The following is a 57166-nucleotide window of genomic DNA, read 5'->3' as shown; positions in this document are numbered from 1 at the left end:
ATTGGGGCTTTTGGCAACGGCGCGGTCTTTGTACTGGCGCCGCGGCCCTGGGGAACCGAGTTCCCCAGGGCCGCTTCTTCAGTCAGTGCTGACCGGCGGTTCAGTGCTTACCAGCGGTTGCGACGCTCGCGGTCGCCGCGGAAGCCGCCGCCTTCACGGCTGCCCCGGTCGTCGCCGCGGAAACCGCTGCGGCTGCCGCGGTCGTCGCTGCGGAAGCCGCCGCCACCGCGGTTGTCGCGGTCGCCGTAGCTGCGGCGCTCGCCGCCACCGCTGTAACCGCCGCTGCGGCTGTCGCCGCCGCGGAAGCCACCGCCGCGGTTGTCGCGGTCGCCGTAGCTGCGACGCTCGCCGCCACCGCTGTAGCCCCCGCCTTCGCGGTTGCCGCGGTAGCCGCCGCCGTCGCGGTTGCCCTGGTAACCACCGCCGGAACCGCCCTCGCGGTTGCCGCGGTAGCCGCCGCCGTCGCGGTTGCCCTGGTAGCCGCCACCGGAACCGCCTTCACGGTTGCCGCGGTAGCCGCCGCCCGAGCCGCCCTCGCGGTTGCCGCGGTAGCCGCCACGGTCGCCGCCCTGGCCGCGGTAGCCGCCGCCACGGCGCTCGCCGCCGCTGCGGTCGTCACGCTCGCGGCGCGGGCCGCGGTCATCGCGGTCGCGGCGCTTCGGCGGGTCGAGGATCTCGCGCTCGGCCTGCTCACGCAGACGGGCCGCCTGGGCGCGCAGGCCCTCGGCGTCCTCCTTCAGGCGCTGGATCTGCTGCTCGAGGCGCGCGGCCTCGGCGTCGTTCTGCGAGGCCTGGTGGTCCGCCGCCACCGCCCGGAGGTCGGTGAAGTTGCGGGCGCCCATGAGCGCGGTCAGCTCGGGGTCGAAGTTGTCGTTCACGTAGTGGCGCTGGGCCTCCACGCCCGCACGCTCGATCAGGCTGAACATGCTGCGGTTCTGGTGCGGCAGCACCAGGGTCGCGACGTGTCCGGACTGGCCGGCGCGGGCGGTGCGCCCGGCGCGGTGCAGGTAGTCCTTGTGGGTCTTCGGCGGGTCGACGTGGAGGACCATGTCGACGCCGTCCACGTGGATGCCGCGGGCCGCGACGTCGGTGCAGACGAGGGCGTCGAGGCGCCCGTTCTTGAAGCGGTCGAGGACCTTGGAGCGGTCGACCTGCGACATGCCGCCGTGCAGGCCCTCGGCCTTGACGCCCTGCTCGCGCAGTTCCTCGGCGATCCGGTCGACGGCGAGCTGCGTGCGGACGAACACCATCGTCAGACCCGGGCGGGCGGCGACGGCGGCCGTCATCGTGGCCTTGTCGCGCGGGCCGATGAGCAGCAGGTGGTGGGTCATGGTGGTGACCGAGCCGGCCGACGGGTCGACCGAGTGGGTGACCGGGTCCTGCAGGTACTTGCGCACCAGGACGTCGATCTCCTTCTCCAGCGTGGCGGAGAAGAGCATGCGCTGGCCGCCGACGGGGAGCATGTCGAACAGCTCCTCGACCTCGGGCAGGAAGCCCATGTCGGCCATCTGGTCGGCCTCGTCGAGGATCGCCAGCTCGATGTCCTCGAGCGAGCACTCGCCGCGGCGGATCAGGTCGCGCAGGCGGCCCGGGGTGGCGACGAGCATGTCGACCCCGGCGCGGAGCGCGTCGATCTGGCGGTTGAACGCGGTGCCGCCGCAGACGACCTTCATGTCGATGCCGACGGCGTCGCCGAAGGTCTGCAGCGACTCGGCGACCTGGATCGCCAGCTCGCGGGTCGGGGTCAGGATGATCGCACGGGGGCGCTTGGCGCGGGTGCGGCCGCCGGCGGCGAGGCGCGCCAGGGTCGGCAGGCCGAAGGCCAGGGTCTTGCCCGAGCCGGTCTGGCCGCGGCCGAGGATGTCGCGCCCGGCGAGGGCGTCCGGAATCGTCGCGGCCTGGATCGGGAAGGGCGTCACGATGCCCTGCTCGGCCAGCGCGGCGGTGATCTTCTCGGGCAGGCCGAGTTCGTCGAAGGACGGGCCGGTGTAGACCGGGACCTCGTCGGTCTCGACGGTGAACTCCTCAGCGGGAGTCGCTTCCGCCGCAACGGTTTCGGTGGCCTCGGCCGGAGCGGCCTCGGCAGCGGTCTCAACCGTGGCGGGGGCCTCGGTCACGGCCGCTTCCGCGCCGGAGGTCTCCGGGGCGGTTTCGGGGGTTTCAAGAGTTTCGAGAGCTGTGTCGGATTCACTGATGGCAGCATTCGGCACAGTTTTGTCAAGGGTCATGGTTCGCCTTCCGCGAGAACGACTTCGTAGTGACGCACGTTCCGCGGAGATTTGGTTCACCATGAGCCGACGGTGATAGGGCGGGACGCGCCTGATCGGGCCACAAAGAGGGCCAGCTAATGACAATAGCCGACCGTGGCGGGGGCTCGCCACCTCCACGGTCGGCTTGTGCCTAGAGACACCATTTCGAGGCCGCGTCCTCGGGAGACGCGGCACCGCCGGGTCAGGCCTCGAACTTGCGCAGGAATTCGCCGTTGGCGTCGACGATCTCGTATCCGAGGGTGACGTTGATGTCGATCATCGGGGCGTTGACGTCGGCGTTGTCCGTCCAGATGGCACGGAGGTGCGGGAAGTTCTCGCGCAGGAGCCGCAGGTTCTCGAGCTTGAGGAGGAGGCCGAGGCGGTGGCCGCGGTGGTCCTTGTCGACGATCGTGATGCCCTGGTAGGCGTCCGGGAACTCGCCGTCGTCGTGAAGGAACACGCACGTGTTGGCGACGACCTCGCCGGAGCCGCGGTACCGGGCGACGGTCTGGACGACCTTGAGGCCCATGGCCTCGGTGCGGTCCTGCTTGGCGCGCTTGAGTTCCGCGTCGATGGTCTCGGGTTCGAGCTCGAGGTCGCCGAGGGGGACCTCCGCGAGGATCGTGGAGTCGATGCGGGCCATCGTCTCGACGAGTTCTTCGGGGGTGCGCCCGATCCAGGAGATGATCTCGTAGTCGTCGCCGGCGGCGGCGCGGGCCTTGTCGAGCAGGGCCTGCTCGGTGTCGGCGGCGAGGGCGTCCACGGCGCAACTGCGGTTGATCGTGGTGAGCGCGAGCTTGAAGCCGTGCTTCTCGAGGAACGACCGGCCGGCCTTGGCCCGTTCGACACCGTTCTCCCAGGCCATATGGGTGTCGAGGGTGAGTTCGGTGCGGCCGTGCTCGCGCGCGTACGCGATGAAGTGCTCCAGGAGCGCCGAGCCGATGCCCTTGCGGCGGTGCTCGGGGTGGACGCTGCCCCAGGCCCAGCCGAAGTGCAGGTTGGAGCGGTTGGGGAGGCCGATGCCCATGGTGGCGACGACTCGGCCGTCCTCGACGGCGACGAAATGCGCCTCGTCCTGGTCGGGCGGCGGGTAGCTCAGGCCGGCGACGAAGCTGCCGCGGTGCGGGGCGGGGTTCTCGGGATGGTCGGCCTTGTGGGAGGCGACCATGACGTCGTATGCGCCGGAGACGAGGTCGCCGTCAGCGGGATCGAGTTCGATGATTTCCATAACGCCAGTGTGGTGAGTGGGGACGACACCGGGCAATCGAATTTCGATTTCGGACATTGCCCGGCTGATCAGGCGTCGATGCGGCGCGAGTATGTCCGATTCGCCGGAACCGTTGGGGTGCTGGGGGATCCGGGCCGGGCTCGCGCCCGGCCCGGAATCGCTAGAGCGCGATGAGGCGCTTGTAGGAGACGCGGGCGTCGACGGGGCGGAAGCCGAGCCGGTCGTTGATGGCGACCATGTTGGCGTTCGTGTCGGCGTTGCCGGTCCAGATGGCGGTGACGTGGTCGTGGTGCTCGCGCACCTGCCGGAGGTTCGCGAGCTTGGCGAGCAGGCCGAGGCGGTGGCCGCGGTGGGCCGGGTCGACGATGGTGATGGCCTGGTCGGCGTGGCTCTGGCCCGCGTGGGCGTAGATGAGCGTGTTGGCGGCGACCTCGCCGGTGGCGCGGTGGACGGCGATGGTGCGGATGAGGAGGTGGTCCTGGGCTTCGGCTTGGGCCTCGCGGGCGCGCACGAAGTCGGCGTCGATCGTGCGGGGGCGCAGGTCGAGGTCCCCGAGGGGGATCTCGGCGAAGATCCGGGAGTCGATGCGGCCGAGCCCTTCGACGTACTGCTCGGGGCAGCGGCCGATCCACGAGACGAGTTCGTAGTCGGCGGCGAACCCGATGGACTCGTCCCAGAGGCGTTGTTCCGCTTCGGCGTCGAGGTCGTCGAGCCGGAGGCAGCGGGCGACCTCGGTGAGCGCGGGTGTGAAGCCGTGCCGCTCAAGGAATCTCGCTCCGGTGTCGGGCCGGTCGGGGCCGCCCGCGAACGTGGTGCGGGCCATGACGACGAGTTCGCTGCGCTTCTCCTCCTTCGCGAGTTGCAGGAGGTGGTCGAGGAGGGCGGTGCCCGCGCCGCGGCGGCGGTGGTCCGGGTGGACGGCCAGCTCGGCCTCGGCGTAATGCGTGTTCTCCTTGTGCGGCAGGTAGATCCAGGTCTGCCCGAGTACGGTGCCGTCCTCGACCGCGACGTGGCAGCGCTCCTCGGAGTTCGGCTTCGGGTGCTGGAGGGCCCCGGCGTAATGCGCTTCGGGGGTGGGCGCGATCTCCGGGGTCTCGGTGGCGCGCACCGCCTCGAAGAGGCCGTGGACCTGCCGCAGGGTCACTTCGTCGGCGGGGTCGACGCGGCGGATCTCGAAGGTCACGCGGCGACCTTGAGCTGGTATTCGACGCTGGCGTCGACCGTGGTGTAGTTGAGGAGTTCGTTGATGGCGATCATCGGGGCGTTGACGTCGGCGTTGTCCGTCCAGATGTACTCGACGTGCGGGAACCGGTCGCGGATCTGGCGGAGGTTCGCGAGCTTGAGGAGCAGGCCGAGGCGGTGGCCGCGGTGGGCCGGGTCGACGATGGTGATGCCCTGGTGGGCGTCGCGGTAGTCGCCTTCGTCCACACTGACCTCGGTCCAGGCGACGATCTCGCCGTTCGGGTCGAGGGCGACGGAGTTGACGATGACGCGGCCTTCGGCGGCGTAGACGGCCTCGCGGGCGCGCAGCTTCTCGGGGGTCATGTGCTCGACCTCCATCTCGATCTCCCCCAAGGGGATCTCGTTGATGATCATGGTCTCCATGCGGCACATGGTGTTCAGGAGGTCGTCGGGGACGGGCCCGACCCATTGGCGCACCTCGTAGGCGTCGCCGGCGGCGGCCAGCGCCTTCTCGTAGGCCTCGGTCTCGCGTTCGGCGCCGAGCGGGTCGACGGGGCTGCGGCGGTTGACCGTGGTGAGGGCCTTGGCGAAGCCGCGGGCCTCGAGGAAGCGCGCGAACGCCTCGTCGCGGGCCGGGCCGCCTTCCCAGTACGCGGAGGCGCCGGTGAGGACGGTGGTGCGGCCGTTCGCGGCGCTGGCGCGTTCGACCTGGTCGAGGAGGGCGGTGCCGACGCCGCGGCCGCGGTGGTCGGGGTGGACCGCGCCGAAGCGGAGCATCGCGAGCTCGCGGTTCTCGTCGGTGAAGAAGGTGAGGCGGGCGTGGCCGAGCAGCTCGCCGTTCTCGACGCAGCCGTACCAGTGGTTCTCGCGGCCGGGGAAGGCGTGGGTGAAGAGGGTCTTGAAGAAGCGCTCGGCGGGGACGGGGTTCTCGGGGGTGTCCGCGCGGTGGGCGGCGGTGAGGAGGGCGAAGGCCTGGTCGACGAGGGCGGGGTCGGCGGCGTCGAACTCGATGATTTCCATCGGGACAGTGTGCCGTGCCGCGAGGGGTGGTCACAAACGGGTTTCGGTGGTCGCGGGGCGCCGGGTAGACGGAAGCCGCTGTCCTCCACTTGGAAGGGCAGCGGCTTCGGCTAGTCGGCTTAGAGTGCGCGCAGGTTGGCGGCCTGCGGGCCCTTCTGTCCCTGCTCGATGTCGAACTCGACCCGCTGGTTCTCCTCGAGCGACCGGTAGCCGCTGCCGGTGATGGCGGAGAAGTGGACGAAGATGTCGGGACCCTCGCCATCAGGCTGGATGAAGCCGAAGCCCTTTTCGGAGTTGAACCACTTAACAGTGCCTTGCGCCATTACTACGTTTCCTTGCGATGTTGATTTCCAGGCCCGCCGTTCAGCCGTGCCGGGAACCCGGCGCGGCCTGCGGCGGCGAGGCCTGTCTGTGCTGCCATTGCTGGCCTTTCACCACTTCGGCGAAGAATACTCCGAACCGGCTTCTGCACCCTACAGTACTCCGGCTCCCTCGAATTGGGTCTTGTAAAGCTCGGCGTACAGGCCGCCGCGGTCGACGAGCTGATCGTGGGTTCCGGACTCGGCGACCTTGCCTTCCTCGATGACGACGATCCTGTCCGCCCGCCGCACGGTGGAGAGGCGGTGGGCGATGACGAGGGAGGTGCGGCCTTCGAGGGCGGAGTCGAGGGCGCGCTGGACGGCGGCCTCGGATTCGGAGTCGAGGTGGGCGGTGGCCTCGTCGAGGATGACGATCGGCGGGGCCTTGAGGAGGACGCGGGCGATCGCGAGGCGCTGCTTCTCGCCGCCGGAGAAGCGGTAGCCGCGTTCGCCGACGACGGTGCCGAGCCCGGACTCGAGGCGGCGGACGGTGTCGCCGATCTGGGCGCGGTCGAGCGCCTCCCAGATCTCGTCGTCGCTCGCGTTGGGGCGGGCGTATCGGAGGTTCTCCCGGACGGTGTCGTGGAAGAGGTGCGCGTCCTGGGTGACCATGCCGATGTGGGCGGCGAGCGAGGTGGCCTTGAGGTCGCGCACGTCGACGCCGCCGACCTCGACGGCGCCTTCGGTGACGTCGTAGAGGCGCGGCACGAGGGTCGCGGTGGTGGTCTTGCCGCCGCCGGAGTGGCCGACGAGGGCCACGAGTTCCCCTGGGGCGACCTCGAAGGAGACGCCGTCGAGGATCTGGCGGCCGTTGTCGGAGCGGTCGGGGCGGGCGAGGTCCTCGAGGCTCGCGAGGGAGACCTCGTCGGCGGTGGGGTAGCGGAAGCGCACGTCGCGGAAGGCGATCGAGGCGGCGCCCACGGGGAGGTCGCGGGCGTCGTCCTTCTCGCGGATGAGGGGCTGGAGGTCGAGCACCTCGAAGACGCGCTGGAAGCTCACGAGGGCGCTCATGACGTCGACGCGGACGTTCGACAGGGCCGTGAGCGGGCCGTACAGGCGGGTGAGCAGGAGCGCGAGGGTGACGACGGTGCCGGCGCTGAGCTGCCCGGCGAAGACGAGCGCGCCGCCGAGGCCGTACGCGAGGGCCTGCGAGAGGCCGGCGACGAGGGTGAGGGCGACGATGAACGTGCGGGCGTACATCGCGGTGGTGATGCCGATGCCGCGCACCCGGTCGGCCTTGTCCGCGAAGTCCGTCGACTCGGTCTCGGGGCGGCCAAAGAGCTTGACGAGCATCGCGCCGCCGACGTTGAACCGCTCGGCCATCTGCGTGTTCATGGCCGCGTTCAGGTCGAAGCTCTCCTTGGTGAGCGCCGCGAGCTTGCGGCCGACCCACTTGGCGGGCACCAGGAACACCGGGACGAGCACGAGCGAGAGCAGCGTGATCTGCCAGGACTGGAAGAACATGACGCCGATGATGAGCGCGACGGCGATGCCGTTCGAGACGAGCCCGGAGAGGGTGCTCGTGAAGGCGCGCTGCGCGCCCATCACGTCGTTGTTGAGGCGCGAGACGAGCGCGCCGGTCTGGGAGCGGGTGAAGAACGCCACGGGCATCGACTGGACGTGGTCGAACACGACCCGCCGCAGGTCGAAGATGATGCCCTCGCCGAGTTTCGCGCCGTACCAGCGCATGGCGAGGTTGAGGAGGCCTTCGACCGCGGCGAGGCCGGCGATGATCGCGGCGATGGTGACGACCCCGCGCTGGGTGCCGTTCGCGCCGGTGAGCTCGTTGACGATGTCACCGGCGAGCACCGGGGTGGCGACGCCGATAGCGGCGATGAGCGTGACGAGCGCGATGAAGAACACGATGTCGCGCCGGTACGGCCGCGCGAAGCGGAGGATGCGGCGCTTCACGCCGGCGGAGAGCTTGACGCCTTTGAGGTCGTCGGCGCGCCGCAGGGAGCGCATGGCTTCCCATCCGGCCGGTCCCATCGATGACACTGGGCCTCCTGTGTTCAGGTGTGCCCAAGCGTGTTCGTCGGCTGCGCTCGCGGCCGCCTTGCGGGCGCGGAGCGGGTGGGCTTGGGCTTCGAGCTGCTCTAGTCGACACCGTCAACGCCCGGCCCGGCCCGGTTATTTCCGCGGGCCCTTGCGGGCGCCTCCCCGGGTGCGCAGCTCCGTGCCGGACTCGGCGAGGAGCCGGTGCACGAACCCGTACGAGCGCCCTATGGTTGAGGCGATGTCCCGGATGCTCCTGCCTTTCTCGTACTCGGCGCTCACGAACTCGGTGAGCTCGCGCCGCTCTGGGCCCCGGACCTGCCGGTTGGGGTCGGTCCTGGTGGATTCGGCCGGGGGGAGGCCGGGAACACCACTGCTGCGGGGTGGAACCTCTGGTGCCATGTGTCCTTTCCTATGCACGGAGGGTAATGAAGGTGCGTTGTGAAGTTTGCCGGAGTTTTCTCGCCCGGCGGTCGCTTGTGTCGGATACCCGATAGTTTCGTAACGTGACCGCACCGCAGACCTCACTCACCGACCAGGTCGACGCCCTCGCCCCGGCCCGGCACCGCCATGGCCGCGTGCGCGACGTCGCCATCTGGATCACGCTGCTGGTGGCGACCCTGACCCTCGCGTCGGTCGCGGTCGAGACCTCGTCCGAAGTGGTCGGCCCCTCGACACTCCCCTGGTGGCCGGCGCAGAACCTCCAGTTCCATGTGACCGCGGGCATGGTCGTCGCGCCGCTCACGGCCGCCGCGGTGCTGGCGGTCGCGTCGCGGCCCGCCGCTGCGCGGATGCCGTGGAACACGCTGCTGGTGCTCTCCTACCTCGCGTCGATCACCTGGTCCGGCGCACTGCACACCAATGTGGACCCCACGACGATGACGACCGCGACCGCCGGTGCGCGCCAGGCGATCGCGCTCCTCGTGTCGTACACCGGATCGCAGGCGGGCCTGGCGATCACGGTGATCGCGATCTCGTGCCTCGCGGTGCCGCTGACGATCGTCGCGGTCAAGTCCGTGGCCGGACCCGTCGCGGCGCGGTCGCTCGCGCCGGTGCTCATCCTCGGGCCGTGGGCGGCCTGGATGACGCTGGGCATCGACGGGATCTCGGCGGCGGCCTGCGCGGCCGTGCTCGCTTGCGGCGCAGTGGTCTCCGAACGGCATGTGCGCGGCTCGGACGCGTTCTGGGGCGCCGCCGCCGCGGGCGGCCTCCTCGGGATCGCGGCGCTGCTCTCCTACGGGGCGGCGTGGTTCGCCGTCTCGCTGCTTGCCATCTTCTTCGCCCGGCGCCGCTCGTCGCAGATCCTCGTCGCGGCCGCCGCGGCGCTGGCGGTCCTGGGGTTGGCAGCGGCCCTGGGGAACTCGTGGCCGTACGGGCTCGTCGACACCTACAACGCGGCGATCGGAGAGATCGCGGCGCACCCGGGGCAGCTGTGGTGGCTCGCGCTCATGCCCGCGCTCGTGTGCGTGGCGTGCGGCCCGGCGATCATCGAGAGCCTGCGCCGCTTCGGGTCGAGCTCGGCGTGGCCGCTCATGATCGGCCCGGTGCTGGCGCTCATGATCGCGCCGCTGAGCGGATCGAATCCTGAGCAGCCCGAGTACGGGTGGATCGCCTTGTGCCCGTGGCTGATCGTGGCCGCCACCGCGCCCCGGACCGGCGCGGGCGCCGCCGGGAAGCCCGGCGAGCAGCGCGCCCGGTCGGTGCGGGTGCCGCTGGTGACCGCCGGAGCGGGTGCTTGCGCGGCGATCGTGCTCATGTACTCCGGATGAGCGCGGCTTCGGGTTGCATCATCTGCCGTCCACAGCCCCCACCCACCACTTGAGGGGAAGCGACTGTAGGCCCAGCGTCCCGGCCGGGTACGACGAAACGGGGGCCTCGCGGCCCCGTGTCACCCGAAAGTGCGGCCGTGCAGCCGCCGCCGGTCGCCAGCGCGGCGCGGCTACGCCAGCTCGACCAGTTCCATCAGGTCGTCCGACCACAGGTCCTCGTCGCCGTCGGGCAGGAGGATCGCGCGCTCGGGGCGCAGCGCCTCGACCGCGCCCGGGTCGTGCGTCACCATCACGATCGCGCCGGTGAAGCCGTCGACCGCGTCGAGCACCTGCTGGCGGCTCGCCGGGTCGAGGTTGTTCGTGGGCTCGTCGAGCAGCAGCACGTTCGCGCCCGAGCACACCAGGCTCGCCAGCGCCAGCCGCGTCTTCTCGCCGCCGGAGAGCACGTGCACGGGCTTGTGCACGTCGTCCCCGGGGAACAGGAACGCGCCCAGGATCTTCCGCAGGTCCGCGTCCGGGAGGTCCGCGCCGGAGTCGGAGGCGGCCGACTGCATCTGCTCGAGCACCGTGCCGGTGTGGTCGAGCGTGTCGTGCTCCTGCGCGAAGTAGCCGATGCGCAGGCCGTAGCCGGGCTCGACCTGGCCGGTGTCGGGCTCGAGGGTCCCGGCGAGCATCCGCAGCAGCGTGGTCTTGCCCGCGCCGTTGAGGCCGAGGATGACCACGCGGGAGCCGCGGTCGATGGCGAGGTCGACGCCGGTGAAGATCTCGAGCGAGCCGTACGACTTCGAGAGGCCCGAGGCGGTGAGCGGGACCTTGCCGCACGGGGCCGGCTGCGGCAGGCGCACGTCGGCGACCTTCTCCTGCAGCAGGTCCTCTTCGAGGTTGTCGAGCATCTCCTCGGCGCGGCGGATCATGCCCTTGGCGGCCTTGGCCTTGGTGGCCTTGGCGCCGAGCTTCGCGGCCTGCTTGGTGAGGGTCGCGGCCTTCTTCTCTGCGTTGGCGCGCTCGCGGCGGCGGCGCTCGGCGTCCTCGGCGCGCTGGCGCTGGTAGGCCTTCCAGCCGAGGTTGTAGGCGTCGATGACGGAGCGGGTGGGGTCGAGGAACCACACCGTGTTGACGACCTCGTCGAGCAGTTCCACGTCGTGGGTGATGAGGACGAGGCCGCCCTTGTGCCCGGCGAGGAAGCCGCGGAGCCAGTTGATGGAGTCGGCGTCGAGGTGGTTGGTGGGCTCGTCGAGCAGGAGGATGCCGTCGCCGTCGTCGGAGAAGAGGATGCGGGCGAGCTCGACGCGGCGGCGCTGGCCGCCGGAGAGGGTCTCGAGCGGCTGGGCGAGGATGCGGTCCTCGAGGCCGAGCTTGGAGCAGATGCGGGCGGCCTCGGACTCGGCCTGGTAGCCGCCGCGGGCGGAGAACTGCTCTTCGAGGCGGGAGTAGCGGTTGACGAGCTTGTCGCGCTTGGCGTCGTCGGCGACCTCGGCGAGGGCGGCCTCGGTCTTGGCGAGGTCGGCGATGAGCTGGTCGAGGCCGCGGGCGGAGAGCACGCGGTTGGAGGCGGTCTGCGAGAGGTCGGCGAAGCGCGGGTCCTGCGGGAGGTACCCGAAGGGGCCGTTGTTCTCGATCTTGCCCGCGTAGGGCTGGGTGAGCCCGGCGAGCACGTTCATGGTGGTGGTCTTGCCGGCGCCGTTGCGTCCGACGAGGCCGATCCTGTCGCCGGGCTGGATCCGCAGATCGGCCCCGGACAGGAGGATGCGCGACCCGGCGCGCAGCTCGAGACCGGTGGCAGTGATCATGTGGGGACTCCTTCAGGCGATGGCGGCCGAATGGACGGCGACCGGGCGATGGCGGGCAAGACCGTATGAGCGTCTTGCCGCAGACTTTCCAAGTTTAGGCGGCGTCGTACGTCACGGTCATGTCGATATAACCGGTGCCACCATGAGGAGCCGCACGTTCACACTCCGTGGTCGAGCTCCTCCGTTCGGTGGAGGCGCGGCCGCCCCGGGGTGCCGACCTCTGCCGCAAGAGGACCAGTTTCAGCGTTGTATCACCTGGTCGTGGGCTTGTTGTCCAATTCGGGTCTGTTACGTTTCCCCGCGCTATGGGCAAACATGACGACACCAGCGAATCCGCTGGCAGAGAAATGACCAGCCGCCGGCTCAAGGCCGTGATCCGGAGCCGCCGCATCCGTCGCGAACGTCACAGTTGGCGCTTCGTGAACGGCGGGCTCGCCGCCGCGATCATCGTGGGCTCCGGACTCGCCGCCCTCTCCGGGCACAACGCCGCGGCGCAGGCCGCCGAGGCGCAGGACCAGCAGAACGACACGGTCGTCCAGTCCGAGTGGCAGGTCGACACCGTCCTGGCCGGGATGGAGACCGAGTGGGCCGCCGAGAAGGCCGCGCGCGACCAGGCCGAGGCGGCCGCCGCCGCCGAGGCGAAGCGCGTCGCCGACGAGCAGGCCGCGAAGGAGGCCGCTGAGGAGGCCGCCAAGCAGGCCGCCGCCGAGGAGGCCGCCAAGCAGGCGGCTGAGGAGGCGGAGCGCGCCGCGGCCGAGGCCGCCGAGGCGGCGAACCCGTGGATGGCTCCCACGGACGCCCCGATCACCTCGTTCTTCGGGATGCGCGACGGCCGCCTGCACGGCGGCACCGACTTCGGCAGCTTCGAGGGCGACCCGATCTCGGTCGTCGGCGACGGCACCGTGACCTATGTCGGCTACGAGGAGGGCGGCTACGGGAACGTGGTCTACGTCGACCACGGCGACGGCGTGCAGACGCGCTACGCGCACGCCTCCGAAGTGCTCGTCGAGGTGGGTGACGAGGTGTCGAAGGGCGACACGATCATCCTCACCGGCTCCACCGGCAACGTGACCGGTCCGCACCTGCACTTCGAGGTGCTGATCGACGACGAGAAGGTCGACTCCCTCGCCTGGCTCCAAGACCAGGGCGTGGACGTCGGCTAGCGCGAACAGACCTTTCTCTCTCCTTATAAGAGAATAGAAAGCGGCGGCCCCAGGGTTTCATCTCCCTTGGGGCCGCCGTTCTGCGTATGCGTCAGCGCAGCGTCAGCTGCGGTTCGATGAGCGTCGAGTCCGGGACGTCGATGCCGTCGAGCTTGCGCATCAGGTGGCGCACGGCGGTCTCGGCGAGGGTCTCAGCCGGGACGAGCACCGACGGGAGCTGCGGGTGGGTGCGCTCGGCGACCTCGTCGGGGCCGATGACGACCACGTGGAAGTCCTCCCCCACGCGCCGGCCCGCGTCCGCAAGCGCGTGCATGACGTGCCCGACGGCCGGCTCGTTGTGGACGGCGAGGCCGGTGAGCTCCGGTTTGGAGGTCAGGAGCTCCTTCACGGTGCGCTGCACGGAGGCCGCGTCGTCCGGGCACGGCCAGACCTCGGCGCGCGCGGCGTTGCGGCTCAGGAAGCCCTCGCGCACGCGCTCGGCGAAGCCGGTGCGGCGCGCGTAGACCGCCTCGGAGGCGCCGAGCAGGGCGATGTCGCCGCACCCGCGCTCCACGAGGTACTGCGCGCACACCCGCCCGGCCGCCTCGAAGTCGAGGTCGACGCAGGTGAGGCCTTCGGCGTCCGCCGGGAAGCCGATGAGGACGCTCGGGAGTCCCAAGCGGCGCAAGGCCTCCACGCGCGGGTCGCGGACCTCCACGTCCATGAGGATGAGTCCGTCCACTATGGCCGAGGCGGCGACCCGGGCGAGACCGGCCGGGCCTTCGTCCGCGGTCATGAGCAGCACGTCCTGGTCGTGGCGGCGGGCCTCGGTGACCGCGCCCGAGGCGAACTGCATGAGCACCGGCAGGTGCATGCCGTCGCGCAGCGGGAGCATCATCGCGACGACCCCCGCCCGCCGGGAGGCGAGCGCGCGCGCCCCGGCGTGCGGGTGGTAGCCGAGGTCGGCCACGGCCGCCATGACGCGGTCGGCCGTCTCCGGGGAGATCGACCGCTTCCCGCTCAGCACATACGAGACGGTGCTGGCGGCGACGCCGGCGCGGGCCGCTACATCGGCGATCGTGACGCCTCGACCGGCCACTACGACTCCTTGGCGAAGGTCAGGGAGGCCAGGCGCACGGGCCCGGACTCGAAGGCCACGTACAGGTCCTTGACGCCTTCGATGCGGCTGACCTCGACCGTGACGTCCGTGTAGTCGTACACGCCGTCGGTGGCCGGGGTGTCGATCTTGGCGAGCACGTCGCCGTCGAGCGGGTCGTCCACGCGCAGTTGCAGTTGCGCGGCCTGGCCGGCCACGCGGGCGGTGACGGTGGCGTACCCGTCCGCGAAGTCGCAGTCGCCCAGCATGATCCAGCCGCCCGCCTCCTCGGCGGCGATCACGTCGCCGCTGGTGCGGTTCTCGTCGCGCCACAGGACGCCCTCGTAGAGGTCGTTCGCGGTGGCGGCCAAGGGCTTGGAGAGGTCGCGGGGACCGACCGTGGTGCCGTCGACGCGCACCGAGGCGGAGAGGACGATGTCAGTGGCGGAGCGGCCGACCATGAGGCGCTGGCGGGACTTCTCGATGATCATCCGGCCGGTCACGTTGTCCCAGTGGGCGAGTTCGTCCACGGGCACGGTGAAGGTCACGGTGCGGGTCTCGCCGGCGGCGAGGCGGACCTTCGCGAAGCGGCGGAGCTGGCGCAGCGGCTGCTTCACGCGCGAACCGCACTGGTGGGTGTAGAGCTGCACGACCTCGACGCCCTCGCGGTCACTGGCGTTGGTGACGTCGACGGTGACGGTGAACTCGTCGCCCGGCCCGGCGTGCTCCTTGTCGGCCTGCAGGTTCGCGTACTTGAACTCCGCATAGGACAGGCCGTGGCCGAACGGGTAGAGCGGCTGGCCGAGGTAGTAGAGGTAGGTCGCGTCGGAGGCCACGATGTCGTAGTCGAGCATCGCGGGGAGCTCGGCGGCGTCCGTGTACCAGGTCTGCGGGAGGCGGCCCTCGGGGTCGCGGTCGCCGTAGAGGACGTCCGCGAGCGCGTTGCCCCATTCCTGGCCGCCGTGGCCCGACCACACCACGGCCGGGAGGTGCTTGGCGGCCCAGTTCGCGGCGAAGGGGTAGGAGGAGGACATGACGAGGATCGTATTCGGGTTGGCCGCGTGGAGATCTCGCAGGAGCCATTCCTGCGCGGCGGGGAGGCGCAGATCGGTGCGGTCCTCGGTCTCGCGGCCGTTGACGAGCGGGTGGTCGCCGAGGACGGCGATCACGACGTCGGCGTCGCGGGCGAGCTCGGCGGCCCGCTCGGCGCCCTTGGCGACGAACTCGAAGTCGAACTCGGCGGCTTCGGTCCGGTCGTCGCTCATGACGAGGCGGCCGTCCGCGATGGCGAACCAACGGGCGGATTCGGCCCCTTCGAGGACGTGGATCTGCTGGATCGCGACCTTGCCGCCTTCGATCTCCACGATCCGGAAAGTCTCGTGCACGTCGAACTCGTGCGGGCCGACCGAGTCGGCGCCCACGGTGCCGTCGAGGCGGCCGTCCACGTACTTCCCGGTGACGACGTTGCGGGCGGTGTAGGACCAGCCGCCCCAGTCGAACAGGTCGAACTGGGCGGCCGCGCCGGTGGCGTCGGTGATCTCGAGGGCCTTGCCGTCCTCGACCGCGGTCACGTAGCCGGTCTTGTGGCGCAGGCGGATCCGGTCGACGGCCTCGCTGTAGACGACCTCGGCGCGCTCGCCGAGGGCCTGGCGGGCGGTGACGGCGTACGGGAGGGTGCCGGAGTACCAGTCCTGCATCTGCGTGTCCGCGAGCGGGCCGATGACGGCGATCTTCTTGGGGGCGTTCTTGCCGGAAGCGCTGAGCGGCAGGATGCCGTCGTTCTTGAGGAGCGTGATCGACTGCGTCGCGGCCTCGCGGGCGAGCGCCTGGTGCTCGGGCGAGTTGACGACCTCGTCGCCGATGTGCGCGTACGGGTCTTCGGGGTCGAACTCGCCGAGACCGAAGCGCACGTGGAGGTTGCGGCGCACAGCGGTGTCGATGTCGTCCTCGTCGAGGAGGCCGCGCTCGAGGGCGGTCTCGACGTGGACCAGCACGTCGCGGGAGTTCTCGTCGTCCTGGGTGAAGGAGTCGAGGCCGGCCTTCACAGCGGCCGCGTAGGCGGTCGGGAGGTCCTCGAAGTAGCCCTGGAGGATCGCGAGGTTGTTGGGCGCGTAGGCGTCCGAGACGATGTAGACCTCGTCGTCGGTCCAGGTGCGCAGCTCGTCGTTGACCAGGGGCGTCACGTGCGCGGGGCGGCCGTTGACGAGGTTGTACGAGAGCATGACCGCGACCGCGTCGCCGCTCGCCAGTGCCGGGCGGTGGGCGGCGAACTCGTATTCGCGGAGGACGCGCGGCGGCATGTTGGAAGAGGTGATGCAGCGGTCGGCCTCATTGCCGTACGCCAGGAAGTGCTTGACAGTGGGCGCGGTCTTCCACACGGAGCCGTTGTCGCCCTTAAGGCCCCGCGCGTAGGCGGCGCCCATGAGGCCGGTCATGCCGGCGTCCTCGGAGTAGCCCTCCTCGTTGCGGCCCCAGCGGGGGTCGCGCAGCGGGTTGACGGTGGGGGCCCAGACGTTGCGCCCGACCTTGACCGGGTCGTTGTGGTTGAAGGCCAGCACCTCGTCGGCGACGGCCGCGCCCACCTGCTCCACGAGCTCGGGGTTCCAGGTCGCGCCCAGAGCGACCACCTGCGGGAAGACCGTGGCCTCGCCGAGCCACGCGAGGCCATGCAGGGCCTCGGTGCCGGTCTTGAAGGGGCCCATGCCGAGTCGCTCGACCGGACGGTGGTACTGGTGCAGGAGGCCGATCTTCTCGTCGAGGGTGAGCCGGGAGAGGAGATCGGCGACGCGCTCGGCGCGGGGCACGTTCGGGTCGCGGAAGGCGGGACGCGGTTCGATGTCGCTCATGGGTGGACTTCCTTGCTTGGACGTCGCTGTCGTGTGAGGGTCCGTCGAAGCGCTTCGATGATCAGGGCATTACGTCCGTGATCGGAAACTGGAAATTGTCTTGTCGAAGCGCTTCGATTGAGGATGCAAGATTTCTACACCGTGGCAGTGACGCAAGTCAAGGCAGGTGGAGGGCGACAACGTACGCAATTGACGGGTTTCGACCGTTCCGCAAGCCTTTGACCTGCGGGAACAGACGCGGTAACAATCGTGAAACAGAGGCTGTGAGCTCAGCGGTCATGAGCACTGCACTTATGAACCCAGGGGCGTGGGCATCTTCCCTGCGTCGATGTCGTTCAGGATGCCCGTGGCCGCTCCCAAAGCGGGCGCCTCGTGGCCGAGGGTCGAGACGACGATCTCGGTGCCCCCCGCGCCCGAGGCGTGCGTGCGCGCGGCGAGCTCGCGCTCGGCCGCCGGGCCGATCCAGGGGCTCAGCGCGTGGTAGTGGCCGCCGAGGACGACGGCCTCGGGGTTGAGCAGGTCGACGGCCAGCGCGATGCCCGCACCGAGCGAGCGGCCGATGCGGTCCAGGGCCTCGAGCACGCGGGGCTCCTCGGCGCGGGCGCGGGTGACCACGTCCTCGACCTCGGCCTCGACTTCGGCGCCCGCGATGTCGTCCGATTCGGACAGTGCCTTGAGGACGGCGCTGATGCCGGCCATGTCCTCGACGCGGCCGACGCGGCCGTCCACGTCGATGAGGAGGTTGCCGATCTCGCCGGCGAATCCCGTTGCGCCGCGGCGCAGTTCGCCGTCGACGATGAGGCCGGCGCCGAGTCCGATCTCACCGGTCAGGTAGATCATGTTGGACACTCCGGCCCAGGAGCCGAAGCGCTGCTCGGCGACGGCGCCGAGGTTGGCGTCGTTGTCGGCGGTCACGGCGTACTTGGGGTCGCGCATGGCCTGGCGCAGGCGGCCGGTGAGGTCGAACTCCTCCCAGCCGAGCATGGGGGCGCGCTGGACGACGCCGGCGTTGTCGATCATGCCCGGGACGGCGACGGCGAGGCCGAGGATCTGGCGGCCTTCGGCGTCCATCTTGTCGACGGCGCGCTTGGCGAGGCCCGCGAGGGCGGAGACGGAGCGGCCGGAGGTCGACCCGGCGCCGTCGTGGGCGCGGCGCCACGAGAGGAGGCGGTTGCCGGCGAGGTCGACGGCGACGAGCGTCATGTAGTCCACATTGACCTCGACGCCGAGCGAGGCGTAGTAGCCGGTGTCGACGCTGAGGAGGACCGCGGGGCGGCCGATGTTGCCGATGACCGAACCGGACTCGCGCAGGACGCGGCGCTCGATGAGCTCGGCCACGAGTGAGGAGACGGTGGCCTTGTTGAGCCCGGTCTTCGCAGCGAGATCCGCACGGGAGCAACGCCCTTCGGCGCGGACCTGGCGCAGCACGAAGCCGAGGTTGTTGGCCCGCACGTCGGTGAAGTCGGCGCGCTTGGCCCTTCCCTGCGCCTCCTCGCCGACGGTCCCGGCCGACTTCGACGCTATGCGCATCGCCATGTGTTCCTCCTGTGCGTGTGCCGGACCCCTTCGGCGACGCTTGTGAGTCGCCCGTCTGGAATTGTCGTGGATCGCGACAAGGGGTCGTCGGCCGGTCCCTGACGGTTGCGCAGCGAAGCGATTCACCACAAGGGCCGTTCCCGAATCGTGATCAATCCGCGTCCGTTTCGCCTGACCCCCGGCTTGTGCCAGGTGTCACCCCTGCGCTACTTTAGTTTATCGAATAGCCGAACTAATTATCGGCCAGACCCCCCATAAGACCCTCACAGTGCAGTACGACCGAAAGGACAGCATCGTGGCTACTCCCTCAGACGGGTCGATCTTCCGGCGCCGCTCCCTGTTCAAGGCGGCGGGCCTCGGGATCGCCGGTGCAGCGGGCCTTCCCGTCATCGCCGCGTGCAGCGACATCGAGACCGGTTCCGGCAGCTCCCAGGAGACCTCCGGCTTCGACTTCCTCCCCGAGTACAAGGAATGGCCGCTGCCGGTCGAACCCGACCTCATCGGCGAGCCGCCGAACCACCCCTCAGGTTTCACCACCTACCCCGAGCCCGTCCCCGCCATCGAGAACGTGCCCTCGAACAGCGGGACCTTCGAGATCACCGTCCCGATGTGGGGCGAGGCGCCCTCGCCCAGCGAACCGTACTTCGCGGCCATCACCGAAGCCTGCGGCGGCACCCAGGTCAACCTGCGCCAGGCCGACGGCATGACCTACGCCGAGACCTCCGTGCAGTGGCTCAACGCCAACGAGTTCGGCGACGGCATCATGTTCTTCTCGTGGATGACCGGCTCGAACCCGAACTTCCAGGAGACGGTGGTCAACACCTTCTACGACCTGACCGACATCGTCAAGGGCGACATCTCCGAGCGCTGGCCGCTCCTCGCGGGTCTCCCGACCGCCTCCTGGGGCCAGTCGGTCTGGTCGACCGACCCCAAGGACCCCGACTCCGCCCGCGTCTTCGGCATCCCCGGCTCGTTCTCCGGCGGCCCCGGCAACGCCGTGTTCGCCCGCACCGACCTGCTCGAGGCCGACGGCCTCGCCATGCCGACCACCGTGGAGGAACTGCTCGAGGTCGCCCGCGCCTGGTCCGACGACGCCGGCGGGCGCTGGGCCTTCGGCGGCCTCGACTACCTCACCCCGTCCTGGTTCGGCCTCGCGTCGGCCGACGGATGGGCGTACATCGACGGCAAGCTCGTCCACAACTGCGAGCGCCCCGAGTACACCGAGTGGCTCGAGTTCCGCCGCACCGTCTGGGACGAGAAGCTCGTGCACCCGGACATCCCGTCGGGCACCCTCGACGGCCAGGCCCTGCACAAGGCCGGAACGATCCTGTTCCAGCTCGACGGCATCTCCTGGTGGCAGGGGTTCGTGGACCAGGCCGCCGCCGAGGGCCTCACGGGCAGCATCGCGCCGCTCGGCGCGCTCTCCGCCAAGGGCCGCGAGCCGCTGGTCTACGTCAACCAGAGCGTGGACAGTTGGACGTTCCTCCGCAAGGACCTCTCGAAGGAGCAGGTCGAGGAGTTCCTCGACTTCTGCAACTTCGCGTCGGCCCCGTTCGGCACCACCGAGTACGAGCTGCTCAACTACGGCGTCGAAGGCACGGACTTCAACTACGGCCCCGACGGCGTCCCGGTCTACACCGCGTCCGGCGCCAAGGTCGTCCAGGCCCCCGTCAACCACAAGACGATCTCGGGCCACGTGCAGCAGTTCATCACCGGCACGCCCGACATGGTCCAGGCCCGCTTCGAGTACAACGCCGCTTTGAAGGACTTCGCCGAAGTCAACATCTTCGAAGGCATGCGCGTCGAGGGCCCGGCGGACTTCAAGAGCGCCGCCCAGGTCCTCAACGACCAGCAGAACGACATCGCGTACGGCCGCGCCGAACTGTCGACGATCCCGGACATGGTCCAGACGTTCCTCGACAACGGCGGCGAGGCCGCCCGCGAGCACTACACCGCCGCTTACGACAAGCTGCACGGCTAGACGCCCGGCCGGGCCGCGACCGCACTGGTCGCGGTCCGGCCATTCCCGTCCGCACAGGCACTCACCGACTGGATTTCACACAAGCGATGGCAGCTCTCCAGACTTCAGCGCCCCCGGCCTCCCCGGGGCAGGAACGCCGCGTCATTGTCCGGCGCAAGCGGACCGTGGCCCAGCGGTTCCGGTCCGACTGGCCGCTCCTGCTCATGACGCTCCCCGCGATGGCCCAGCTCGCGGTGTTCTTCTACTGGCCCTCGGCCTGGAACATCATCGCGTTCATGGACTACAGCCCCCACCGCGCGTTCTGGGACAACCCCCTGGTGGGCTTCGCCTGGTTCGAGCGGCTCTTCGCCAACCCGTACTTCACGCCGGCGCTGCTGAACACGCTGAAGTACTCGTTCGCGAACCTGCTGTTCCTCTTCCCGCTGTCGATCATCCTCGCGCTGGTCATGCACAGCGTGGTCTCCACCAAGGTGCGCAGCGTCTTCCAGTCGATCGTGTACCTGCCGTACTTCTTCTCGTGGGTCCTCGTCGTCACGGTCTTCGTGCAGACGCTCGGCTCGGACGGCCTGGTCTCCAACTGGCTGCTCGGCCTCGGCGGCGACCGGCTCTCCTTCACGTCGAACCCGGACACGTTCCTCTTCCTGGCCTGGCTGCAGTGGGCCTGGAAGGACGCCGGCTGGGGCATGATCATCTTCCTGGCCGCCCTGGCGTCGATCAACCCGAGCCTGTACGAGGCGGCGGCCGTCGACGGCGCGAGCCGCTGGCGGCGGATGTGGCACATCACGCTGCCGGGCATCCGGCCGGTGATCGTGCTGCTGCTGATCCTCCACATCGGCGGGATCCTCACCGTCGGCTTCGAGCAGTACCAGCTCCAGCGCGACGCGATCGGCTACCAGACCACCGAAGTGCTCGACACCTTCATCTACTACCGCAGCGTCATCGGCACCGAGGGCCCGTCCTTCGGCACCGCGGCCGGCCTGTTCAAGGGCGTGATCGGACTGATCCTCGTCCTCGTCGCCAACAACGTCGCGCACCGCCTCGGAGAGCAAGGGATCTACCAGAAGTCATGACCGCCATCGACACCAAGATCAAGCCCCGCAGCGCCCGGAAGAACACGCGCCCCGTCTGGGACGAGGAGCCGTCGCTGCTCGGGAAGCTCGTCAAGGCGCTCTTCCTGATCTGCTACGGCGCGGCCATCGTCCTGCCGATCTGGGCGGTCGTGGCCACCAGCTTCGCCAGCGAGCAGTCGCTGACGGCCGCCGGCGGCAACCTGCTGCTCATCCCCACCGACGTGAGCCTCGCGGCCTACCAGGAGATCTTCGACGGCGGTGCGCTCACCAAGTCGCTGATCCTGACGATCGGCCTCACGGTCGGCGGCACCGCGCTCAGCATGGTCCTCACCATCGGTGCGGCGTACGGGCTCTCGCGGCCCGGCTCGCTCCTGCACCGGCCGCTGCTCATGCTCGTGCTCTTCACGTTCCTGTTCGCGCCGGGCCTGTACCCGAGCTTCCTGGTCGTGCAGAAGCTGGGCCTGTTCGACAACTACCTGTCGATCATCCTGCCGATGGCGTTGAGCGCCTTCAACCTGATCGTGCTGCGCTCGTTCTTCATGAACAGCGTGCCGACCGAGCTGCTGGACGCGGCGCGCATGGACGGCGCGGGCGAGTTCCGCACCCTGTTCAAGATCGTGCTGCCGATGTCGAAGGCGATCCTCGCGGTCATCGCGCTGTTCTACGCGGTCGGCTACTGGAACATCTACTTCTCGGCCGTGCTGTACATCCCGGGCCTGGACACGCAGCCGATCCAGGTCGTGCTGCAGCGCATGCTCATGTCGACGCAGGGCCTGCCCGGCGCGGCGGCGAACGTGAGCCAGTACCAGTCCGCCGCCCCGGACTCGGCGCTGAAGATGGCCGTGGTCGTCTGCACGATCATCCCGATCGTGATCATGTACCCGTTCATCCAGAAGCACTTCACCAAGGCCGTCATCACCGGCGCGATCAAGGGCTGATGGAAAGCTCCCCCTGGTGAGAAGGGCCGTCTCCGCATCGCGGAGGCGGCCCTTTCAGTTGTCTCGGGCGGAGAACGCAGCGGTGAGGGCGGCGGCCGGGACGACGGCGGCGTCGAGGGCGAGGAGAGCGCGCCGGCGTCCGGCGGGCACGGCGACCTCGATCCCGTGCTCGTCGAGGACTCGCAACGGCCCCAGCAGTTCCACTCGCATGCGGTCCGCTTGCCGCGCCGTGCGGGTTCGCGGGGCGCCGGTCCGATCCGCGGCGACTCCCCAGTGGAATCTGCTACTTGCATGAACAGGTTGTCACGGCATATCAGGGCTTTATCAGTGCTTTTCTGTCAAGTTCCCGACTGATCGAACATACGACCCGATCGCGCACGTACTGTCGTTCACAAAACCCCGATTGTGAGGTGCGGTGTCCGCCATGGCGATCAGTCTCGATTACCACCACGATTCCCAGTCCCGCACTGCCGAGTCCCGCGACCCGGAAGGAGAGCCCCCCATGAGTCCTGGCCCCGCGGGCGCGCACATCGCCGGATACTGCGTCGAGTTCCGGCTCGAGACCCGCGACAACGGGGCCCAGGTGCTCCTCGCCCAGGATCCCGACGGCGTCGCCGCCGCGGTGGCCACGATCGTCGCCGCGGACCTGCTCCAGGTCGCGACCGCGCTCGTGCGCGACCGGCCCGGCTACGCGCCCGGCGGCCGGCCCGACCACGGCCTCAAGATCATCGCGGACAAGGCCGCGGAGGTCGGGGCGCTGGCCTACTACGGGCCGGGCGGCGAGGACTACGGTCCCGGCGCCTGGGTCACCTTCTCGAACGAGCCGCAAGCCCCTCACCTGCGGCTGTACCGGGACATGGCGACGGAGAGCACGTTCCCGCCGGACGCGCACATCGCGCTGAGCACGCTGGCGCGGGCGGTGGAGGACTTCCGGGCGACGGGCGGCCTGCGTCCGTCCGGCTGCATGTGGCGGCCGAGCACGGTCTGGTGACGCCGGCGCGGTGAAGACGCCGTGGCGAGTGCCCTTGTGGCATCGACCGCCTGACGGGATCGCGGCCCGGTACCGAGCCCGCCACTGGATAGTCTTTGCTGTCATGAGCACCAGTGACGCCGTGGCCGTGCGCTTCGCGCAGGTCGGGGACGCGCCTGCGGCCAGCGCGATCCTCAACCACTACATCGCCGAGTCGACGAGCAACTTCCGCACGGAGCCGTACGAGCCCGAGGAGTGGGCGGAGCAGTTCACGGCGAACGCGGACCGCTTCCCGTACCTCGTGGCGGAGGTCGGCGGGGCCGTGGCGGGGCTGGCGTACGCGAGCCCGTGGCGGCCGAAGCAGGCGTACGCGTGGACGGCGGAGTCGACGGTGTACGTCTCCCCGGACCACCAGGGCCTGGGCATCGGCTCGCTCCTGTACGGCGAACTGCTGAAACGCCTTGAGCAGCAGGGCTTCCGCAGTGTGATGGCCCAGATCTCGCAGCCCAACCCCGGCTCCGAGGCACTGCACACCCGGTTCGGTTTCGAGCTGCTGGGCAGCATCCGGGACGCCGGGTTCAAGCACGGTTCGTGGGTGGGCGTGGGCATCTGGCAGAAGGTCCTGGCCGAGCCGGAGCACCCGCCCGCGCCGACGGCGCCCGTGGAGCGCTAGCCCCCCGCAGGCTTCCCGCTCGCCGCAGGCGGACGCGCCCGCGGTGTACGACCCGACGACGGGCGAGTGGCGCTGAGGTTCCAATGAACCTCTAATGGTTCTCGCGTGGAACGCAGAGCCCCCGCCCCTTCTGTTCTGTGCATGGGTAAATACCCTCGTGAGGGTTGACGCGCCGCACGGCGAGTCGAATCCAATTGATGGGTGTGGGGTAGCGATCGGGCCCGGAGCGGAAGCTCCGGGCCCGATCGCATTTTCCTTGCGTCCTAACGAACACCGTAGAGGTGCTCGAGGGCGAGCTGGTCGAGGCGCTCGAAGGCCATGCCCTTGGCGGCGAGGCCGTCGACGTCGACCTTGACGTCCTTCAGGTCGGCCCAGGTCTCGCCTTCAGCCAAGGTGGGGGTCGCGAGCTGGTCGACGCGCGCGTCCGTGAGGGCCTGCTGGACCTCGGGGTCGGCGCGGAAGGCGCGGACCTTCTCCTGCAGGATCTTGTAGTTGCGCATGCAGGCGGCGGCCGAGACCCACACGCCGTTGTCGTCCTCGGTGCGCGGGGGCTTGAAGTCGAAGTGCACGGGGCCGTTGTACTGGCCCTTGGCGATGCCCTCTTCGACCGCGTCGACGGTCCAGAACGCCCCGCCGACGTTGCCGGCGCCGAAGCGCAGGTCCTGGTCGAAGCGCGGACCGGTCTGGCCGTTGAGGTCGATGTGGTAGAGCTTGCCGTGCCACATGGCCTGGCGGATGCCGGCGGCGTAGTCGAGGCCCGCCATCTCCTCGTGCCCGATCTCGGGGTTGAGGCCGGTCAGCTCGGGCTGCTCGAGCTCGTTGATGAACGCGAGGGCGTGGCCGATGGTCGGCAGCAGGATGTTGCCGCGGGGCTCGTTCGGCTTCGGCTCGATGGCGAAGCGGAGGTCGTAGCCCTGCTCGGTGACGTAGGCGCCGAGGGTGTCGAAGGCTTCCTTCATGCGGGACAGCGCGGACTGGATGTCCTTGGAGCCGCCGTACTCGGCGCCTTCGCGGCCGCCCCACGCGACGTAGATCTCGGCGCCGAGCTCGGCGGCGAGGTCGATGTTGCGCATGACCTTCGAGATGGCGAAGCGGCGCACGTCGCGGTCGTTGTGGGTGAAGCCGCCGTCTTTGAAGATCGGGTGGCTGAAGAGGTTGGTGGTCGCGGTGGTGACCTTGAGGCCGGTCTCGTCGAGGGCCTTGCGGAACGCGCCGACCTTGGCGTCGCGCTCGGCTTCGGAGGCGTCGAAGTCGAACACGTCGTTGTCGTGGAAGTTGACGCCGTAGGCGCCGATCTCGGCGAGCTTGCGCACGGCGCGGTCGGCGCTCATGGCCTCGCGGGTGGCCGAGCCGAAGACGTCCTGAGCCGCCCAGCCGACCGTCCAGATGCCGAAGGAGAACTTGTCCTCGGGCACCGGTGCGTACTTGTCGGTCATGATCTGTCCTTTTCTCATTGGTGTGCGGCCCAGGACGAGGTCTCGTCCCGGAGCGTCGCGTACTGCTCTGACACATTGGCGGCGGCCGTGCCGGTGAGCCGCGCGGTGTCGCCTGTCTTCCACTGTGGCGGGGTCTTGGCGCCCGTCAACGCCCATGCTGCCTGCTTGGCGGCGCCGAGGGCCACGTATTCGGCCGACGGGGGCACTTCGACGTCGACGCCGAAGACGCTCGGGGCGATGCGGCGCACGGCCTCGGAGGCGGACGCGCCGCCGATGAGGAGGACGCGCTTCGCCGTGAGTCCTTGGGCGGCCATGGCGGCGAGCCCGTCGGCCTGGGCCGAGAGCATGCCTTCGACGGCGGCGCGGGCGAGGTCTTCGCGGGTCGCGCCGGTCGTGAGCCCGGCGAGGACCCCGGTGGCGCCCGGGCGCTTGGGGGTCCGTTCGCCGTCGAGGTACGGCAGGAGGGTGAGGCCTCCGGAGCCGGGCTCGGCGGCGAGCGCGAGCCGGTCGAACTCGGCGTGGTCGACGCCGAGGAGGGACCGGAAGGTGTCGAGGACGCGGGCGGCGTTGAGGGTGCACACGAGCGGCAGGAACCGGCCGGTGGCGTCGGCGAACCCGGCCACGAGCCCGGAGGCGTCGGCGGCGGGGACGTCGGAGACGCCGAAGACGGTGCCCGAGGTGCCGAGCGAGACGGCCACGTCGCCGGGCCCGAGGCCGAGGCCGAGCGCGGCGCCGGCGTTGTCGCCGGTGCCGGGCGCGACCGCCGCGCCGGAGGCGGTGCGGCCGACGATCTCGTTCGGGGCGGCGACGCGCGGGAGCGCGAGGTCGCGGCCGAAGGCCTGGACGAGCCGGTCGCGCACGTAGCCGCCCGTGGCGGGCGACCAGTAGCCGGTGCCGGAGGCGTCCGAGCGGTCGGTCGTCGCCTCGGCGGCGGTGACGCCGCGGAGCTTCATGGTGAGCCAGTCGTGCGGGAGCATCACCGAAACAGTTTTCGCCGCGTTTTCGGGCTCGTTCTCGGCGAGCCAGGCGAGTTTCGTGGCGGTGAAGGACGCCGCGAGGACCAGGCCGGTGTCGGCGGCCCAGGCTTCGGGGCCGCCGTGCTCGGCGGTCAGCCGCTCGGCCTGCGGGGCCGAGCGGGTGTCGTTCCACAGCAGCGCGGGCCGCACGACCTGGTCGTCCGCGTCGAGCGCGACCATGCCGTGCTGCTGCCCGGCGACGGCCACGGCCTCAGCGCGGTCCAGCAGGCCTTTGCCGGCCTCCTGGAGCGCCTCCCACCACGCTTCGGGCGGGCACTCGGTCCCGTCCGGGTGGGAGGCGCGACCGGAGTCGACGATCTCGCCGGTCTCGGCTTCGACCAACAACACTTTCGTCGACTGCGTCGATGAGTCGACTCCGGCCACCAAGGTCATCTAGTTACGCTCCAGCTCCACGTTCGCGGGCTTGCCCGCAACATCTACGACGCTCACATTAGCGATATCCGCCGGGCCTGTCGACACCAGGGTCACAACAGTTTCTGAAACTGTTTCGCTCTGCTTCTGAACGACGTCCACGGTCGTGTCGCCGTCGACGTCGCTGATCACGATCCCGCGGTCCGGAGTGCCCCAGACTTCGAGGGTGATGCCCTCGAACGCGCCGTCGCCGATGGTCGCGCCCGGCGCGACGCGCGGGAGGATCGCGCCGTAGCGCACGAACACCGGGAAGGTCTCCAGGCCGTGCTTGGTGTCGATGTAGCGCCCGCCCTCGTGGACCGCCTTGGTCCAGAAGTCGATCCACCGGCCCTCGGGCAGGTAGACCTTGCGCTCGCCCGACGGGTCGTTCACCGGCGCGACGAGGAGGTCCTTGCCGAAGCGGTACTCCTGGTCGGCGTTCCACGCCACCGGGTCGCCCGGGTCGTCCACATTGAGCGCGCGCAGGACCGGCTCGCCGGTCCGCGAGGCGTGCACCGCCGCGGAGTAGATGTACGGCATCAGCGAGTACCGCAGCTGCAGCGACTCCACCGCGAGGCGCTCGGCCTCCTCGGAGAACTCCCACAGCTCGCGGGTCGTCGTGCCGTGGTAGCGCAGCAGCGGCGAGAGCGCGCCGAACTGGGCCCAGCGGATGTACAGGTCGTTCGTGGGCGTGCCGTTGAAGCCGCCGGTGTCGTGCGACCAGAACGGGATGCCCGAGAGGCCGTGCGAGAGGCCGCCGCGGATGGTGCCGCCCAGGCCGTTCCACGTGGTCTGCACGTCGCCCGACCACTGCGCGGAGTGGCGCTGCCCGCCCAGGAACGACGAACGCGCCCAGACCAGCTCGTGGCCGTTGACCTCGCGGGTCACCTCGACCACCGCGTCGTTGTAGAGGAGCGTGTACACGTTGTGCAGCTCGGTGCCGCTCATGCCGTTGAACGCCACCGCGTCAGCGGGCACGCCCTCGGCGAAGTCGGTCTTGTACAGCGCCGCACCGGCCTGCAGCGGGCCGCGCAGCAGCTCCTTCCACCACGCGGTCGCGTCCGGGTTCGTGAAGTCGACGATGCCGCTGGCCTCGTGCGAGCCGTTCCAGACGTCGGCCACATAGGTCTCGCCCTTGGCGTTCTTCAGGAAGTAGCCGCGCTCGTCGCCCTCGGCGAACACCGCGGACTTGGCGGAGATGTACGAGTTCATCCAGAGGCAGACCTTGAAGCCCTGCTCCTCCAGCGCCGCGAGCATGCCCTGCGGGTCGGGGAAGCTCTCGTCGTCCCACTGCATGTCCGACCAGTGCGGCTCGCGCTGCCAGAACGTGTCCAGGTGCAGCACGTCGCAGGGGATGCCGCGCTCGCGGATCTTCTTGGCGCGCTCCATGACCCGCTCGGCGGTGTCCACGAAGAAGCCCGAGGAGATCCAGGTGCCGAAGGCCCACTTCGGCGGCAGCGAGGGACGCGAGGTCAGGCCGTTGAACCGGTCCAGGACCTCGGCCGGGGCGCCGCCCAGCACGAAGTACTCCATGACCGCGTCCGGCACGACGAACTCGACGGCCGAGTGGGTCGCCTGCGCCATGTCGAACTCGACGGGCGCGCCGGAGTTGACGAGCACGCCGTAGCCGCGGTCGGAGACGAAGATCGGGACGTTCTTGTACGCGCGGATCGACTCCGAGCCGAACGCGTCGAAGTTCCACATCACCGGGCGCTGGCCACGCGCGTTCAGCGGCGCGAACCGCTCGCCGAAGCCCGCGAAGGCCTCGTCCGGTCCGGGGGTGAACGACTCGTGGTAGGCGACCGGCTGGCCGTCCACGAGGGACCGGCCGAAGGGGAGCGAGCGCATGCGGCCCGAGATGTCGGTCTCGCCGGGGTTCTGGACGAGGAGGGTCCTGCCGGCCGCGTCGGTGTACTTGAGCGACCAGGTGGCGAGGGTGGCGACGGCGCGCACGGCGCCGGCGTCGACGACGACGGTGTCCCCGTCCACTTCGATGCTCGCCTCGGCGTAGGCGCCGGAGTGGACCAGCTCGATGATCTTCTCGGCGTCGGGGCGGGCCGCGGGGTCGGCGGAGAGGCGGGTGCGCACGACGCCCTCGGCGACCGCGGCGAGCCCGATGTACAGCTCCTCCCCCGCGTTCGTCGTGGCCTTCAGCAGGATCGAGGCGGGGCCGGTCTCGGCCACCTCGGCGCTCGTGACGGCGGACAGACCCGGCTCGCCGACGGCTCGCTGGGGAAGCTCCGGGGGGTCGGCGACGAAGAACTCGCGGGCGACCAGCGGCGGGCGGTAAGGCATTCGAGGCTCCTGCCTGTTGAGGGTGTGTACGACAGCGCGCGAGCCGTTGGGTCGGCACGACGTCCATTAGTTTATCGACTATCCGAACAAATTGCGACCGGGGGCGATGAGATTCCACACCGCCGTTTTCTGAGGCGGGTCCGGCCAGTGGGGCGCCGGGGGCCCGCATCCGCCCGGTGCGCCGAGTCGCCCACACCGCGGGCGCGGGAAAGCTACCCTGGTCGGTGCGACCGCCCGAAGCTCACGTCGCGGGCCAACGCCAAGAGCACCAGTCCGATGAGCCCAGCCCGATGCGAGGTACCGAGATGTCCACCGTTCGCTCCAGCCTTTCCGACGAGAACCGCGAGACCACCGCGAAGGCCCTCCAAGGCGCGCTCGTCGACCTCGTCGACCTCTCCCTCGTCGGCAAGCAGGCGCACTGGAACGTCTACGGCAAGAACTTCCGCTCGCTCCACCTCCAGCTCGACGAGATCGTCGTGTCCGCGCGCAACGCCACGGACCTCGTCGCCGAGCGCGCCATCGCCATCGGCGTGAGCGCCGACGGGCGCGCGGCCACGGTCGCGGAGACCTCCTCGGTCCCCAAGATCCACGACGGCCAGATCAGCGACACCGAGGTCGTCTCGCTGTTCATCGAGGCCTACACGGCGATCATCGCCAACATGCGCGAGCGCATCGAGGTCACCGAGTCGGCCGACCCGGTCACCCAGGACCTCCTCATCGGCGTCACCGCCGAGCTCGAGAAGCAGAGCTGGATGTTCCAGGCCGAACTGGCCTGAGACGACGGAGCGGTGAGGGCTGGGACGCTTGCGGCGTCCCAGCCCTCACCTGTGCGAAGAGATGAGTCTTAGGCGGGTGTGCAGGTCACCGTCGGCACCGATGCGGTCGAGCCGTCGTTCTTGGTGATGTTGAAGCCGAACGTGGTCGACTGGCCGGCCGCGAGCGTGCCGTTGTACGTCTCGTTCGCGCCGCTCACCGTCGCCCCGGTCAGGCTCCCGGTGACGCTCCAGGCGTTGGAGATCCGCTCCGAGCCCGGCCAGGTCCACGCGACCCTCCAGCCGTTCAGGTTCTGGTTGGCCTTCACCGTGGCCGAGTATGTCGCGCCGGTGTTCCACGGGCTCGACACCGAGAGCGTCGCCGTGCAGCCCGAGCCGGTGGGCGGCGCCGAGGTGGTCGCCGGGTCCGAGGTGGCCGGGGTCGTGGTCGGGTTGCCGGTGCCGCCGCCGCCGAGCGCGTTCAGCACGGCGGTGTAGGCGGGCTTCTTGGAGTAGTCGTCATTGAAGAGCAGCGCCGCACCGGTGCCGGGGAAGGTGCCGGGCACCCACGAGTCGTTGTCGCGCAGGCCCCAGACGGTGATGCCGGAGCAGTCGGCGAGTTCGGCGCAGATCTCGGTCACGCGCCGGTAGTCCTCCGCCTGCTGCGCCAGTTCATTGGCGTCGGCCGGCGTGTTGAGCCGGATGTCCAGCTCGGTGATGCGCACCTTCAGGCCCAGGTCCACGAAGCGCTGGAGGTTCGCCTCCATGGTGGAGGGCACCTGGCCGAGGATGAGGTGGGACTGGAAGCCGACGCCGTCGAGGATGTTCTGCGACTTCAGGCCCTGCGCGATCCGGTAGATCGTGTCGGACTTGGCGTTGTCGCCCTCGATCGAGTAGTCGTTGATGTAGAGGTCGGCGTTCGGGTCGGCCGCGCGGGCGGTCTGGAACGCGGTGGTGATGTACCCCTCGCCCATGGTGCGCAGCCAGAACGAGTCCCGCATGGCGCCGTTGTTGTCGCTGACGACCTCGTTCACGACGTCCCAGGAGTCGACCCGGCCCTCGTAGCGGTTCGCGACGGTGTTGATGTGGTCCACCATGGCCGAACGCATGGCCGTGGCATTGAGGCCCTGCACCCAGCTTGGGGTCTGAGCGTGCCACACGAAGGTGTGCCCGTGGACGGACTGGCCGTTGTCCTCCGCGAAGTTCACGAGGGTGTCGGCCTGGGAGAAGGTGTAGTTGCCGTCCTGCGGTTCGGTCGCGTCCCACTTCATCGCGTTCTCGGCGGTGAGGGAGTTGAACTCGGTGGCGATGAGGTTGCGGTACTGCGCGTTGTTCTGGAGTTTGTTGACGTCCACTGCGACGCCGATGTCCTTGCCGATGGCGTCGGCGGCGCCGCGCAGGGTGGTCGACTGGGCGCCCGCGAACTGGGTCGAGAGCCCGATGCCGAGCGCCGCCGTCGCGAGGGTGACGACCCCCGCGATCAGGGCGCGTCGGCGTTGACGGGAATGCAGCACGGTTTGCTCCTCAAGGTGGTGCCGCGCCGTGAGGGAACGAGGCTGTTCGAAGGATGGGGCCGAGCGGGAGCGGAGCGCTCCCAATCAGGTGAGCACAGCCTAGCGAATGCATAGATGATGGTCAATACCAGGACGCGGGAGCCGCCGTGCCAAATATTCGTCAATATGACGAGAAAAATACTCGTCAAACTGACGAGAATTGGTATCATGCCTGTATGGACCCCCTCCAGACGAAACCCGCTTACCACCACCCGATCCCTTGGCAGATCCTCGCCGCACTCGCGCTCATCTGCTGCAACATCCTGTCCCTGGCGTTCCAGGCCACGCTGCTGCTGATCGTCGGCGACCAGCTCCCCGAGCCCGGCCCGCACCTGGTCCTGGGGCTGCTGGCCGGCACCGGCTTCGCCGCGCTGACCAATGTGGTCATGGCGGTGTGCATCGCCGCGCGCCGGAACTGGGCGCGCTCGCTCGAGATCGCGCTCTGCGTGATCGGCTGCTTCTACTACGTCCCGGCGGCCGTCGGGATCAGCCTCGCGCCAGTCCCGACCAGCTTCGGCCTCGACGCCGGGGCCGTCCTCGCCACCTACCTCGCCCTGGCCCTGAGCCTCGCGCTGCTCTTCCTGCTGCACAACGAGAAGGCCGCGGCGTACACGTACCTGGGCGGCGGCGCGCCCCGGCCCGAGGCATGACGAAGGGCGGGCCCGGAACCCCGGACCCGCCCTCAGCTCAGGGGACTACTTGGCGACGATCGAGACCATCTTGCCCGCCACCACGATGACCTTCTTGACGTCCTTGCCGGCCAGGTTCGCGGCGACCTTCTCCTCCTCCAGCGCGGCGGCCTTCACGGCCTCCTCGTCGGCGCCCGCGGCGACCTCGATGCGGCCGCGGACCTTGCCGTTGATCTGCACCGGGTAGGTGACGGTGTCCTCGACCAGGTGGCGCTCGTCGGCGACGGGGAAGTCCACATAGGCGATGCCGCCCTCGTGGCCCAGTCGCTCCCACAGCTCCTCGGCGATGTGCGGGGCGATCGGGGCGACCATGGCGACCAGGGCCTCGGCGGCCTCGCGCGGGACCGGGTTCAGGCCGGTCAGGTGGTTGTTCAGCGTGATCAGCTTGGCCACTGCGGTGTTCATGCGCAGGTTCTCGTAGTCCTCGCGGACGCCGGCGATGGCCTTGTGCAGCTCGCGCAGGGTGGCCGGTTCGGGCGCGACGTCGCTGACGTTGACCTCGCCGGTCTCCTCGTCGACGATGTTGCGCCACAGGCGCTGCAGGAACCGCTGGGAGCCGACGATGGCGCGGGTCTCCCAGGGCTTGGAGTCGGCCAGGGGGCCCATCGACATCTCGTAGACGCGGAAGGTGTCGGCGCCGTAGGACTCGCAGACCTCGTCGGGGGTGACGACGTTCTTCAGGGACTTGCCCATCTTGCCGTACTCGCGGTCGACCTTGGCGCCCTTGTAGGTGTAGACGCCTTCGGACTCCTCCTCGACCTCTTCGGCCGGGACGTAGACGCCGCGGTCGTCGGTGTAGGCGTAGGCCTGGATGTAGCCCTGGTTGAACAGGCGGCGGAAGGGCTCGCGGCTGGAGACGTGGCCCAGGTCGAACAGGACCTTCTGCCAGAAGCGGGCGTACAGCAGGTGCAGGACGGCGTGCTCGACGCCGCCGATGTACAGGTCGACGCCGCCGACGTCCTCGGCGTCCTGCGGGCCCATCCAGTAGGACTCGTTGGCGGGGTCGGCCAGCTTCGCGGCGGCCTTCGGGTCGGTGTAGCGCAGTTCGTACCAGGAGGAGCCGGCCCAGTTGGGCATGGTGTTCAGCTCGCGGGTGTAGGTCTTGGGCCCGTCGCCCAGGTCCAGTTCGACCTCGACCCAGTCCTTGGCGCGTCCCAGGGGCGGCTCGGGGGCGGAGTCGGCGTCCTCGGGGTCGAAGGTCTTGGGCGAGAAGTCGTCCATCTGCGGCAGTTCGACGGGCAGGTGCTCGTCGCCCAGGGCGACGGGCAGGCCGGTCTCGTCGTAGACGATCGGGAAGGGCTCGCCCCAGTAGCGCTGGCGGCTGAACAGCCAGTCGCGCAGGCGGAAGGTGGTGGCGCCTTCGCCGCGGCCGTGCTCGACCAGCCAGTCGATCATGCGGGCCTTGGCGTCGGTGACGTTCAGGCCGTCCAGGAAGCCGGAGTTGACGGCGGTGCCGTCGGCGGTGAAGGCGGCCTCGCGGTCCCACTCGCCGTTCCCGGCGATGACCTGGACGATGGGGATCTCGAAGGCGGTGGCGAAGTCGAAGTCGCGCTCGTCGTGGGCGGGGACGGCCATGATGGCGCCGGTGCCGTAGCCGGCCAGGACGTAGTCGGCGATGAAGACCGGCACGTTCTCGCCGTTGACGGGGTTGGTGGCGTAGCCGCCGGTGAAGACGCCGGTCTTCTCCTTGGCGTCGGCCTGGCGCTCGACGTCGGTCTTGGCGGCGGCCTGGGCGCGGTAGGCGGCGACGGCCGCGGCGGGGGTCTCGTGCCCGCCGGTCCAGGAGGCGGGGACGCCGGCGGGCCAGGATTCGGCGGTCAGGGCCTCGACCAGGGGGTGCTCGGGGGCCAGGACCATGTAGGTGGCGCCGAACAGGGTGTCGGGGCGGGTGGTGAAGACGCGGATGTCGCCGGCGTAGGTCGCGAAGTCGACGAACGCGCCGGTTGACTTGCCGATCCAGTTGCGCTGCATGGACTTCAGGGACTCGGTCCAGTCCAGTCCGTCCAGATCGGCCAGCAGGCGGTCGGCGTAGGAGGTGATGCGCATCATCCACTGCTTCAGGGTGCGCGTGTAGACCGGGAAGTTGCCGCGCTCGGAGCGGCCCTCGGAGGTGACCTCCTCATTGGACAGCACGGTGCCCAGACCGGGGCACCAGTTGACGGGCGCCTCGGTCACGTAGGCCAGGCGGTGGCCGTCGATGACACGGCGGCGCTCGACCGCGCCCAGTTCGGACCACGGGCGGCCGTCGGGAGTCGGGCGCTCACCGGACTCGAAGGCGGCGATCAGCTCGTCGATCGGGCGCGCCCTGTCGGCGTCGGTGTCGTACCAGGAGTTGAAGATCTGCAGGAAGATCCACTGGGTCCACTTGAAGTAGTCCGGGTCGGTGGTGGCGAACTCGCGGCGGTTGTCGTAGCCCATGCCGACCAGGCGCAGCTGGCGCCGGTACCGCTCGATGTTCTCGGCGGTGATCTCGGCGGGCTGGCGGCCCGTGGCGATCGCGTACTGCTCGGTGGGCAGGCCGAACGCGTCGAAACCCAGCGGGTGCAGGACGTTGAACCCGGCCATCCGCAGGTAGCGCGAGTACGCGTCGGTGGCGATGTAGCCCAGCGGGTGGCCCACGTGCAGCCCGGCCCCGGAGGGGTAGGGGAACATGTCCATCACGAACTTCTTGGGCGCCCCGGCGCGCGGGTGGCCCGGCTCGGCCAGGGACCCGGTCGGGTTGGGGGCGCGGAAGGTCTGCTCGGCCTCCCAGCGCTCCTGCCAGCGCGGTTCGATCCGGTTGGCCAGCTTGGCGTCGTAGCGGTGTGCGGGTTCGGTCATGACTCGTCCTGTGGTCCTGTGATGGCTCTGGGTTCGGGCTGCGGCTTCCGGGTTGACCCTCCTCGGCGCTGCTTGCGAGCCGTAAATTGGCACGGGCAGCAAAAAACCCCTGGCATGCAGGGGTGGCCGTGCTGGTTCTCTCCAACACGGCTATCTAAGGAGCGCGGAACGCCGGGACATGCCACCCAGTGTAGCGGAGGCGGGGTCCGGTGGCGCGTGACATAGGCGCTGGGCGCGTCCGAGTAGGATGGCGGACAGGCGACCGTAACGCGGGACGGCGTGTCAGGTCGCGCAATCCACTGACTTTCCCGGGAGGACCATTGACCTTCGAGTCGTCCCCAGGCCAGCCGCCGCAGGCACCCGCGCCGCTCTCCCCCCAGGAGTTCAAGGCGACGGCGGAGGGCATCCTCACGAACGTCGAGTGGGTGATCGAGGGCAAGTCCCACACGATCAAGCTCGCGCTCGCGGTGATGCTCGCGGAGGGCCACCTGCTGCTGGAGGACGTGCCGGGGGTCGGCAAGACCCAGCTGGCGAAGGCCCTGGCCCGCTCGGTCGACTGCTCGGTGCGGCGCATCCAGTTCACGCCGGACCTCCTGCCCTCGGACGTGACCGGGGTGAGCATCTTCGACCCGGAGAAGCGCGACTTCGTGTTCAAGCCGGGCGCGATCTTCGGGAACCTGATCCTCGGCGACGAGATCAACCGGGCCAGCCCCAAGACGCAGTCCGCGCTCCTGGAGTGCATGGAGGAGCGGCAGGTCACGGTCGACGGGAACACGTACAAGCTGCGCAGCCCGTTCATGGTCATCGCCACCCAGAACCCGGTGGAGATGGAGGGCACCTACCCGCTGCCCGAGGCGCAGCGCGACCGGTTCGCCGCGCGCCTGGCGATCGGGTACCCGGACATCAACGCGGAGCTGGCGCTGCTGGACCGCCGCGAGGAGTACAACCCGCTCGACGCGCTGCGGCCGGTGGCCGACGCGGAGATGATCGTGCGGATGATCGCGGCCGCGCGCGCGGTGCACCTGGCGCCGGAGCTGAAGCGGTACGTGGTCGACCTGGTGGCCGCCACGCGCACGAACGCGCAGGTCCGCCTGGGCGCGAGCCCGCGCGCGACGCTGCAGCTGCTGCGGTGCACGCAGGTGCTCGCGGCGATGGACGGGCGCGATTTCGCGCTCCCTGACGACGTGCAGCAGTTGGCGGTGCCCGTGCTCGCGCACCGGCTCATCCCGACCACGGAGACGACGATGGGCGGCGGCGACACGAAGGCGATCGTCTCGGACATCCTCCGGCACGTCCCGGTGGTGTCCCACCCGGGGAGGTTCTAGGCGTGGAGCTCACCGGGCGCGGCAAGACGCTGCTGGCGGTGAGCGTGGTCGTCGGCCTCGTCGCCCTGGCTGTGGGCGAGGGCGATCTGCTGCGGGCGGCGCTGCTGGCGCTGGTCGCGCCGCTGGGCGGGCTCCTGCTGCTGCGCTGGGCGCGGCCCTCGCTGGAGTCGAACCGGGTGCTGAACCCGGCGCAGGTCGAGGCCGGGCAGCCCACGCAGGTGCGCCTGGGCATCCAGAACACCGGCCGGGGCCGGCCGCCGGCCCTGATGCTCGAGGACCGGATCCCGTACCGCCTCGGCAACCGCCCGCGGCTCGTCCTGGAGCGCCTGGCGCCGGGGGCGCGGAGCGTCGTGAACTACACGATCACGCCGGGCACGCGCGGCGCGTACGAGCTGGGGCCGCTGACGGTGCGCACCTCGGACCCGTTCGGGCTGGCCGTGTGCGTGCAGGAGTTCCCGCTGACGACCGAGCTGATCGTGACCCCGCGCATCCAGCCGCTGCGCAGCCTGCTGCTGCCCGGCGGGGCCGGGATGTCCTCCGGGGAGTCCGCGGCGCACACCGTCGCGATCACCGGCAACGACGACATCGCCGTGCGCGAGTACCGCCACGGCGACGACATGCGGCGCGTGCACTGGAAGGCCAGCGCGCACCGCGGGCAGCTCATGGTGCGCCGCGAGGAGCAGCCGTGGGAGAACAACGCGGCGATCCTGCTCGACGTGCGCCGCGGCGCGCACCGCGGGGAGGGCTCGAGCTTCGAGTGGATGGTGGACGCGGCCGCGTCGGCGATGGTGCGCCTCTCGCGGGACGGCATCGACCCGTGGCTGATCACCGCGCACCGCGACTTCGAATGCCGCCAAGGCGATTACAGCCAGGCGATGCGGTACCTGGCGACGGTGTCCGCCGCGCCCGAGGCGCCGATCGCGCATCTGGTCGAGAAGGCGCAGCGGTCGCGGTCGGTCTCGGGGATCGTCGCGTTCCTCGGGCACCTGACGCCGGAGGAGGCCGCCTCGCTGGGGCGGCTCGCCAAGCGCGGCGGGGCGTGCACGGCGCTCGTCGTCGACCCGGTGCGGTGGATCCCGAAGGCGGCCACGAGCCGCACGGACCCGCGCGAGCAGGCGTTCGCCGAGCAGCACATCGCGGCAGTCTCGGCCCTGACGAACGCAGGCTGGCAGGTGATCCCGGTGGTCGCCGGGACGGAGCTGCGCCGGGTGTGGACCCGCTTGGGCGCGTGGAGGACTCTCGCATGAACGGACAGCGGCACGCCACGATGGTCGCGGCGGCCACCCTGGCCTTGACGCTGACGCCGCTCATCGGCGTCTTCGAAGGCCTCGGCTGGACCGTGCCGGTGCTGCTCACCATCACGGTGATCGCCACGACCGGGTCGCTCCTGCGCGCGGCCGGGCGCGGGCAGGGCCTGCAGACCCTCGCCATGTGCGCCGGGCTCCTCGTCGTCCTCACCGCGGGGTTCGGCGACGGCACCGCGCTGCTGTTCGTCATCCCGACGCCGGACACGTTCGTGCACTTCGCGTTCCTCGCCGGGGAGGGCACCTCCGCGATCGTCCGCGAGGCGCCTCCGGTGACCCCGGACGGCGGCATCCTCTTCCTGACGCTCTTCGGGATCGGGCTCGTCGCGATCCTCCACGACATGTTCGTCGTGGGCCTGCGCACCCCCGCGCTCGCGGGGCTCACGCTCCTCACCATGTACCTCGTGCCGGTGTCGGTCGCGCCGGACGCGACGGCCTGGTTCTGGTTCATCCTCCCGGCCGTCTCGTACCTGTGGCTCCTCGCGGACGACAACCTGCGGCGCGTCTCCGCGTTCGGGCACCGCTTCACGGGCGCGGGCCAGCTCGTGTCGCAGCGGTTCCCCTCCCCCATGGCGCGCACCGCCCGCTGGTCGGCGGCCGGGTTCATCCTCGTCACCCTCATGGCCCTCACCGTGGTGCCCACCAACACCTCCGGGTTCATCGACCGTGTCGCCGAGGACTTCCGGGGCGGCACGGACGCCGGGCTCGGCGACGTCAACCCGTGGGCGAACCTCTCCGGCGCGCTCAACCGGCCCGAGGCGGTCGACGTCCTGCGCGTCACCACCGACGACCCGAACCCGCGCTACCTGAAGATGCACGTCCTCGACGAGCTCACCTCGGACGGCTTCGGCCCCGACGACTACGAGGGCGGCGCCTCGCTCGACGACCTCGACGGGGGCGGCGGCACCGACGTGTACACCGCGACGATCGAGAACCTCGCCCTCGAAGCGCCCGTCGTGCCCGTCTACGGCAACCCGAGCAGCGGCTTCGACATCGACGGCGACTGGAGCCTCGACGAGGACACCGGCGTCGTCGTCGGCGACGGCTCCGACATGAGCGAGGTCGACTCGTACTCGTTCTCCTACGACGACCCGGTGTACGACGCCGCGACCCTCGCCGACGCCGGCGGCATGGACCCCGACGACGAGCGGTGGGAGGAGAACACCCGCCACCCCGACGTGCCCGAGCTGACCGCCATCGTCGACGACGCGCTCGGCGGCGCGTCCACAGTGCACGAGAAGGTCCTCGCCGTCCTCGACTACCTGTCCGTGAGCAACGGCTTCCGCTACACGCTCGAGACCGCCGACGCGGGCAACGACGAGGCCATCCTCGACTTCCTCGAGACGAAGGAAGGCTACTGCCAGCAGTACGCGGCCGCGATGGCGTGGATGCTGCGCGAGGCCGACGTGCCCGCCCGCGTCGTCGTGGGCCTCTCCCAGGGCTCGCGCGACGGCGAGGACTGGGTGCTCACCAGCCACGACTACCACGCGTGGGTCGAGGTCTACTACGAAGGACCGGGCTGGGTCACCTACGACCCGACCCCGTCCGCCGGCGTGCCCGGCTCCGTCTCCTTCCCGTGGGCCACCGAACCGCAGCCCGAGGACGAGCCGACCACCGAGCCCGGCGCGAGCACCGCCCCCAGCGGCTCCCCCAGCGACGGTCCCGCCACCGCCGAGGGCGCCCCGTCCGAAGGCGCCGACCAGCCCACCGACGGCCTCACCGCGCAGGCCGCCGACGGCGGCTCGGACGGCGGCAGCGGCTTCAACCCGGCCTGGCTGCTCCTCCTGGTCCTCGTCGTCGTCCCGTTCATACCGGCCGTGTGGCGCGGGCTGCTGCGCCGCCGCCGCCTCGACCCGGCCCGCCTCACCGCCAAGACCGCGTGGGACGAGGTGCTCGACCTCGCCCTCGACTACGGTGTGGGCCTGAGCGACTCGCTCACCCCGAGACAGGCCGCCGGAGTCCTCGGCCAGGCCGCGCCCGGCGCGCGCGACGCCGCGAACGCCCTCGGCTCGGCCATGGCCCGCCACCGCTACTCCCCGCACGGCGCGGACACCGCCGGGCTCGCGGACGCGGTGCGCGACCTGCACTCCGAACTGGACAAGAACGCCGAGACGCGCCGCCGCTACCAGGCCATGCTCTGGCCCGCGTCGCTGCTCCTCAAGCTCACCGCCAGGCGCGCCGAGGAGACCTCCCGCCTCGCGCGCCGCTCGGCCCGCGCCACGGACCGGGTGCGCGCGGCGGTGCGGCGTCCGCGACGTTCGAACAGCCGCAGGGATCGGTCTGTCACAGGTCGCCCTTAGGGTGGCGTACATGTACAGAAGCGGGCCAGCCGAGAGCGACACGGGCTTCACCCAGCCGACCCTCGACAGCCTGGGGACCCCGCTGTCCGAGGTCGTGTTCTGCGTCGTCGACCTCGAGACCACCGGTCTCGCGGCCGACGCCTGCGGCATCACCGAGATCGGCGCCGTCAAGGTCAAGGGCGGCGAGGTCGTCGGCGAGTTCGGGACCCTCGTCAACCCCGGCGAGTCCATCGACCCGCGCGTCACCCGCCTCACGGGCATCACCGACGAGATGGTCGCGGACGCCCCCGGCATCGAGGCGGTCCTCCCCGCGTTCCTCGAGTTCGCGCGCGGCTGCACGCTCGTCGCCCACAACGCCGGCTTCGACATCGGGTTCCTGCGCCACGCCTGCGAGCTCACCGACACGCGCTGGCCCCGCCCGCCCGTGATCGACACCGTGGTCCTGGCCCGGCGCCTCACCGACAAGAGCGAGGTCCCCAACCGCCGCCTCGGCACCCTCGCGCGGCTCTTCGGCTCCCCGGTGACCCCGAACCACCGGGCCCTGGACGACGCCCGCGCCACGGTCACCGTGCTGCACGGCCTCATCGAGCGCGCCTCCGGGCACGGCGTCACCACGGACGCCGAACTCGTCGAGTTCTGCCGCGCCATTCCCTCTGAGCTGCAACGCCGCAAGCGACACCTCGCGGACGGCCTCCCGCACGCCCCCGGGGTCTACATCTTCCGCGACGCGGACGACCGGGCGCTCTACATCGGCGTGTCCGTGGACGTCGCCGCCCGCGTCCGCAGCTACTTCTCGGCCGCCGAGCAGCGGCGGCGGCTGCGCGACATGCTCGCCTCCGCCGAACGCGTCGAGGTCGTCGAGTGCGCCCACCGGCTCGAGGCCGGCGTGGCCGAGCTGCGACTCATCTCCGGCGGCAAGCCGCCCTACAACCGGGCCGCGAAGTTCCCCGAGCACCGCTCGTGGGTGCGCCTCACCGACGAGCCGTACCCGCGACTCCAGATCTCCCGCAACCCGCCCGGCCCCGGCGTCCCGCGCCTCGGCCCGACCTCCGGGTCGCAGGCGCAGGCCGCGATCGGCGCGATCGAGGCGGCCCTGCCGATCCGGTCCTGCCGGACCCGCTTGTCCCCCAAGCGGATGTCGCCCTCGTGCGTGCTCGGCGAGATCGGCAGGTGCGCGGAACCGTGCCGCCACAGCGTGAGCGTCGAGGAGTACGCGGCGATCGCCGAGCGCGCCGCCCGCGCCATGGACGGCGACCCGGCCCCGGTCGCCGCGGCCGTGGGCGAGCGCCTGACCGAGCTCGCGGAGGCCGAGCGGTTCGAGACCGCCGCCGAGAAGCGCGACGAGCTCGGGGCGTACCTGCAACTGGCCGCCGCAACGCACCGCACCAGGAGCCTCGTGGCGGCCGGGGAGATCGTCGCGGCGGGCCGGGCCAAGGGCGGCGGCTGGGAGATCGCCGTGATCCGCCACGGCCTGCTCGCCGGGGCCGCCCGCACGCCGCCCCGCGCGGACCCGATGCCGCACATCGCGAAACTACGCGAGACCGCCCGCGTCGTCGCCCCCGTCGACGACGTCACCGACGCCGCGCACGCCGCCGAGACCCGCCTCCTCCTCGAATGGCTCGGCCGCCCCGACGTCCGGCTCGTCATGGTCGAGCACGCCTGGGCCAGCCGCCTCGACGGCGCCGAACGCTGGAACGGCGCGATCCCCCACGACCCGTCCCCGTGGCGCCGCGCCAACGGCGAACGCTGACCGCCCACCGGCATCTCGCCACACCCCGCATGCCCGAACCGCTCTCGTGTTCGGCGCCCTGTCACACTCATCCGGCACCATCGAAACCGGGGGCGGCTCCGCGCCGACACACCCGACCCCGGGGGCGCCGAACCTTCCACATCATGGGACACGACCGCGAACCCTCCGCTGTCCCAACGACACCCACCGTGCCAGCCACCGGGACTCCCCCAAACCGGCGAATCGGACGTGAGTCGTCTCGCATTCATTTGCGGCGCTTGGAGTCTCCCCGGACCGGCCCGCGCGGGTACGCTGTGTCATCCGCCGATCGCGGCGGCCCCGCCGAAATCCGACAGTGTCTAGTGTCGATTCTCTCCAGGAATCGTTGTACATCTAGAATGCGGTCAACCTTGGGCATCGGAGGCTTTCATGTTGCGCGCATTGCTTTCGGCTACTCGGTCTGCCAAACCTGACGACCCGTGGGACCTCGCCGGAAAAGTGGCGGAGCTCGAAGCGGCCCACCGCCAGAACTACGAGCAGCCCGACATGCTCCTCGTGCGCCGCGCCTACCGCATCGCCGAGCAGATGCACCGCGGCCAGGCCCGGCGCTCCGGCGAGCCCTACATCACCCACCCCATCGCGGTCTCCACGATCCTCGCCGACCTCGGCGTCGACACCGCCACCATCGCCGCGGGCCTCCTCCACGACACCGTCGAGGACACCAGCTACTCCCTCGAAGCCCTCCGCGGCGACTTCGGCGACGAGATCGCCGTGATGGTCGACGGCGTCACCAAGCTCGACAAGATCCACCTCGGGTCCGCCGCCGAGGCCGAGACGTTCCGCAAGCTCGTGCTCACCGCCGGCCGCGACATCCGCGTCATGGTCATCAAGCTCGCCGACCGCCTCCACAACATGCGGACCATCAAGTTCAAGAAGCGCCCCAGCCAGATCCGCATCGCCGAGGCCACCAAGGACGTCCTCATCCCCCTCGCCGACCGCCTCGGCCTGTACGTCATCAAGCGCGAACTCGAGGACATCGTCCTCGAGACCCTCGAGCCCGAGGTCTTCCAGCGCATCCACGAGCACCTCGGCTCGGACAGCGACCGCAACCGCCAGGTCGCCGTCATCGCCCCCCAGGTCCGCCGCGCCCTGCGCGAGTTCAAAGTGGCCGCGCGCCTCCTCGACCGGCCCCGGCACCCGTACTCGATCTACCGCGAGATGCAGAAGCATCCAGGCACCGGCCCGGCCGACCCGCCGCGCCTCGTCATCGTCGTCGACGGCCCCGCCACCGACTGCTACGCGGCGCTCGGCGCGATCCACAAGCTCTGGAAGCCCATCGGCGGCAAGTTCCGGGACCTCATCGCCGCCAAGAAGTTCAACCTGTACCAGTCGATCCACACCGCGGTCGCCGGACCCGGCGGCACCCCGATCGAGTTCCTCATCCGCACCAAGGAGATGCACGAGACCGCCGAGGTCGGCATCGTCGCGGGCCTGCGCCAGTCCGGCGCCAACCCCGTCGACATCCAGCTCCCCTGGCTGCAGCGGCTCCTCGACTGGCAGAACGAGGTCGCCGACTCCGGCCAGTTCCTCGACTCCCTCCGCTGCGACCTCGCCGACCAGGACATCCTCGTCTTCACCCGCGACGGCGCGCAGATCGTCGTCCCCAAGGCCTCCACCCCCGTCGACGTCGCCTACTGCTCCGGCCCCTCCAAGGGCCACCGCCTCATCGCCGCCTACGTCAACGGCGAGATCGCCCCGCTCGCCCGCCCCCTGCGCGACGGCGACACCGTCGAACTCGTCCTCACCAACGAGCAGCCCTACGGCCCCTCGAAGCAGTGGCTCGAGCACGCCAAGACCCCGGAGGCGCAGCTCCACATCAACGACTGGTTCGGCGCCATCGAGGACCTCGACTCCACCGGCGAGCTCCCCGTCATCCCGATGCAGCGCTTCGAGGACGAACTGAAAGCCGGAAAGAACCGCCTGTGGCGGTCGCTGATCGCCCGCGGGCGCGGACTCTCAGGGGAACAACCACTCCACGGTGTGGCGTCCTCTCTGGGCTTCCCGGACCTCGATTCGCTCTACCTCGCGCTCGCCCGCGAGAAGCTCGACCCGGACGAGCTCGCCGAGAAGCTCATCACCACCGTCGACCGCTTCTGAACCCAGTCGAAGCGAGAGCGGGGCCGCACCTTCCGGTGCGGCCCCGCTCTCCTTGTCTCGCTTAGTGCTTGCCCGACTCGATCTCGTCGCGCCGCTCGGCGCGGCCGTCCTCGGACGGCTCCTCGATCGACTTGAAGAAGCCCTTGTCGGCGGGCGGCAGCGCGCCGATGCGGTTCATCTTCTTCGGCACCACCCAGCCGTTGTACTCCAGCTCGGTGTGGCCGTGCTCGTCCGGCTCGGCCAGCGGCTGGTGCACCTCGTAGAAGCGGCCGTTCGGGTCGCGCATCAGGATGCCCGTCTCCAGGCCGTGCGCCAGGACCTCGCGGTCGTGCTGCTGCAGGCCCAGGCAGATCCGGTACGTCACGTAGTACGCGATGATCGGCAGGACCACCAGGCCGATGCGGCCGGCCCAGGTCATGGCGTTCAGGCTGATGTCGAACTTCTCGGCGAACACGTCGTTGCCGCCGGAGATCACGCCGATGATCCAGAAGACCACGACCATGACGCCCAGGCTGGTGCGGCCGGCGTTGTCACGCGGGCGCTGCAGCAGGTTGTGGTGGCCGCGGTCCTTGGCGAACCGCCGCTCCAGCGCCGGGTACAGCAGCGGCAGCATGACGGAGAGGCCCATGCCCACGATGCCCGGCCAGAACACCGGCGGCAGCGTGAAGTACGGCGGGAAGCGCAGCTCCCACGCGGGGAACAGGCGGATCAGGCCGTCGAGGTACATGACGTAGAAGTCGGGCTGCGAAGCCGACGACACGACCGAGACCTCGTACGGGCCGAAGAGCCAGATCGGGTTGATCTGGAACAGGCCCGCCATCGCGCCGAGGACGCCCCAGATGAACAGCATGAAGCCGATCTGCTTCATGACGTAGTTCGGGAACATCCGGAAGCCGACCACGTTGTGCTCGGTGCGGCCCGGTCCGGGCCACTGCGTGTGCTTCTGGGCGAACACGAGACCGATGTGGACCGTGATGAGCGCCAGGATGAGCAGCGGGAACACGAACACGTGGATGATGTAGAGCATCGAGATCACGCTCGTGCCCGGGAACTGGCCGCCGAACAGCGCGGCCGAGGCCCAGGGACCGATGAACGGGATCGACTCGGTCATGCCCTCCATGATGCGCAGGCCCGTGCCCGAGAGGCCGTCGTCCGGCAGCGAGTAGCCGAAGAAGCCCTCGAAGAAGCCGAGCCAGAACAGCACGATGCCGATCATCCAGTTCGTCTCACGCGGCGCGCGGAACGCGCCGGTGAAGAAGATCCGGAGCATGTGGATCAGGATCGAGGCCATGAACAGCAGCGTCGACCAGTGGTGCATCTGGCGCATGAACAGGCCGCCGCGCACCTCGAACGAGAGGTCCAGGGCCGAGGCGTAGGCCTGCGACATCTCGACGCCCTGCAGCGGCACGTACACGCCCTTGTAGGTCACCTCGACCATCGACGGCTCGAAGAACAGCGCCAGGAACGTGCCCGAGAGCAGCAGCAGGATGAACGAGAACAGCGCGATCTCGCCCAGGAGGAAGGACCAGTGGTCCGGGAAGACCTTGTTGAACAGGATCCGGGCGGGGAGCGCGAGCTTGAAGCGGTCGTCGAGCTCGCCGCCCGCCTTCGTCACCAGGCTGTCACTCGTGCCTTTGCGGCGTTTCACTTCTCATCCTCCTCGGGGAGGGACGGGCGGTTCCAGAACGCCGGCCCCGGGGGCACCAGGAAGTCCGACTTCGCGATGAAGAAGCCCTCTTCGTCGACGGTGAACGGCAGCATCGGCAGGTGCCGGGTGGCCGGTCCGAAGACGGGAGCGGCGTTGTCCACCACGTTGAACTGGGACTGGTGGCACGGGCACAGCAGGCGCTGGCTCTGCTGCTCGTAGAGGCTGGTCGGGCAGCCGACGTGGGTGCAGATCTTCGAGTAGGCCACGAAGTTGCCCCACAGGGCGTCGACGTCCTGGTACATCGGGTACAGGTTGCCGCGCAGGACCTCCGCGTCGGCGTCCCGCAGGTGGATGAGCAGGACCGGCGAGGTCGGGAACTGGTTGGTCGCACCGTGGTCGATGGCCGGGTAGACGGTGATCTGACCGCCGACCGAGACCATGTCCGGGCGGACCAGCGCGCCGTCCTTCATCATGAAGCGGATCGGCTCGCCGTCGTTGTGGCGCTCGGCGTTCCAGCCCGTGACGGTGAGCATGTCGCCCGGGTCCTTGATGAGCGCGCCCAGCGGGGCGATCGCGGCCAGGCCGAGCGGCGCGGCGCCCAGGAGGGCGGCCTTCACCAGGAACGGCCGGCGCTTGAGGCCGATGTCCTCGACCATGTTGTCGACGGTCGCCTCGGCGATCTTGCGGTCGTCCGCGGTGGAGCCGCCGTCGTGGCGGTCCTGGACCAGCTCCTCGATCGGGAGCAGCTTCTTCGCCCAGGTGAGCACGCCCACGGCGAAGCACAGGAGCGCGAGGCCGAGCGAGGTGCCGAGCACCGGCGTGTACCAGGTCTGGAGGTCGCGCCAGGTGGCGGGGCCGTCGTACTCCCACGGCCACCAGATGTACGCCACCACGAACGCGGTCGCGAAGAGGCCGGCGAACAGGAACAGCCCGCCGACGATGCGCTCCATGCGCTTCTCGGCCTTCGTCCCCGGCTTCTTGAAACGCGGTTCGTAATGGATGATCTCGATGTCGTCGCGACGCAGGCCCTCTTTGTAGACCTCGAAGCGGCTGAGCTTCGGGTTGCTCAGGTCCACCGGTTCGGGCGGGTTGCTGTCGTTGTGGGCACTCACGATTTACCTGCAATCCAGAGCGTGGTCAGCAGGAGCGCGGTCATGCCGACCAGGAAGATGGCCAGTCCTTCGGTGGCCGGTCCGAAACGGCCGAGAGTGAACACCCCGCCCGGGTCCTTGTCGTCGTTCACCAGGTACTGGACGTAGGCGATGAGCTCGGCCTTCTGCTCGGGGGTGAGCTCGTTGTCGGCGAACACCGGCATGTTCTGCGGGCCGGTGAGCATCGCCTGGTAGATCTCGTCGTTGCTGACGCCCTCCAGGGACGGCGCGTGCGCGCCCGAGGAGAGGGCGCCGCCGCCGCCGGCGTAGCCGTGGCAGGAGGAGCAGTTGACGCGGTAGAGCTCGCCGCCCGCGGCCACGTCGGCGTCCTCGACCATCGCGTCGAGGTCGTCGGGGGTCTCGGCGCCGCCGCCGAGGTACTCGATGTACGCCCCGAGCCACTCGGCCTCTTCTTCGGTGAAGACCGGGTAGTTCGTGCTGGGGGCCTGCGCGCCCTGAGCGGCCATCGGCATGCGGCCGGTGTTCACCTGGAACTCGACGGCGGCGGAGCCGACGCCGATCAGGCTCGGTCCGCGCCCTTCGACGCCTTCGCCGTTATCGCCGTGGCAGGAGATGCAGCTCGTGTCGTAGAGCTCCTGGCCCTTGACGGCCTCGGAGTCGATCGCGTTGGACTCGGCCTCCTGGGCGTACAGGCTCGGGGAGAACGCCGAGTAGAGCCCTCCGACGATGACCAGTGCGCCGGTGAACCTGGCCAGCGCGCCGAGGCGCTTGCGCCAGCCTCGCCGGCGTTTCGCTGATGCAGCCACGGTTGTTGCCTCACCTTTATCTAGCTCTCGGACCGGAGCGGGCCCTGTGCGGTCCCAGTCCGGCCGGCGGCCGCCTCCGGGCGGCGGCCGTCGCATTTCTCGGATGCGGCTCCGGCGCGGACGCCGGGGCCTGACTTGCTTTGGGTCGGTTCGACGGTGGTGTCGCCACTGCGGACCGGCCGAGGTGTTTCAGTACTGGGCCATCGGAAGGAAGTAGATCACGGCGAAGAGCGCGATCCAGACGACGTCGACGAAGTGCCAGTAGTAGGACACCACGATGGACGCGGTGGCCTGGGCCGGGGTGAAGCGCCCCATCGTCGTCCGGATGAGGTAGACGATGAAGGCGATGAGGCCACCGGTCACGTGAAGGCCGTGGAACCCGGTGGTCAGGAAGAACATCGTCCAGTAGCCGTTGTCCGAGATCGGGTGGCCCTCGTCGACGATGAGGTGCCGGTACTCGTTCACCTGTCCGAGGACGAACACCAGGCCCATGACGAACGTGACCGCGAACCAGAGTCGCAGCTTGTACACGTCGCCCCGCTCAGCGGCGAAGACGCCCAGCTGGCAGGTGATCGAGGAAGCCACGAGGATCACGGTGAACACGAGCGCGTACGGGATCTTCAAGGCCTCGTACCCGGCCTCGTACATCTCGGGCGCGGCGGCCTGGATGGAGAAGTACATCGCGAACAGGCCCGCAAAGAACATCAGTTCGCTGCTCAACCACACGATGGTGCCGACACTGACGACGTTGGGCCGCGTCAGTGAGTGGATACGGCTGGGGTCGATAGTTGCTTCGGCGGCAGTCACGCGCACATTATTACGGCCCGGCGGGCTCAAGCTGCGCATGGGGTGTGTTTTTCGCGCGTGTCGCACGGCGGTAGGCTCCCAGGCTTCTCACATCGTGTGCCCAGGTCATTCCATGTTCGGCCAATGTGGGCACTCGGTTCGGCGGAAACGACCGCGCCGCTCTTCCCATTTCAGTGTGGCCGGTTTAATATGCGAAGCGTGACTACCTCAACGTCTGAGTACGCGGTCCTGCTGTACAGCCATCGACCCGCGGTCATCGAGCAGATGCGCTCGGCGATCGGCGAGGAGCCGGTGGAGGGGGTGAAGATCGAGTACGCCGTCGCGGGCGAGTACGACGAGGCGGTGGCCCTGATCGACAAGTACGCCGTGGACCTGGTGCTGCTCGACGGCGAGGCGCAGCCCGCCGGCGGCCTGGGGATCGCCCGGCAGTTGCGGGACGAGTTCGACGAGCCGCCGCTGCTGGCGGTCGTCGTGGCGCGGGCCGCGGACCGGTGGCTGGCGGCGTGGTCGCGGGCGGACGCGGTGCTCATGCACCCCCTTAACCCCGTGACAACCGGGCAGACGGTAGTAGACTTGCTGGTCAGCCGCGCACAAGGCGTGGCGCCGGCGCAGCGCGCCGCCTGACCTCCCCCTTTTCAGGAGTCCTTATGTCTAGTCCCACCTGGCCTGACGTCCTCGGGCGCCTTTCGAACGGCGACCACCTCGACGAGGCCAGCGCGGACTGGGCCATGGCCGAGATCATGGCGGGGAACGCCGATCCGGCGCAGCTCGCGGCGTTCGCGGTGCTCCTGCGCTCAAAGGGTGAGACGCCTGAGGAGATCGGTGCGATCGCGGGCCGCATGCTGGCCGAGACGACGCGCCTGGACCTCTCCGACCTGGGCGTCGCGGTGGACATCGTGGGCACCGGGGGCGACGGCTCGAACTCGGTGAACATCTCGACGATGGCGGCGATCGTGGTCGCGGCGACGGGTGTGCCGGTCATCAAGCACGGCAACCGCTCGGCGTCGTCGAACGTGGGTTCGGCCGATCTGCTCGAGGCGCTGGGCGTCGACCTGGAGGCCACGGCCGAGCGGGTCGAGGCGTCGGTGCGCGAGGTCGGGATCGGGTTCGCGTTCGCGCGGACGTTCCACCCGGGGATGCGGCACGCCGGTCCGGTGCGCGCGGCGCTGGGCATCCCGACGGTGTTCAACCTGCTGGGGCCGCTGACGAACCCGGGCCAGCCGGCGGCGGGCCTGATCGGCTGCGCGGACCCGGTGAAGGCGCCGCTCATGGCGCAGGTGTTCGCGGCGCGGGGCGCTTCGGTGTTCGTGGTCCGCGGCAACGACGGCCTGGACGAGATCTCGACCTCCGACACGACCTCGGAGTGGATCGCCTCGGGCGGGCGGGTCTCGCAGGGGTTCATCGACATCACCGAGTGGGGCCTGGAGCGGGCGGGCGCGGAGGCGCTGCGCGGCGGCGACATCGTGTTCAACACGGCGGTCGCGCGCGAGGTGTTCGCGGGCGGGAACCGGCCGGTGCGGGACGCGGTCCTCATCAACGCGGCGGCGGCCCTGGCGTCGCGGCAGGGGCTGATCGACGGCGTCGACCTGCACGACGTGAAGACCCGCAAGGGCCTCATCGAGTCGAACCTCGAGTTGGCGGCCAAGGCCATCGACGAGGGCAAGGCGACTGAGCTCGTCGAGCGCTGGGCGGCGTTCAGCAAGGCCTAGGGCGAACGGGTCACCGCTGAAGACGTGAAACCAGACGGGCCCGAATCGTCATAGGCACTGGATGGTTGTATATCCAGAGGTCCCCCGGGTGTACATATCGCATATGTCGGTCAAATACGAAACGTCAAGGGCGGGAAGCGCATTGCGCCTCCCGCCCTTTCGCGTACTCGCCTAGGTGTACTTCTTGAGTTCGTGCTCGGACGCGAGCGAGCTCGGCTTCGATTGCGGCAGTTCGGTTCTGATGAGGATGCTGCCGCATTCCTCGCAGCGAAGCACCTCGTCGATCGGGGCGGCCTTGATCGGGACCATGTCGCCCGGGGACTTCTCGACCCGGCAGGAGCCGCAGCGGCGGCCGACGAGTTCGGCGGCGGCGACGGGCTGCTTGGCGTGGATGCGCTCGTAGAGCTCCACGAGCCGGTCGGGGATGTTGATGACGAGCGCTTCGCGGGTGGAGCTCGCGTCGGCGGTCTCGGCGTCGATCTCGCCGACCTGGCGGCCGCGGTCGGCCTCGGCGTCGGCGAGGACCTGGCGGGACTCCTCGACCTGGCGGCGGACCTCGTTGAGCTCGGTCTCGAGGGCCTCACGGCGCTCCATGAGCTCGATCTCGTCGTCCTCGAGCGTGCCCTGGCGGCGGGCGAGGGACTCGAGTTCGCTCTGCAGCCCCTCGAGTTCCTTCGCGGTCGCGGCGCCGGAGGCCATGCGGGCGCGGTCGGATTCGGCTCGCTTGGTGACGAGCTCGACCTCGCGTTCGACGCGTTCGATGTCGCGGTCGAGGTCGGCGAGGTCGCCGGTCAGGTTCGCGGCCTTGTCGGCGAGGGCGCGCTGGCGCTGCACGGCCGTGGCGTAGACCGGGTCGGCGTCGAGTTTCTTGCGGCGCTGGCCCAGCTGGGTGAGCTGGGTGTCGACCGCCTGGAGTTCGAGCAGTCGGCGCTGATCGAAAAGGTCGGCTTTCAACCTAGTTCACCCCGGTTTTCTGATGGATGGTCCACGGATCGGTGTCGAGGTCGGAGACGAGGACGTCGTCGACCAGACGGGACAGTTGCTCGGCAACGATATCGAGCCACGGTCGCTCGGTGGCCCAGTGGGCGGCGTCGATGAGTGCCGGGCCGCTCCGGGCCACGTGTTCGCTGGCCGGATGGTGGCGCAGATCGGCCGTCAGGTAGGCGTTCGCGCCGGCCGCCGCGGCGTCGGCGAGGTACGAGTCGCCCGCGCCGCCGCAGACGGCGACGGTGCTGATCTGCCGCTCGGGGTCGCCGGCGGCGCGGACGCCGCCGACGGTGGGCGGGAGGGCCTTCGCGGCGCGTTCGAGGAGCGCGGCGAGGGTGAGCGGGGCGGGGAGGCGGCCGATGCGGCCGATGCCGCGCCCGGAGCCGTGGTGCTCGGGATCGCTCAGGGGCCGCAGGGGCCTGAGGTCGACGAGGCCGAGCCGGTCGGCGAGGGCGTCGGAGACGCCGGGATTGGCGACGTCGGCGTTGGTGTGGGCGACGTAGAGGCCCATGCCGGACTCGATGAGGGTGTGGACGAGGTCGCCCTTGTAGTCGGCGGCGGGGTCGAGGCTGGAGACGCCGCGCAGGAGGAGGGGGTGGTGGGCGACGATGAGGTCGCAGTCGTGCTCGATGGCCTCGATGACGGTGGCCGGCACGACGTCGACGACGCAGAGGATCTTGCGCACGGAGTTGCCGCCGCGGCCGCAGACGAGCCCGACCCGGTCCCATTCCTCGGCCCAGCGGCGCGGGTACAGGCCGTCGAGTGCCGCGGTGATCTCGCTGAGCGTGCGCATGCTTGGAAGTTTAGGGCCTGGCAGGTGGATCCGGGGGTGGCGGTATCCGAGTCCATTTGGTCGCTCCCTCTGCCGATTTACGGCTCGCAACCGTCGCCGAGGCCGCGGAAGGTCCTCCCGTTGTATCTGGAGGGCCGACAACGAAGCGAGCGGGAAATGGGCCGGATAGCGACCGCTCGGATCCACCTGCCAGGCTCTAAGGCGGTGTCCGGAGCTCGAGCAGCGTGGCTCCGGACACCGCTGAACGCACCTTGCCGGTGCAGCCGATGGGCGGCTAGTTCAGAGCACCCACTTCTTCGGCGAGGCGGCGCAGTTCTTGGCCGGGCTCGCCCTTGGTGCGGTGCAGGATCTGGTCGATGAGTTCGATCGCGACCGGGCGGCAGCGCACCTCGGCCGGGGCGTGGCGGTCGGCCGTGACGAGGTGGCGGCTCGCCCGTTCCATGTCCCCCACCTGGACGCACGCCCGCGTCATGTCGAGGTGGTGGTGAGCGCGCCGCTCGGCCACGAGGTCCGCCAGCGCGGCGGGCGGGATGCGTTCGTGGACGGCGAGGGCGTCGCCGCCTTCGCCGAGTTCGACGAACGCGGCGGCGCGGTGGAGCATGACGTTGGTCGGTCCGAAGGACGTGTAGTAGTAGTTGGCGTCGCGGCCGAGGATGTTGGCGGCGCGGGAGGCGCTGTCGAGCAGGTCGTCGCTGGTGGTGCTGTCACCGGCCAGTGCGGCGGCCATGGCGCCTTGGAGAAGCAGGGCGCCGTAGACGCTGATCTGCGCGGGCGTGGAGTTCTCGCCGCCGGTCTCGGAGATGAGGCCGTGGGCGACTTGGACGTTGAGGTCGAGGGCGGCCTGGTGTCGCCCGAGTGCCCTGAGCGCGTTGGCGACCCGGGTCGTGGCGATGCCGGCGAGGAGCGGGTCGTTGCCGCGGTTGGCGGCGGAGATGGCGCGGTCGGCGGCGAGCCAGGCGAGCTGGGCCTCACCGAGTTTGCGCAGGACCGTGGAGGCGATCTGGTAGACCTGCGTCATGAGTTCGGCGGCGTCGGCGCTGCTGCCGCCGACGGGCCGGTCCTCGGCGACGGGGGTGTCGCGCAGGAGCTGGATGAGGGAGCGGGCGACGACCGGGTAGTGGCCTTTCTCGAAGGCGAGCCAGCAGTAGTTGACGGATCCGCGGAGTTCGGGGATCGGGGTGGATTCGAGCGGGGCGGCTTCGAGGAAGCGGCCGAGGCGTTCGTAGCGTTCGAGGGATTGGCGGATGGATTCGACCTCGACCTGGTCGAGGCAGCCGCCGAGCCCTGGGCGGCGTTTGGGTTCGCGGCCGAGCAGCTGCCCGGCGTCGATGCTGAGGGCTTCGGCGAGTTCGGTGATGACCGAGTACTTGTCGAGGCGGCGGACGCCGCGTTCGATCTTGTCGACCCAGCTCTTGGACTTGCCGATGCGGTCGGCGAAGACCTGCTGGGACATGCCGCGGCGTTGTCGCCAGTAGGCGACCCGCCGCCCCATAGGTTGCGTTTCGGACTCCATGTCAGACCCCACCGTCTATATAGGAGTTGGTTGCGGATGTCGGGACGTGCGTTTCATGTGCGGCCGCGGCGGCCGTTCCTCCGGCCGTGAGTCGCGGCCGCCGGGTCGGGACTCCAGGCGCTTGTCAGCAGTGCCCGGTGGTCTCGACCCGCACGAGGCCCGATGCCGCCGAGGGAGTGCCCTTTGCGGACATCGGGTGTGTCGCCTTTGGCGCCCGACACTATGTGTTTACCGTCTTTTCCCTTCGCGCACAACGGCCGCGAACTGCCAATGTCACCCTGTGCTCGATACCGCTTACAGTCTTGCTCGCCGATGACGGCAGGTAGCCGGTTATCTGCGGGTATGCCGGGTTTCGGTCGCCCGAACGCGGGAAATCTGCACATGCAACGTGTCGATTCAAGGGCCTGACTCGTTGTGTCAGATATGAGACACAACCGAGTCATCGCGCGCCGCGTACATCGGCGCGCCTTCCGCAGGGCCTTCCTGACGGCCGCCATCGCCACCGCGGCGGCGGCCGTCCTCGGCTTCGCGATCGCCTTCTCGCCGCTCGCCGGGTGGGTGACGATGGGCCTCGCGGCGGCGGTGGCCGTGACCCTCTGGGTGGAGTCGCGCAGCGGCCGCGCCGCCGGCGACCCGCCGGTCACCCGCGTCTACTTCTTAGGGCAGCAAGGTAACAACTGAAGGCGTGTCCGCGGTCCGGCCTCCCGCGCCGCGGGCCCCTTCAGCGGCAGGCTTTTCAGGGGGCCGGGGAAAGGACTGCGGCGGCCGCTCCACCAGGCGGTCGCCGCGCCTCCTTCTGAAACGGTTGCGGCATCGGGGTTCTGCGACAACGGGTCTTGAGACATCGGGGTTCTAAGACATCGGGGTTCTGGGGCTCAGTTGAGTCGGACCACCAGGCACTTGCCGCCCTGGTACACGCCGCCGTCGACGTTGAGGACGAGGCCGTCGCAGTAGCGGCGGGCCTGCGTGACCTGGCTCGGCTCCAGTTCGGTCGTGTCAGGGATGGTCGAGTGGCCGTGCACCAGCTCCTCGCCGCCGAAGGCGCGGAGCATCCCGCGCACCCGCATCGGCCCGTCGGGGCCCATGAACTCGTGGCGGCGCGTCAGCTCCCGGAAGAGCTGCCACCACTCCTCGGGCTCATCTCCGGCCATGATCTTGCGGACCGCCGAGTTGACGGCCTCCTCGCTGCGGCCGTACCCGAGGTACGACTCGGTGTCGGCGTGCACGAGGAGGACCTTGTCGGCGACGTGGAGCACGCGCCGGGTCTCGAGCCACCTCACCTCGTCGTCGGTGAGGTCGCCGAGCTCGTCTTCGAAGCCGCCGTTGAGGACCCACCAGTGGAGGAACTGGCGGTCCTGGCCGTCCACGTCCGTGAAGGCCACGTCGCCGAAGCGGCGCGAGCCGAGCAGCAGCACCTCGTGGTTGCCGATGAGCGTGTCCACATGGCCGCCCTCGGCGGCCGCCTGCCCGGCGAGCCGGCGCAGCAGCCGCACCACGGCCACGCCCTCCTCGCCGCGGTCGAACAGGTCGCCGAGGATCCACAAGCGAGCTGGGCCGCCGGTCCATTTGGCGTCCTCGTCCACCAGTCCCCGCCCTCGCAGCGACTCGACGAGCGCGTCGTAGTGGCCGTGGATGTCGCTGGCCACGAACAGCGGACTGGATTCAGACATGGGCTCGATATTAATCCGGCCCGCCGCCGTTCGGTGAAGTTGTGGGCCGCTCCATTTCGCCGGCTCCGCCGCACCCCGTATCGCACTTGCCGGACGGCAAGTGCCCGGAATAGGATTCGGCCACCGCCACTGTTCGGCACTACCGTCGGCGGCACCGCCGGCGCGCCCGCCTTGGGCCGCCGTGCGCCGCCGCCGGTCCACCGCAGCGAGGAGCCTTCGTGACCGAGAACCCGTTCCTGTCCCCCTCTGACCTCCCCTACCAGCTCCCGCCGTTCGCGGCGGTCGAGACCGGGCACTACCTGCCCGCGTTCGAGGCCGGCATGGCCGAGCAGCTGCAGGCCGTCGAGGCCATCGCCGCGGACCCGGCCGAGCCGACGTTCGAGAACACCGTGGTGGCCCTGGAGCGGTCCGGGCTCGGCACGCTCAAGCGCGTGAGCCTCGTGTTCTTCAACAAGCTCTCCTCGGACACCGACGACGACCTGAACGCGATCGAGTCCGAGATCAGCCCCAGGCTCGCCGCGCACGCGGACAAGATCCTCCTCAACGCGGCCCTGTACGAGCGCATCGAGGCCGTCTGGGAGCAGCGCGAGAAGCTGGAGCTGGACGAGCAGGACGAGCGGCTCCTCGAGCGGTACCGGACCGAGTTCGTGCGCGGCGGCGCCGCGCTCGACGAGGACGGGAAGGCGCGGCTCTCGGCGATCAACACCGAGCTGGCGGAGCTCGCCTCCAAGTTCAACCAGCAGATCCTCGCGGACATCAACGACGCGGCCGTGCACGTCACCGACCGCGCCGAGCTCGACGGCCTCGGCGAGGACCAGATCGGGGCCGCCGCGGCCGCCGCCAAGGAGCGCGGCCTCGACGGCTGGCTCATCACGCAGTCGAACTTCTCGCGCCACCCGCTCCTCGAAGACCTGAAGGACCGCGGCCTGCGCGAGCGCCTGTACAAGGCCACCATCGGGCGCGGGGCCGGGAACGCCGAGACGCTGCTGCGCATGGTGCGCCTGCGCGCCGAGAAGGCGCAGCTGCTCGGCTACGAGCACTTCGCCGCGTACATCGCCGCCGACCAGACCGCCGGGAACGCCGGCATCATCGCCGAGCGCCTGGCCGGCCTCGCCGAGGCCTCGGTGCGCAACGCCCGCCGCGAAGCCGCCGAGCTGCAGGCCGTCATCGACGCCGACGGCGGCGGCTTCGCACTGGCCGCCTGGGACTGGTCGTACTACGCCAAGCAGGTGCGCCAGGCCAAGTACGGCTTCGACGCCGAAGCGCTCAAGCCCTACCTCGAACTCGACCGCGTGCTCGTCGACGGCGTCTTCTACGCCGCCGAACAGGAGTTCGGCCTCACCTTCGAAGAGCGCAAGGACCTCGCCGGGTACCACCCCGAGGCGCGCGTCTGGGAGGTCTTCGACGGCCGAGAGCCCTTGGGCCTGTTCGTGGGCGACTTCTTCACCCGCGACTCGAAGAAGGGCGGCGCGTGGATGAACCCGCTCGTCGTCCAGTCCGACCTCACCGGCGACAAGCCCGTGGTCGTCAACAACCTCAACATCGTCAAGCCCTCCGAGGGGCAGCCGGCGCTGGTCACCGTGGACAACGTGACGACCCTCTTCCACGAGTTCGGGCACGCCCTCCACGGCCTGCTCTCGGCCTGCCGCTACCCGAAGACCTCGATGACCTCGACCCCGCGCGACTTCGTCGAGTACCCGTCGCAGGTCAACGAGATGTGGGAGGACTGGCCCGAGGTCACCGCGAACTACATGCGGCACTTCGAGACCGGCGAGGCCGCCCCGGCCGGGCTGATCGCGCAGTGGAAGGCCGCCGGGAAGTTCGGCGAGGGCTTCGCCTCCACCGAGTACCTGGGCGCGGCCCTGCTCGATCAGGCCTGGCACCGCCTCACCCCCGAGGAGGTCCCGGACGGCGGCGACGACGCGTTCGCGGCCGTGGAGGCCTTCGAGCGCAAGGCCCTCGAGGACGCCGGGATCTACATGCCCGAGATCGCCCCGCGCTACCGCTCGGGCTACTTCGCGCACATCTCGATCGGCTACGCCGCCGGGTACTACTCCTACATCTGGTCGGAGATCCTGGACGCCGACACGGTCGAGTGGTTCAAGGAGCATGGCGGCCTCACCCGCGAGAACGGCGACCACTTCCGCGCCACCCTGCTCAGCAAGGGCGGCTCGATCGACCCCATGGAGTCCTTCCGCCGCTTCCGCGGACGCGACGCCGAGATCGACCCGCTGCTGGAACGGCGCGGCTTGAAGTAGGCCGAATGCGTTGAGGGCCCGGAGCGTTCGCTCCGGGCCCTCTTCGCATATCCGACGTAAGCGAAATGTCCGCGCTGGGGACCCCCCCAGTTTCAACATTACGCAAGGGGTCCGACGCGCAGCGTTCGCGAGGAGCTCTCACTCCCCTACAGCGCCAAGGACTTCTCCCAAGGCGACGGCACCGGGAAGTACGACTCCAGGAAGCGCCGCATCAGGTCCGAGCGCTCGTCCG

44 protein-coding genes (1 of these 44 cut by a window edge) are annotated in these 57166 nt (G+C 70.0%); 18 read left to right on the top strand and 26 right to left on the bottom strand.

Going from position 1 to position 57166, the window contains the following annotated elements:
* Positions 1–107: 107 nt before the first annotated feature.
* From O2L01_RS10095 to O2L01_RS10065, 7 genes are all read right to left on the bottom strand, one after another.
* On the bottom strand, positions 108–2117 hold the full coding sequence (locus tag O2L01_RS10095) for a DEAD/DEAH box helicase (RefSeq protein WP_270121795.1): 2010 nt from the start codon (positions 2115–2117) through the stop codon (positions 108–110).
* 334 nt (positions 2118–2451) lie between these two features.
* Entirely contained in the window at positions 2452–3477 is a 1026-nt protein-coding gene (locus O2L01_RS10090; RefSeq protein ID WP_270121794.1) for a GNAT family N-acetyltransferase, read from the bottom strand.
* 160 nt (positions 3478–3637) lie between these two features.
* The gene (locus O2L01_RS10085; protein WP_270121793.1) at positions 3638–4660 is read right to left on the bottom strand and encodes a GNAT family N-acetyltransferase; all 1023 of its coding nucleotides are present in this window, start codon (positions 4658–4660) and stop codon (positions 3638–3640) included.
* The gene (locus tag O2L01_RS10080; protein ID WP_270121792.1) at positions 4657–5679 is read right to left on the bottom strand and encodes a GNAT family N-acetyltransferase; all 1023 of its coding nucleotides are present in this window, start codon (positions 5677–5679) and stop codon (positions 4657–4659) included. The genes O2L01_RS10085 and O2L01_RS10080 overlap by 4 nt, the downstream gene beginning before the upstream one ends.
* A gap of 119 nt (positions 5680–5798) precedes the next feature.
* Entirely contained in the window at positions 5799–6002 is a 204-nt protein-coding gene (locus O2L01_RS10075) for a cold-shock protein (protein ID WP_270121791.1), read from the bottom strand.
* Between the two features lie 150 nt (positions 6003–6152).
* Positions 6153–8027, bottom strand: coding sequence for an ABC transporter ATP-binding protein (locus tag O2L01_RS10070; RefSeq protein WP_270121859.1), 1875 nt, complete (start codon positions 8025–8027; stop codon positions 6153–6155).
* 141 nt (positions 8028–8168) lie between these two features.
* Positions 8169–8435: a helix-turn-helix domain-containing protein gene (locus O2L01_RS10065; protein WP_270121790.1), complete on the bottom strand. Its 267-nt coding sequence runs from the start codon at positions 8433–8435 to the stop codon at positions 8169–8171.
* A 104-nt stretch (positions 8436–8539) separates the two neighbouring features.
* On the opposite strand from O2L01_RS10065, the gene O2L01_RS10060 reads away from it, so the two are divergent.
* Positions 8540–9802: a hypothetical protein gene (locus O2L01_RS10060; RefSeq protein WP_270121789.1), complete on the top strand. Its 1263-nt coding sequence runs from the start codon at positions 8540–8542 to the stop codon at positions 9800–9802.
* Positions 9803–9972: 170 nt separating this feature from the next.
* Here O2L01_RS10060 and O2L01_RS10055 read toward each other — a convergent pair whose 3' ends face one another.
* Entirely contained in the window at positions 9973–11592 is a 1620-nt protein-coding gene (locus O2L01_RS10055) for an ABC-F family ATP-binding cassette domain-containing protein (protein ID WP_270121788.1), read from the bottom strand.
* A gap of 347 nt (positions 11593–11939) precedes the next feature.
* On the opposite strand from O2L01_RS10055, the gene O2L01_RS10050 reads away from it, so the two are divergent.
* Positions 11940–12755: a M23 family metallopeptidase gene (locus O2L01_RS10050; RefSeq protein WP_270121787.1), complete on the top strand. Its 816-nt coding sequence runs from the start codon at positions 11940–11942 to the stop codon at positions 12753–12755.
* A gap of 91 nt (positions 12756–12846) precedes the next feature.
* On the opposite strand, the gene O2L01_RS10045 is transcribed toward O2L01_RS10050, so the two are convergent.
* The 3 genes from O2L01_RS10045 to O2L01_RS10035 all read right to left on the bottom strand — a co-directional run bounded on the left by O2L01_RS10045 (position 12847) and on the right by O2L01_RS10035 (position 18212).
* Positions 12847–13833, bottom strand: a complete 987-nt coding sequence (locus O2L01_RS10045; RefSeq protein ID WP_270121786.1) for a LacI family DNA-binding transcriptional regulator — start codon at positions 13831–13833, stop codon at positions 12847–12849.
* Positions 13833–16676, bottom strand: a complete 2844-nt coding sequence (locus O2L01_RS10040) for a glycoside hydrolase family 3 protein (protein ID WP_270121785.1) — start codon at positions 16674–16676, stop codon at positions 13833–13835. Before O2L01_RS10040 ends, O2L01_RS10045 begins: the two co-directional genes overlap by 1 nt.
* A 291-nt stretch (positions 16677–16967) precedes the next feature.
* Positions 16968–18212 (bottom strand): ROK family transcriptional regulator, encoded by a 1245-nt coding sequence (locus O2L01_RS10035; RefSeq protein ID WP_270121784.1) that lies wholly within the window; start codon positions 18210–18212, stop codon positions 16968–16970.
* A 295-nt stretch (positions 18213–18507) separates the two neighbouring features.
* Here O2L01_RS10035 and O2L01_RS10030 point away from each other — a divergent pair, with 295 nt between their 5' ends.
* The 3 genes from O2L01_RS10030 to O2L01_RS10020 all read left to right on the top strand — a co-directional run bounded on the left by O2L01_RS10030 (position 18508) and on the right by O2L01_RS10020 (position 22201).
* Positions 18508–20193 (top strand): type 2 periplasmic-binding domain-containing protein, encoded by a 1686-nt coding sequence (locus O2L01_RS10030; protein ID WP_270121783.1) that lies wholly within the window; start codon positions 18508–18510, stop codon positions 20191–20193.
* Positions 20194–20279: 86 nt separating this feature from the next.
* Complete coding sequence (locus O2L01_RS10025; protein ID WP_270121782.1) at positions 20280–21263, top strand: ABC transporter permease; 984 nt, start codon at positions 20280–20282, stop codon at positions 21261–21263.
* Positions 21260–22201 (top strand): carbohydrate ABC transporter permease, encoded by a 942-nt coding sequence (locus O2L01_RS10020; protein ID WP_270121781.1) that lies wholly within the window; start codon positions 21260–21262, stop codon positions 22199–22201. The genes O2L01_RS10025 and O2L01_RS10020 overlap by 4 nt, the downstream gene beginning before the upstream one ends.
* A gap of 54 nt (positions 22202–22255) precedes the next feature.
* Here O2L01_RS10020 and O2L01_RS10015 read toward each other — a convergent pair whose 3' ends face one another.
* Positions 22256–22411 carry a hypothetical protein gene (locus tag O2L01_RS10015; protein WP_270121780.1) on the bottom strand — a complete coding sequence of 52 codons (156 nt, stop codon included), beginning with the start codon at positions 22409–22411 and terminating at the stop codon, positions 22256–22258.
* Between the two features lie 292 nt (positions 22412–22703).
* On the opposite strand from O2L01_RS10015, the gene O2L01_RS10010 reads away from it, so the two are divergent.
* Positions 22704–23192 carry an Imm1 family immunity protein gene (locus O2L01_RS10010; RefSeq protein WP_270121779.1) on the top strand — a complete coding sequence of 163 codons (489 nt, stop codon included), beginning with the start codon at positions 22704–22706 and terminating at the stop codon, positions 23190–23192.
* Between the two features lie 103 nt (positions 23193–23295).
* Complete coding sequence (locus O2L01_RS10005; protein WP_270121778.1) at positions 23296–23844, top strand: GNAT family N-acetyltransferase; 549 nt, start codon at positions 23296–23298, stop codon at positions 23842–23844.
* 263 nt (positions 23845–24107) lie between these two features.
* On the opposite strand, the gene xylA is transcribed toward O2L01_RS10005, so the two are convergent.
* From xylA to O2L01_RS09990, 3 genes are read right to left on the bottom strand one after another with little or no spacing between them, the layout of a single operon-like run.
* Positions 24108–25280 (bottom strand): xylose isomerase, encoded by a 1173-nt coding sequence (gene xylA / locus O2L01_RS10000; protein ID WP_270121777.1) that lies wholly within the window; start codon positions 25278–25280, stop codon positions 24108–24110.
* A 14-nt stretch (positions 25281–25294) separates the two neighbouring features.
* A complete protein-coding gene (gene xylB, locus O2L01_RS09995) occupies positions 25295–26689 on the bottom strand; it encodes a xylulokinase (protein WP_270121776.1) in 1395 nt (464 codons plus the stop codon).
* Positions 26690–29002, bottom strand: a complete 2313-nt coding sequence (locus tag O2L01_RS09990; RefSeq protein ID WP_270121775.1) for a TIM-barrel domain-containing protein — start codon at positions 29000–29002, stop codon at positions 26690–26692. It lies immediately after the preceding gene.
* Positions 29003–29307: 305 nt separating this feature from the next.
* Between O2L01_RS09990 and O2L01_RS09985 the strand changes: the two genes are divergently transcribed.
* Positions 29308–29778, top strand: coding sequence for a Dps family protein (locus O2L01_RS09985; protein WP_270121774.1), 471 nt, complete (start codon positions 29308–29310; stop codon positions 29776–29778).
* A 68-nt stretch (positions 29779–29846) separates the two neighbouring features.
* Here the strand turns inward: O2L01_RS09985 and O2L01_RS09980 are convergent, their stop codons facing one another.
* On the bottom strand, positions 29847–31268 hold the full coding sequence (locus O2L01_RS09980) for an endo-1,4-beta-xylanase (RefSeq protein ID WP_270121773.1): 1422 nt from the start codon (positions 31266–31268) through the stop codon (positions 29847–29849).
* A 215-nt stretch (positions 31269–31483) separates the two neighbouring features.
* On the opposite strand from O2L01_RS09980, the gene O2L01_RS09975 reads away from it, so the two are divergent.
* Positions 31484–31957, top strand: a complete 474-nt coding sequence (locus O2L01_RS09975; RefSeq protein WP_270121772.1) for a hypothetical protein — start codon at positions 31484–31486, stop codon at positions 31955–31957.
* Positions 31958–32002: 45 nt separating this feature from the next.
* On the opposite strand, the gene leuS is transcribed toward O2L01_RS09975, so the two are convergent.
* On the bottom strand, positions 32003–34816 hold the full coding sequence (leuS, locus tag O2L01_RS09970; RefSeq protein ID WP_270121771.1) for a leucine--tRNA ligase: 2814 nt from the start codon (positions 34814–34816) through the stop codon (positions 32003–32005).
* 320 nt (positions 34817–35136) lie between these two features.
* Between leuS and O2L01_RS09965 the strand changes: the two genes are divergently transcribed.
* From O2L01_RS09965 to O2L01_RS09945, 5 genes are all read left to right on the top strand, one after another.
* On the top strand, positions 35137–36141 hold the full coding sequence (locus O2L01_RS09965; protein WP_270121769.1) for an AAA family ATPase: 1005 nt from the start codon (positions 35137–35139) through the stop codon (positions 36139–36141).
* Positions 36142–36143: 2 nt separating this feature from the next.
* Positions 36144–37388 (top strand): DUF58 domain-containing protein, encoded by a 1245-nt coding sequence (locus tag O2L01_RS09960; RefSeq protein WP_270121768.1) that lies wholly within the window; start codon positions 36144–36146, stop codon positions 37386–37388.
* Positions 37385–39745 carry a transglutaminase TgpA family protein gene (locus O2L01_RS09955; protein ID WP_270121767.1) on the top strand — a complete coding sequence of 787 codons (2361 nt, stop codon included), beginning with the start codon at positions 37385–37387 and terminating at the stop codon, positions 39743–39745. Before O2L01_RS09960 ends, O2L01_RS09955 begins: the two co-directional genes overlap by 4 nt.
* 10 nt (positions 39746–39755) lie before the next feature.
* Positions 39756–41495, top strand: coding sequence for a DEDD exonuclease domain-containing protein (locus O2L01_RS09950; RefSeq protein WP_270121766.1), 1740 nt, complete (start codon positions 39756–39758; stop codon positions 41493–41495).
* 408 nt (positions 41496–41903) lie between these two features.
* On the top strand, positions 41904–43631 hold the full coding sequence (locus tag O2L01_RS09945; RefSeq protein ID WP_270121765.1) for a RelA/SpoT family protein: 1728 nt from the start codon (positions 41904–41906) through the stop codon (positions 43629–43631).
* Positions 43632–43692: 61 nt separating this feature from the next.
* On the opposite strand, the gene qcrB is transcribed toward O2L01_RS09945, so the two are convergent.
* The 4 genes from qcrB to ctaE form a co-directional block, all read right to left on the bottom strand.
* Positions 43693–45279 (bottom strand): cytochrome bc1 complex cytochrome b subunit, encoded by a 1587-nt coding sequence (qcrB, locus tag O2L01_RS09940; RefSeq protein WP_270121764.1) that lies wholly within the window; start codon positions 45277–45279, stop codon positions 43693–43695.
* A complete protein-coding gene (gene qcrA / locus O2L01_RS09935) occupies positions 45276–46391 on the bottom strand; it encodes a cytochrome bc1 complex Rieske iron-sulfur subunit (protein ID WP_270121763.1) in 1116 nt (371 codons plus the stop codon). Before qcrA ends, qcrB begins: the two co-directional genes overlap by 4 nt.
* Positions 46388–47197 carry a cytochrome bc1 complex diheme cytochrome c subunit gene (gene qcrC, locus O2L01_RS09930; protein WP_270121762.1) on the bottom strand — a complete coding sequence of 270 codons (810 nt, stop codon included), beginning with the start codon at positions 47195–47197 and terminating at the stop codon, positions 46388–46390. The genes qcrA and qcrC overlap by 4 nt, the downstream gene beginning before the upstream one ends.
* A gap of 189 nt (positions 47198–47386) precedes the next feature.
* Entirely contained in the window at positions 47387–48004 is a 618-nt protein-coding gene (gene ctaE, locus O2L01_RS09925) for an aa3-type cytochrome oxidase subunit III (RefSeq protein WP_270121761.1), read from the bottom strand.
* A 264-nt stretch (positions 48005–48268) separates the two neighbouring features.
* Between ctaE and O2L01_RS09920 the strand changes: the two genes are divergently transcribed.
* Positions 48269–48628 carry a hypothetical protein gene (locus O2L01_RS09920; RefSeq protein WP_344469107.1) on the top strand — a complete coding sequence of 120 codons (360 nt, stop codon included), beginning with the start codon at positions 48269–48271 and terminating at the stop codon, positions 48626–48628.
* 23 nt (positions 48629–48651) lie between these two features.
* Entirely contained in the window at positions 48652–49713 is a 1062-nt protein-coding gene (gene trpD / locus O2L01_RS09915; protein WP_270121759.1) for an anthranilate phosphoribosyltransferase, read from the top strand.
* A gap of 171 nt (positions 49714–49884) precedes the next feature.
* On the opposite strand, the gene O2L01_RS09910 is transcribed toward trpD, so the two are convergent.
* The 3 genes from O2L01_RS09910 to O2L01_RS09900 all read right to left on the bottom strand — a co-directional run bounded on the left by O2L01_RS09910 (position 49885) and on the right by O2L01_RS09900 (position 53006).
* The gene (locus O2L01_RS09910; RefSeq protein ID WP_270121758.1) at positions 49885–50667 is read right to left on the bottom strand and encodes a zinc ribbon domain-containing protein; all 783 of its coding nucleotides are present in this window, start codon (positions 50665–50667) and stop codon (positions 49885–49887) included.
* Between the two features lies 1 nt (position 50668).
* Positions 50669–51493, bottom strand: a complete 825-nt coding sequence (locus O2L01_RS09905) for a Nif3-like dinuclear metal center hexameric protein (RefSeq protein ID WP_270121757.1) — start codon at positions 51491–51493, stop codon at positions 50669–50671.
* Positions 51494–51767: 274 nt separating this feature from the next.
* Positions 51768–53006, bottom strand: a complete 1239-nt coding sequence (locus O2L01_RS09900; protein ID WP_270121756.1) for a helix-turn-helix domain-containing protein — start codon at positions 53004–53006, stop codon at positions 51768–51770.
* 423 nt (positions 53007–53429) lie between these two features.
* Between O2L01_RS09900 and O2L01_RS09895 the strand changes: the two genes are divergently transcribed.
* Positions 53430–53687 (top strand): hypothetical protein, encoded by a 258-nt coding sequence (locus O2L01_RS09895; RefSeq protein ID WP_270121755.1) that lies wholly within the window; start codon positions 53430–53432, stop codon positions 53685–53687.
* Positions 53688–53881: 194 nt separating this feature from the next.
* On the opposite strand, the gene O2L01_RS09890 is transcribed toward O2L01_RS09895, so the two are convergent.
* The gene (locus O2L01_RS09890) at positions 53882–54676 is read right to left on the bottom strand and encodes a metallophosphoesterase (protein ID WP_270121754.1); all 795 of its coding nucleotides are present in this window, start codon (positions 54674–54676) and stop codon (positions 53882–53884) included.
* Positions 54677–54894: 218 nt separating this feature from the next.
* On the opposite strand from O2L01_RS09890, the gene O2L01_RS09885 reads away from it, so the two are divergent.
* Complete coding sequence (locus tag O2L01_RS09885) at positions 54895–56934, top strand: M3 family metallopeptidase (protein ID WP_270121753.1); 2040 nt, start codon at positions 54895–54897, stop codon at positions 56932–56934.
* Positions 56935–57080: 146 nt separating this feature from the next.
* Here the strand turns inward: O2L01_RS09885 and O2L01_RS09880 are convergent, their stop codons facing one another.
* On the bottom strand, positions 57081–57166 hold the final stretch of the coding sequence (locus O2L01_RS09880; protein WP_270121752.1) for a stealth family protein. The gene runs 1519 nt beyond the window's last position; only the last 86 of its 1605 coding nucleotides appear in the window; its start codon lies beyond the right edge, outside the window — the gene reads right to left on this strand; its stop codon occupies positions 57081–57083.

It is taken from the genome of Glycomyces lechevalierae (assembly GCF_027622945.1).
GTDB lineage: Bacteria > Actinomycetota > Actinomycetes > Mycobacteriales > Micromonosporaceae > Glycomyces > Glycomyces rutgersensis.
Note: the sequence above shows the minus strand (reverse complement) of the source record. Positions and strands in the feature narration are given on the sequence as shown.

Excerpts from the sequence above, each read along its gene's own strand:
- O2L01_RS10005 (WP_270121778.1), top strand. The coding sequence starts at position 23,296 with ATGAGCACCAGTGACGCCGTGGCCGTGCGCTTCGCGCAGGTCGGGGAC.
- leuS (WP_270121771.1), bottom strand. The coding sequence starts at position 34,816 with ATGACCGAACCCGCACACCGCTACGACGCCAAGCTGGCCAACCGGATC.
- O2L01_RS10055 (WP_270121788.1), bottom strand. The coding sequence starts at position 11,592 with ATGATCACTGCCACCGGTCTCGAGCTGCGCGCCGGGTCGCGCATCCTC.
- O2L01_RS10035 (WP_270121784.1), bottom strand. The coding sequence starts at position 18,212 with ATGGCGATGCGCATAGCGTCGAAGTCGGCCGGGACCGTCGGCGAGGAG.
- O2L01_RS10020 (WP_270121781.1), top strand. The coding sequence starts at position 21,260 with ATGACCGCCATCGACACCAAGATCAAGCCCCGCAGCGCCCGGAAGAAC.
- O2L01_RS10050 (WP_270121787.1), top strand. The coding sequence starts at position 11,940 with ATGACCAGCCGCCGGCTCAAGGCCGTGATCCGGAGCCGCCGCATCCGT.
- O2L01_RS10090 (WP_270121794.1), bottom strand. The coding sequence starts at position 3,477 with ATGGAAATCATCGAACTCGATCCCGCTGACGGCGACCTCGTCTCCGGC.
- O2L01_RS10010 (WP_270121779.1), top strand. The coding sequence starts at position 22,704 with ATGAGTCCTGGCCCCGCGGGCGCGCACATCGCCGGATACTGCGTCGAG.
- O2L01_RS09950 (WP_270121766.1), top strand. The coding sequence starts at position 39,756 with ATGTACAGAAGCGGGCCAGCCGAGAGCGACACGGGCTTCACCCAGCCG.
- O2L01_RS10015 (WP_270121780.1), bottom strand. The coding sequence starts at position 22,411 with ATGCGAGTGGAACTGCTGGGGCCGTTGCGAGTCCTCGACGAGCACGGG.
- O2L01_RS09955 (WP_270121767.1), top strand. The coding sequence starts at position 37,385 with ATGAACGGACAGCGGCACGCCACGATGGTCGCGGCGGCCACCCTGGCC.
- O2L01_RS10025 (WP_270121782.1), top strand. The coding sequence starts at position 20,280 with ATGGCAGCTCTCCAGACTTCAGCGCCCCCGGCCTCCCCGGGGCAGGAA.
- O2L01_RS10070 (WP_270121859.1), bottom strand. The coding sequence starts at position 8,027 with ATGGGACCGGCCGGATGGGAAGCCATGCGCTCCCTGCGGCGCGCCGAC.
- O2L01_RS10080 (WP_270121792.1), bottom strand. The coding sequence starts at position 5,679 with ATGGAAATCATCGAGTTCGACGCCGCCGACCCCGCCCTCGTCGACCAG.
- O2L01_RS09895 (WP_270121755.1), top strand. The coding sequence starts at position 53,430 with ATGAGACACAACCGAGTCATCGCGCGCCGCGTACATCGGCGCGCCTTC.
- O2L01_RS09985 (WP_270121774.1), top strand. The coding sequence starts at position 29,308 with ATGTCCACCGTTCGCTCCAGCCTTTCCGACGAGAACCGCGAGACCACC.
- O2L01_RS09920 (WP_344469107.1), top strand. The coding sequence starts at position 48,269 with ATGCGCTCGGCGATCGGCGAGGAGCCGGTGGAGGGGGTGAAGATCGAG.
- xylA (WP_270121777.1), bottom strand. The coding sequence starts at position 25,280 with ATGACCGACAAGTACGCACCGGTGCCCGAGGACAAGTTCTCCTTCGGC.
- O2L01_RS09905 (WP_270121757.1), bottom strand. The coding sequence starts at position 51,493 with ATGCGCACGCTCAGCGAGATCACCGCGGCACTCGACGGCCTGTACCCG.
- O2L01_RS10040 (WP_270121785.1), bottom strand. The coding sequence starts at position 16,676 with ATGAGCGACATCGAACCGCGTCCCGCCTTCCGCGACCCGAACGTGCCC.
- xylB (WP_270121776.1), bottom strand. The coding sequence starts at position 26,689 with ATGACCTTGGTGGCCGGAGTCGACTCATCGACGCAGTCGACGAAAGTG.
- O2L01_RS09900 (WP_270121756.1), bottom strand. The coding sequence starts at position 53,006 with ATGGAGTCCGAAACGCAACCTATGGGGCGGCGGGTCGCCTACTGGCGA.
- O2L01_RS10075 (WP_270121791.1), bottom strand. The coding sequence starts at position 6,002 with ATGGCGCAAGGCACTGTTAAGTGGTTCAACTCCGAAAAGGGCTTCGGC.
- trpD (WP_270121759.1), top strand. The coding sequence starts at position 48,652 with ATGTCTAGTCCCACCTGGCCTGACGTCCTCGGGCGCCTTTCGAACGGC.
- O2L01_RS09945 (WP_270121765.1), top strand. The coding sequence starts at position 41,904 with ATGTTGCGCGCATTGCTTTCGGCTACTCGGTCTGCCAAACCTGACGAC.
- O2L01_RS10065 (WP_270121790.1), bottom strand. The coding sequence starts at position 8,435 with ATGGCACCAGAGGTTCCACCCCGCAGCAGTGGTGTTCCCGGCCTCCCC.
- O2L01_RS09890 (WP_270121754.1), bottom strand. The coding sequence starts at position 54,676 with ATGTCTGAATCCAGTCCGCTGTTCGTGGCCAGCGACATCCACGGCCAC.
- O2L01_RS09975 (WP_270121772.1), top strand. The coding sequence starts at position 31,484 with ATGGACCCCCTCCAGACGAAACCCGCTTACCACCACCCGATCCCTTGG.
- O2L01_RS09990 (WP_270121775.1), bottom strand. The coding sequence starts at position 29,002 with ATGCCTTACCGCCCGCCGCTGGTCGCCCGCGAGTTCTTCGTCGCCGAC.